General features: G+C 70.2%; 40 protein-coding genes. 31 read left to right on the top strand and 9 right to left on the bottom strand.

All coding sequences use genetic code 11. The features are described from left to right. On the bottom strand, positions 1–576 hold a 576-nt coding region (locus ABZY57_RS14845; RefSeq protein ID WP_356511799.1), incomplete at its 3' end, for a hypothetical protein. A 361-nt stretch (positions 577–937) separates the two neighbouring features. Between ABZY57_RS14845 and ABZY57_RS14850 the strand changes: the two genes are divergently transcribed. From ABZY57_RS14850 to ABZY57_RS14860, 3 genes are all read left to right on the top strand, one after another. Further along, on the top strand, positions 938–3,088 hold the full coding sequence (locus tag ABZY57_RS14850; protein WP_356511801.1) for a RecQ family ATP-dependent DNA helicase: 2,151 nt from the start codon (positions 938–940) through the stop codon (positions 3,086–3,088). Positions 3,089–3,287: 199 nt separating this feature from the next. After that, a complete protein-coding gene (locus ABZY57_RS14855; protein WP_356511803.1) occupies positions 3,288–5,468 on the top strand; it encodes an MMPL family transporter in 2,181 nt (726 codons plus the stop codon). A gap of 457 nt (positions 5,469–5,925) precedes the next feature. Further along, positions 5,926–7,965, top strand: a complete 2,040-nt coding sequence (locus ABZY57_RS14860; protein ID WP_356511804.1) for a LuxR C-terminal-related transcriptional regulator — start codon at positions 5,926–5,928, stop codon at positions 7,963–7,965. A gap of 38 nt (positions 7,966–8,003) precedes the next feature. Here the strand turns inward: ABZY57_RS14860 and ABZY57_RS14865 are convergent, their stop codons facing one another. Both ABZY57_RS14865 and ABZY57_RS14870 read right to left on the bottom strand, forming a co-directional pair. After that, positions 8,004–9,116: a ketoacyl-ACP synthase III gene (locus ABZY57_RS14865; protein ID WP_356511872.1), complete on the bottom strand. Its 1,113-nt coding sequence runs from the start codon at positions 9,114–9,116 to the stop codon at positions 8,004–8,006. Next, a complete protein-coding gene (locus ABZY57_RS14870; protein ID WP_356511806.1) occupies positions 9,113–11,950 on the bottom strand; it encodes an AAA family ATPase in 2,838 nt (945 codons plus the stop codon). Before ABZY57_RS14870 ends, ABZY57_RS14865 begins: the two co-directional genes overlap by 4 nt. A gap of 374 nt (positions 11,951–12,324) precedes the next feature. Here ABZY57_RS14870 and ABZY57_RS14875 point away from each other — a divergent pair, with 374 nt between their 5' ends. From ABZY57_RS14875 to ABZY57_RS14910, 8 genes are all read left to right on the top strand, one after another. After that, positions 12,325–13,413, top strand: coding sequence for a polyprenyl synthetase family protein (locus tag ABZY57_RS14875; RefSeq protein WP_356511808.1), 1,089 nt, complete (start codon positions 12,325–12,327; stop codon positions 13,411–13,413). Positions 13,414–13,418: 5 nt separating this feature from the next. After that, on the top strand, positions 13,419–14,513 hold the full coding sequence (gene mvk, locus ABZY57_RS14880) for a mevalonate kinase (RefSeq protein ID WP_356511810.1): 1,095 nt from the start codon (positions 13,419–13,421) through the stop codon (positions 14,511–14,513). Further along, positions 14,503–15,552 (top strand): diphosphomevalonate/mevalonate 3,5-bisphosphate decarboxylase family protein, encoded by a 1,050-nt coding sequence (mvaD, locus tag ABZY57_RS14885; protein ID WP_356511812.1) that lies wholly within the window; start codon positions 14,503–14,505, stop codon positions 15,550–15,552. Before mvk ends, mvaD begins: the two co-directional genes overlap by 11 nt. 14 nt (positions 15,553–15,566) lie before the next feature. Next, positions 15,567–16,667, top strand: a complete 1,101-nt coding sequence (locus ABZY57_RS14890) for a phosphomevalonate kinase (RefSeq protein WP_356511814.1) — start codon at positions 15,567–15,569, stop codon at positions 16,665–16,667. Next, a complete protein-coding gene (gene fni, locus ABZY57_RS14895) occupies positions 16,664–17,755 on the top strand; it encodes a type 2 isopentenyl-diphosphate Delta-isomerase (RefSeq protein WP_356511816.1) in 1,092 nt (363 codons plus the stop codon). The genes ABZY57_RS14890 and fni overlap by 4 nt, the downstream gene beginning before the upstream one ends. Before the next feature lie 29 nt (positions 17,756–17,784). Next, a complete protein-coding gene (locus tag ABZY57_RS14900) occupies positions 17,785–18,813 on the top strand; it encodes a hydroxymethylglutaryl-CoA reductase (protein ID WP_356511874.1) in 1,029 nt (342 codons plus the stop codon). 2 nt (positions 18,814–18,815) lie between these two features. Continuing rightward, positions 18,816–19,991, top strand: coding sequence for a hydroxymethylglutaryl-CoA synthase (locus tag ABZY57_RS14905; protein ID WP_356511818.1), 1,176 nt, complete (start codon positions 18,816–18,818; stop codon positions 19,989–19,991). 93 nt (positions 19,992–20,084) lie between these two features. Beyond that, on the top strand, positions 20,085–20,975 hold the full coding sequence (locus tag ABZY57_RS14910; protein ID WP_356511820.1) for an aromatic prenyltransferase: 891 nt from the start codon (positions 20,085–20,087) through the stop codon (positions 20,973–20,975). A gap of 100 nt (positions 20,976–21,075) precedes the next feature. On the opposite strand, the gene ABZY57_RS14915 is transcribed toward ABZY57_RS14910, so the two are convergent. The 3 genes from ABZY57_RS14915 to ABZY57_RS14925 all read right to left on the bottom strand — a co-directional run bounded on the left by ABZY57_RS14915 (position 21,076) and on the right by ABZY57_RS14925 (position 24,946). Beyond that, positions 21,076–21,738 carry a response regulator transcription factor gene (locus ABZY57_RS14915; RefSeq protein ID WP_356511822.1) on the bottom strand — a complete coding sequence of 221 codons (663 nt, stop codon included), beginning with the start codon at positions 21,736–21,738 and terminating at the stop codon, positions 21,076–21,078. After that, on the bottom strand, positions 21,735–22,865 hold the full coding sequence (locus ABZY57_RS14920) for a histidine kinase (protein ID WP_356511824.1): 1,131 nt from the start codon (positions 22,863–22,865) through the stop codon (positions 21,735–21,737). The genes ABZY57_RS14915 and ABZY57_RS14920 overlap by 4 nt, the downstream gene beginning before the upstream one ends. Before the next feature lie 122 nt (positions 22,866–22,987). Next, positions 22,988–24,946, bottom strand: coding sequence for an anthranilate synthase family protein (locus tag ABZY57_RS14925; protein ID WP_356511826.1), 1,959 nt, complete (start codon positions 24,944–24,946; stop codon positions 22,988–22,990). Positions 24,947–25,190: 244 nt separating this feature from the next. Here ABZY57_RS14925 and ABZY57_RS14930 point away from each other — a divergent pair, with 244 nt between their 5' ends. The 9 genes from ABZY57_RS14930 (at position 25,191) to ABZY57_RS14970 (ending at position 33,993) form a co-directional block, all read left to right on the top strand. After that, positions 25,191–26,462 (top strand): aspartate kinase, encoded by a 1,272-nt coding sequence (locus ABZY57_RS14930; RefSeq protein ID WP_356511828.1) that lies wholly within the window; start codon positions 25,191–25,193, stop codon positions 26,460–26,462. A 15-nt stretch (positions 26,463–26,477) separates the two neighbouring features. Beyond that, a complete protein-coding gene (locus ABZY57_RS14935) occupies positions 26,478–27,302 on the top strand; it encodes a 2-amino-3,7-dideoxy-D-threo-hept-6-ulosonate synthase (RefSeq protein ID WP_356511830.1) in 825 nt (274 codons plus the stop codon). A 31-nt stretch (positions 27,303–27,333) separates the two neighbouring features. Further along, complete coding sequence (locus ABZY57_RS14940) at positions 27,334–28,437, top strand: 3-dehydroquinate synthase II (RefSeq protein ID WP_356511832.1); 1,104 nt, start codon at positions 27,334–27,336, stop codon at positions 28,435–28,437. Further along, positions 28,434–29,234 (top strand): amidohydrolase family protein, encoded by an 801-nt coding sequence (locus ABZY57_RS14945; RefSeq protein WP_356511834.1) that lies wholly within the window; start codon positions 28,434–28,436, stop codon positions 29,232–29,234. The genes ABZY57_RS14940 and ABZY57_RS14945 overlap by 4 nt, the downstream gene beginning before the upstream one ends. Continuing rightward, on the top strand, positions 29,231–30,547 hold the full coding sequence (locus tag ABZY57_RS14950) for an AMP-binding protein (protein ID WP_356511836.1): 1,317 nt from the start codon (positions 29,231–29,233) through the stop codon (positions 30,545–30,547). Before ABZY57_RS14945 ends, ABZY57_RS14950 begins: the two co-directional genes overlap by 4 nt. A gap of 10 nt (positions 30,548–30,557) precedes the next feature. After that, the gene (locus tag ABZY57_RS14955; RefSeq protein ID WP_356511838.1) at positions 30,558–31,748 is read left to right on the top strand and encodes an FAD-dependent monooxygenase; all 1,191 of its coding nucleotides are present in this window, start codon (positions 30,558–30,560) and stop codon (positions 31,746–31,748) included. Then, complete coding sequence (locus ABZY57_RS14960; protein WP_356511840.1) at positions 31,748–32,533, top strand: 2,3-dihydro-2,3-dihydroxybenzoate dehydrogenase; 786 nt, start codon at positions 31,748–31,750, stop codon at positions 32,531–32,533. The genes ABZY57_RS14955 and ABZY57_RS14960 overlap by 1 nt, the downstream gene beginning before the upstream one ends. Before the next feature lie 28 nt (positions 32,534–32,561). After that, positions 32,562–33,200 carry an isochorismatase family protein gene (locus ABZY57_RS14965; protein WP_356511842.1) on the top strand — a complete coding sequence of 213 codons (639 nt, stop codon included), beginning with the start codon at positions 32,562–32,564 and terminating at the stop codon, positions 33,198–33,200. A 91-nt stretch (positions 33,201–33,291) separates the two neighbouring features. Next, entirely contained in the window at positions 33,292–33,993 is a 702-nt protein-coding gene (locus tag ABZY57_RS14970; RefSeq protein ID WP_356511844.1) for an SDR family oxidoreductase, read from the top strand. Here ABZY57_RS14970 and ABZY57_RS14975 read toward each other — a convergent pair. Continuing rightward, positions 33,986–34,726, bottom strand: a complete 741-nt coding sequence (locus ABZY57_RS14975) for a DUF6081 family protein (RefSeq protein WP_356511846.1) — start codon at positions 34,724–34,726, stop codon at positions 33,986–33,988. The genes ABZY57_RS14970 and ABZY57_RS14975 overlap by 8 nt on opposite strands. Before the next feature lie 197 nt (positions 34,727–34,923). Here ABZY57_RS14975 and ABZY57_RS14980 point away from each other — a divergent pair, with 197 nt between their 5' ends. From ABZY57_RS14980 to ABZY57_RS14995, 4 genes are read left to right on the top strand one after another with little or no spacing between them, the layout of a single operon-like run. Further along, positions 34,924–35,259 (top strand): DUF485 domain-containing protein, encoded by a 336-nt coding sequence (locus ABZY57_RS14980; RefSeq protein WP_356511848.1) that lies wholly within the window; start codon positions 34,924–34,926, stop codon positions 35,257–35,259. Then, complete coding sequence (locus ABZY57_RS14985) at positions 35,256–36,989, top strand: Na+:solute symporter (RefSeq protein ID WP_356511850.1); 1,734 nt, start codon at positions 35,256–35,258, stop codon at positions 36,987–36,989. The genes ABZY57_RS14980 and ABZY57_RS14985 overlap by 4 nt, the downstream gene beginning before the upstream one ends. 58 nt (positions 36,990–37,047) lie before the next feature. Beyond that, positions 37,048–38,649, top strand: coding sequence for an FAD-dependent monooxygenase (locus ABZY57_RS14990; protein WP_356511852.1), 1,602 nt, complete (start codon positions 37,048–37,050; stop codon positions 38,647–38,649). After that, positions 38,649–39,899, top strand: a complete 1,251-nt coding sequence (locus ABZY57_RS14995) for a 3-deoxy-7-phosphoheptulonate synthase (protein ID WP_356511854.1) — start codon at positions 38,649–38,651, stop codon at positions 39,897–39,899. Before ABZY57_RS14990 ends, ABZY57_RS14995 begins: the two co-directional genes overlap by 1 nt. Positions 39,900–40,044: 145 nt before the next feature. Here the strand turns inward: ABZY57_RS14995 and ABZY57_RS15000 are convergent, their stop codons facing one another. Then, positions 40,045–40,254 carry a hypothetical protein gene (locus tag ABZY57_RS15000; RefSeq protein WP_356511856.1) on the bottom strand — a complete coding sequence of 70 codons (210 nt, stop codon included), beginning with the start codon at positions 40,252–40,254 and terminating at the stop codon, positions 40,045–40,047. Positions 40,255–40,616: 362 nt separating this feature from the next. On the opposite strand from ABZY57_RS15000, the gene ABZY57_RS15005 reads away from it, so the two are divergent. Further along, positions 40,617–42,119, top strand: coding sequence for a DUF6851 domain-containing protein (locus ABZY57_RS15005; RefSeq protein WP_356511858.1), 1,503 nt, complete (start codon positions 40,617–40,619; stop codon positions 42,117–42,119). Positions 42,120–42,412: 293 nt separating this feature from the next. Then, a complete protein-coding gene (locus ABZY57_RS15010) occupies positions 42,413–43,033 on the top strand; it encodes a response regulator transcription factor (protein ID WP_356511860.1) in 621 nt (206 codons plus the stop codon). 109 nt (positions 43,034–43,142) lie between these two features. On the opposite strand, the gene ABZY57_RS15015 is transcribed toward ABZY57_RS15010, so the two are convergent. Further along, on the bottom strand, positions 43,143–43,556 hold the full coding sequence (locus ABZY57_RS15015) for a DoxX family protein (protein ID WP_356511861.1): 414 nt from the start codon (positions 43,554–43,556) through the stop codon (positions 43,143–43,145). 504 nt (positions 43,557–44,060) lie between these two features. On the opposite strand from ABZY57_RS15015, the gene ABZY57_RS15020 reads away from it, so the two are divergent. From ABZY57_RS15020 to ABZY57_RS15040, 5 genes are all read left to right on the top strand, one after another. Beyond that, the gene (locus ABZY57_RS15020) at positions 44,061–44,468 is read left to right on the top strand and encodes a DUF6223 family protein (protein WP_356511863.1); all 408 of its coding nucleotides are present in this window, start codon (positions 44,061–44,063) and stop codon (positions 44,466–44,468) included. 190 nt (positions 44,469–44,658) lie between these two features. After that, positions 44,659–45,948 (top strand): DUF4192 domain-containing protein, encoded by a 1,290-nt coding sequence (locus ABZY57_RS15025; protein WP_356511865.1) that lies wholly within the window; start codon positions 44,659–44,661, stop codon positions 45,946–45,948. A gap of 227 nt (positions 45,949–46,175) precedes the next feature. Further along, a complete protein-coding gene (locus ABZY57_RS15030; protein ID WP_356511867.1) occupies positions 46,176–48,191 on the top strand; it encodes a glycogen debranching N-terminal domain-containing protein in 2,016 nt (671 codons plus the stop codon). Positions 48,192–48,320: 129 nt separating this feature from the next. Beyond that, positions 48,321–49,067, top strand: coding sequence for an NUDIX domain-containing protein (locus ABZY57_RS15035; RefSeq protein WP_250748883.1), 747 nt, complete (start codon positions 48,321–48,323; stop codon positions 49,065–49,067). Between the two features lie 206 nt (positions 49,068–49,273). Further along, a partial coding sequence (locus ABZY57_RS15040) for an ATP-binding cassette domain-containing protein (protein WP_356511869.1) occupies positions 49,274–50,244 on the top strand: 971 nt, incomplete at its 3' end.

Below are 50,244 nucleotides of genomic sequence, written 5' to 3' on the forward strand. Positions count from 1 at the left end.
GGCGAGCGGGGCGAACTCGGACGGCGCATCGCCGAGGCGCTCGGGCCGGGAGTCCGAGCTGGGGCTCCGCCCGCCGCGGCCCTCGCCCAGCACCTGCCAGCCGCCCCGGGTCAGCGTGATGTACGCGCCGCAGCGCAGCCCGTGCAGGGTGCAGGCGTCCCGCAGCCCCCACATCCAGGCGCCGTCCTCCTCGGTCCAGCGCTCGTCGCCGTCGCGGCAGAACAGCAGCACGGCGGTCCGTACCGGGGTCCGTCGCCGCAGGTCGTGAGGAAGGACCCGGCGCAGCCGGGACAGCAGGGCGTTGCGGTACTCCCAGCCGTCGGCCGCGGTGGACCGCTGCACGAAGGAGGCGCTGGCCACGAGCCGCTCCTCGGGCCCGAGCACGGCGATCACCGCCGTGGACGGGACGGGGCTGTGCCGTGAGTGCAGTCCACTGACGACCTCGCGCGGATTGCGCAGGAGCGGGACACCCGACGCCGTCCACTCGGAGGGTTCCAGCAGTCGGCCGTGCCGGCTGGCGCCGCCGGTGGTCGTTCTCAGGGACGTGGTCGAGGGCGGGGCGAATCCGAAGGTCACGGTCCTCCCTTCGGGTACACGCCCGCGAACGGGCACAGCTGGAGTGCGGGCGCGCCACGGCGCGGCTCAGGAGAGCGCCGTCGAGCCGAGCGGGAGCAACACAATTCTCGCGTGGCGCGTGAGCATGCGGCAACGAGCAATTGGAGCCGCCGACCGGAATTCGCCGGTATGCCGTTCATATCCTTGCCCCGGCACGCCGAAGATGACTCCTTCGGTCCAGTCCGGAGCGCCGGCCCCGGGAGAAGCACCCCCTCGGCGCCCGTCCCCCGCAGCGGTCGCGCGCCGAGACGGACGGCTCGTGGGCCGTACGTCACGCTGGGTGAATTGGCCGATTGTCCTAGCCATCGGGTTGCATGGGGGCATGGACAACCTGGAGCTCCGCGCTGAAGCCGATGCCATCCTCGCTGAGCTGGTCGGTGCCCCCGGGGGTTCGGCGCGCCTGCGGGAGGACCAGTGGCAGGCGGTGTCGGCCCTGGTGGAGGAGCGACGGCGGGCGCTGGTGGTGCAGCGCACGGGGTGGGGCAAGTCGGCGGTGTACTTCGTGGCGACGGCCCTGCTGCGCCGTCGCGGCGCGGGCCCGACGGTGATCATCTCGCCGCTCCTCGCGCTGATGCGCAACCAGGTCGACGCCGCGGCGCGGGCCGGGATCCAGGCGCGGACGATCAACTCGGCCAACCCGGAGGAGTGGGAGACGATCTACGGGGAGGTCGAGCGGGGCGAGACCGACGTTCTCCTCGTGAGTCCGGAGCGCCTCAACTCGGTGGATTTCCGCGAGCAGGTGCTGCCCAAGCTCGCGGCCACGACCGGCCTGCTCGTGGTCGACGAAGCACACTGCATCTCCGACTGGGGCCATGACTTCCGCCCCGACTACCGCCGGCTGCGCACCATGCTCGCCGAGCTCGCACCCGGCGTGCCCGTGCTCGCCACCACCGCGACGGCCAACGCACGGGTCACGGCCGATGTGGCCGAGCAGCTGGGCACGGGCGGCGGGGGCGCCCTGGTCCTGCGCGGCGCGCTGGACCGGGAGAGCCTGCGGCTGGGCGTACTGGAGCTGCCGAACGCGGCGCACCGGCTGGCGTGGCTGGGGGAGCGGCTGGGGGACCTGCCGGGCTCGGGGATCATCTACACGCTGACGGTGGCGGCCGCGGAGGAAGTCGCGGCGTTCCTGCGGCAGCGCGGGTATCCGGTGGCTTCCTACACGGGGAAGACGGAGAACGCCGACCGGCTGCAGGCCGAGGAGGATCTGCTCGCGAACCGGGTGAAGGCGCTGGTGGCGACCTCCGCGCTGGGGATGGGCTTCGACAAGCCGGACCTGGGGTTCGTGGTGCACCTGGGCTCTCCCTCGTCCCCGATCGCCTACTACCAGCAGGTGGGCCGTGCGGGGCGCGGCGTGGACCACGCCGACGTGCTGCTGCTGCCGGGGCGGGAGGACGAGGCGATCTGGGCGTACTTCGCTTCGGTGGGATTCCCGCCCGAGGAGCAGGTCCGGCGGACCCTGGACGTACTGGAGCAGGCCGGGCGGCCGTTGTCGCTGCCGGCGCTGGAGCCCTTGGTGGACCTTCGGCGTTCGCGGCTGGAGACGATGCTCAAGGTCCTGGACGTGGACGGGGCGGTCAAGCGCGTGAAGGGTGGCTGGACCTCCACCGGACAGCCGTGGGCGTACGACGCGCAGCGCTACGAGTGGGTGGCCCGGCAGCGGCAGGCCGAGCAGCAGGCCATGCGGGACTACGTGGCGACCACGGGGTGCCGCATGGAGTTCCTGCAGCGCCAGCTCGACGACGAGCAGGCGACCCCGTGCGGCCGCTGCGACTCCTGCGCCGGGCCCTGGCTCGACCCCGCCGTGTCCAGCGGGGCCCTCGACACGGCGACCGGTGAGCTCGACCGCCCCGGTGTCGAGATCGAGCCCCGCCGCATGTGGCCCTCGGGCATGCCCGCGGTCGGCGTCGACCTCAAGGGCCGCATCCCCGTCGGGCAGCAGGCGGCCACCGGGCGGGCGCTCGGGCGGCTGTCGGACATCGGCTGGGGCAACCGCCTGCGCCCGCTCCTGGCGGAGCAGGCCGCGGACGGGCCCGTTCCGGACGACGTCCTGGCGGCCGTGGTGACGGTGGTGGCCGACTGGGCCCGTTCGCCGGGTGGGTGGGCCGGCGGCTCGGCGGCCCGGCCCGTGGGGATCGTGGCCATGCCCTCCCGCTCGCGCCCCCAGCTGGTGGGCTCGCTCGCCGAGGGCCTGGCCCGGGTCGGGCGGCTCCCGCTGCTGGGGAGCCTCGCCTACACCGCGCAGGCGGGCGAGTACGGCGCACACCGCAGCAACTCCGCCCAGCGGCTCCGCGCCCTGGCCGCCTCGTTCGCCGTCCCCGACGAACTCGCCGCCGCCCTGGCCGCCACCCCGGGACCCGTCCTGCTCGTCGACGACTACGCCGACTCGGGCTGGACCCTGGCCGTGGGCGCCCGCCTCCTGCGCCAGAGCGGAGCCGACCAGGTGCTCCCCCTGACCCTGGCCCTGGCGGGCTGAGTTCTCCGAGGGGTGGGGATCCCGGGGCCACCGAGCGGCTCCCGCAGGGCATGTGACGGTCCGGAAGAACTGCCCAGTACCACGGGGGGAGTACGCCAACCGCGGTAGCGGCGGCGGCATAGTGCCTGCATACGCACATCGACGCAGGGGAATCCGACGGCAAGCATGGGGTCAACGCTCAACGACTCTAGGAGAGATCATGCCAACCGAGACTCCCCGCACGGATGGAGCTCTGGCGGCGCTAGCCCGGTTCTGCTACCGGAGCCGCCGCCTGGTCCTTTCTGCCTGGATCGTCGGTGTGATCGCCCTGGCGTTCGTCGGCTTCGGTTTCGGCGCGGACCCGGACAACGACTTCACCGGCGGTGACTCGGGGTCCGCCCAGGCCCAGTCCCTGATCGAGAAGCACTTCCCCGAGCAGCAGGGGGACACGCTGACGCTCGCGATCAAGGCGGAGAAGGGAATCGACGACCCCGCGACCCGGCAGAAGATCGAGAAGCTCGTCGCCGACCTGGACGCCTCGCCCTTCACGGGACCGGTGACCTCGCCGTACCAGGACGAGAAGCTGGTGACGGACGATCGCCGCATCGCCCGTACGACCATCCCGCTCACCGACCAGGACGTGAAGAAGACCGACGTCAAGCCCCTGGTCATGCTGGTCAAGGACGCCTCCGGTGACGGCGTGACGCTGGGTCTGGGCGGAGACAAGGCGGAGAAGGCCGAGACGCCCCCGCAGGGTCCGGCCGAGAGCGTGGGCGTCCTGGCGGCCGCGGTGATCCTGTTCATCGCCTTCGGGTCACTGGTGGCGATGGGGCTGCCGATCGTGACCGCGCTGATGGCGATCCTCGGCGGCATCGCCCTGATCAAGATCGTCGGACACATCGTCCCCTCGCCGGACTTCACCGTGCTCGTCGCCGCCCTGATCGGGCTCGGCGTCGGCATCGACTACGCGCTGTTCATCGTGACGCGCTACCGCGAGGGCCTGGAGGCGGGCGACGACCCCGAGACCGCCACGGTCACGGCCATCACCACGGCCGGCCACGCGGTGCTGTTCGCCGGCACGACCGTGGTGATCGCACTGCTGGGCCTGATCGCCATGGGCCAGCGGCTGATGACCGGTGTGGCCATCGGCGCGTCGCTGACCGTGCTCGTGACGATGATCGCCGCGCTGACCCTGCTGCCCGCGTTCCTCGGCTTCACCGGATACAAGATCAACTCGCTCCGCCTGCCGCGCCGCACGCCCCGCGGGCAGCGGACCGACGGTGCCCCCACCCCGCAGCGGCGCACCCCCGCCGAGCGCTGGGCCGGCGCGGTGCAGAAGAAGCCGCTGCTCGCCGCGGTACTGGCCGGAGCGGGCCTGCTGGTGCTGGCCCTCCCCGCGCTGTCGATGAAGCTGAGCCTGCCCGACGCGAGTGTCCAGCCCCGTGACAGGAGCAGCTACACCTCGTACGAGATCGTCTCCGAGGGCTTCGGCCCCGGCTACGGCGCACCCCTGATCTTCGCCACCGAGGTCGGCTCACAGGGCGCTGACCTGAGCCCCGTGATCGAAGCGGTCAGGAAGACCGAGGGCATCGCCCACGTCACGGAGCCGCGGGTCAGCAAGGACCAGAAGGCCGCCACGTTCATGGCCTTCCCCACGACCGGATTCCAGGATCCGGCGACCGCCGACCTGGTGCACGAGCTCCGCGACGACGTGCTGCCCCAGGCGGCCGCCGGCGCGAAGGTCCACATCGGCGGCCCGAACGCGGGCGCGATCGACTTCTCCGAGGAGACGAGCAGCCGCCTGCCCTGGATGGTCGCGATCGTCATCCTGATGTCCCTGATCCTGCTGGTCGCGCTCGTCCGGTCGGTCACGATCGCGCTGCAGGCCGCCGTGATGAACCTGCTGTCGATCGGCGCCGCCTACGGCGTGCTGGTCGCGGTCGTGCAGTGGGGATGGCTCGGCTCGGCCCTCGGGTTCCCGACCGAGATGTCGGTCACGACCTGGGTTCCGATGATGATGTTCCCGCTCCTGTTCGGCCTGTCGATGGACTACGAGGTCTTCCTGATCTCGCGGGTCCGTGAGGAGTTCGAGCGCACCGGCGATACCCGGACCGCCGTCACTCAGGGTCTGGCGCGCACCGCCAAGGTCATCACGGCGGCAGCCGCGATCATGGTCGCCGTCTTCACGACCTCGCTGCTCGGCTCCGACGTCGCGATCAAGCAGATCGGTCTGGGCATGGCGGTCGCCGTGTTCATCGATGCGACCGTCATCCGGATGATCCTGGTCCCCGCGGTGATGGAACTGTGCGGCAACGCCAACTGGTGGATGCCCGGACGCAAGACGCCGAAGACGACCCCGGCACCGCAGCCCGGGGTCGCCGAGGAAGAGCTCAAGGTCTGACACGCCTCCCCCCGGGGGAAGTGCGGGGAACCCCTGGACGGGGTTCCCCGCACTTTTCTGTGTGGGCGGCCGCCTCGCGCGCTCCGCCGCGGGCGTCCTCGCTGCCGGTCCGCGCCCGCCGGCCGGGCCCCTCCGGTAGCGGCCCAGGTGGACAGCCCATTACATATGTCATGGATTCGGATCTGCCAAAAGTAATGCAGGGGGTCTATCAACTGGGCACCAAGTCAAGCATGGACCATGGTGATGTCATCGCCCTTATGCTGGCCGTAAGGGCTCGGTAAGGTCGCCATAGCACGGTGGGGCCTCCTTTGCCGACAATGCCAACAGATCCTTCTAGGACGCTCGGTAAACAACTGAATGCAATGAGTGTGCAGGGTTGTGGCACGCCGGACTATATACGGGGGTAAGCCGGGGTATGGCAACGAAATTGCTAATGGAGAGTCATAGTCTAAAAGCCATGGTTGGCGGTGCGATGGTCGCCCAGCGCCAGGCCTCGGATCGACTGAACGGGAGTATTGCCGACAAAAAGATCCTGCGAGACATTCTCGGAGGTGAGCCGGACCAGGGCCTGCTCGACTTCACGGCCGATGCCAACGGGAATTCACGGTTGCTTGCCGAATGTGCCATCGGGTTCGTGGAGGAAGGGCTGGTAAAGGAATCCAACGGTATCTTCCGACTGACGGAACAGCGGGTCCCGGGCCGTGTGGTGACGTTCGTAAAACGTCTCCTCGGCGAGCTCAGCATGGACTGCCAGCGATTCCTCAAGGTTGCCGCGGTCCTGGGGAGGTCCTTCATGCTGGAGGACGTTTCCAGAATGCTGGACAAGTCCTCGGCCAGCCTGCTTTCGTCCTTGGACGAGGCGATCTCCTCGGGTTTCGTCCGTGCGGCGGAACACCAACTCGTATTCCAGAGCGATTTACTCCTGACGGGAGTCATCGAGTCGATCCCTGCTCCCGCACGCGGTGCGTTGCAGCGTGAGGCGATGGGCCGCTCCAGGAGGCGCGCAGACTCGCATGACCAGCAGTTCTGGGTGACCGGGGCCCCGCTGTGGATGGCCGAACGTCCGGCCGACCCCATCGAAGAGATGGCGGTCGAATCCGGCGAGGCGTATTCGAAGTCCCACGGCCTGATCATGGACGGGAAGGTGACGGCTGGAATACGCGCGGCGGAGCGCGTTCTCTCCAGCTCGACGAGTTCGGCTTCCGCCCGGCTCGATGCGGAAGCGTCCGTGATCCTGGGGTACTCCCTGCTCGGCATGGAAGAGGCGGAGAAGCGCTCCGCGAGGATCTTGAGGGAGCAGGAGTTCGGCCCGGGTGACGTGGCCGCGCTGATGGCGCTGACGGCGCTCTCCAATGCCCGCTGGCGTGCCGGCGAGCTGGGTGAAGGGCTCAGCCTGGGGCGTGCCGCGGTGCGGTACAGCGACGGTGTGGATCCCGTCTGGCGCCTGCACTTCCGGCTCGCGCTCGCCGGAAAGCTCGCGAACCTGCGCGAGTTCGACAAGGCCGAGTCGCTGATCGACGAGGCGGAAGCCGGCCTGCACGAACTGGGTACGCCTGTCTGGGCCGCCGCGCCCGCCGCGATGCGGGCCCGGCTGTTCCTCCAGGCCGGACGATTCGGAGACGCTCGCCACCAGGCGGAGCTGGCGGCCGCCGCGGTCGGCCGGGACGCGGTTCCCATACTCCGGCCCCTCGTGTACTCGGTGCTCAGCACCGTCTTCCTCTACATGGGGGACCTGCCCGCGGCGACCGAGTACCTGAAGCGGGTGAAGAGCGAGTTCGAGACCGATCAGGCGGCCCTCTACTCTCCGCAGTACGCCTGGACCGAAGTGCGTATCGCGGTGAAAAGGGAAGGCCCCCGGGCGGCTGTCGAGCTGTTCTCCGACACGTACGGCCACCTGCCGACGCAGCGGAGCCTGTACATCGAGGATCCGGCCGCCGCCGCGTTCCTGGTCCGCCTGGCGCTGGACGTGGGTGACACCGACCTCAAGCGCAGTGTTCTCGAAACAGTCGACGGCCTCGCGGGCGACAACCCCGGCATTTCCGTTCTCAGCCTCAGCGCCCTGCACGCGAACGCCTTGGTGAACGGTGATCCGGCCGGACTGTCGCGCATCATCGCGCAGTCGCCGGACCCGATCTCGGTCGCCCTGGCGACGGAGGAGCTCGCCAAGATCTACGGTGCGAAATCCCCGATCCGCAGGCAGAACGCGGCCTGGGTTCCTTCGGACCCCTCGCAGGTGAAGGCGGAGGAAGCGGTGTCACCGCTGAATGCCGCCTGCTGGTCGGGTCTTTCCGACATGGAGCGACGCATCGCGTATCTCGTGAGCGCGGGGATGACCAACCAGCAGATCGCCAAACGGGTTCACCTGTCGGCACACACGGTGAACTATCACCTCCGGAAGATCTATAGGAAGTTGGACATCAACACCCGCGTCGAACTGGCACGCGGAGCCGCGAGCTATTCGAGTAGAGCTGCCATCTACTCGATCGAAGGCGCATAGATCACGGGCCCTCGGACGGTCGGGCGGGACACGGTGTCTCACCTCGACTGCACGGGGGCCTCGGCGTACACCGCGCTCCGGGGCGGCCCGGCGTGCCGGGTGGGCAGCCAGCGGGTCAGGGCCGAACCCACCGACATGCCCCCGCCGAAACCGGTGAGCAGGACCACGTCCCCGTCGGCGAAAGCACCCTCGCGGTGGGCGAGGTCGAGGGTGATGGGTACCGAGGCCGCGCCGGTGTTGCCGTACGACTCCAGAGCCAGGTGGAAGCTGGCCCCGGGCAGCCCGAGCGAGGGCCAGATCTCCTGGAGCATCACCGCGTTCGCCTGGTGGGCGACGACGTGGCGGACCTCCTGCGGGGCCAGCCCCGCCCCGGCGAGCAGCTCCGCGACGGCCCCGGGCAGGTTGTCCTGCACGAACTCGCGGACCCGTCGGCCGTCCATCCGGAAGTACTGCAGGCCCTCGTCCAGCGCCTGCGCGGTGGCCGGGATCCGGCTGCCGCCGGCCGGCACGCTGATCAGCTCGTGCTGGTCGCCCCGGGTGAGCAGCGAAGTGGCGAACACGCCCCGGTCGTTCGGGGCCGGGCCGAGGACGACGGCCCCGGCGCCGTCGCCGAAAAGAATGGCCGTCCGGCGGTCGGAGTAGTCGAGGATCCGGGAGTAGATGTCCGCGCCGATGACCAGCCCGTAGCGCTCGCCCGGCTCGGCGCACAGCATCCGCTCGGCGACCGTCAGCGCGTACACGAAGCCGCTGCACACCGCATTGAGGTCGAAGGCCGCCGCGTTCACCGCCCCGAGCCGGTGCTGGACGATGCTCGCCGTGGACGGCTGCGGGTGGTCGGGGGTGGACGTGGCGACGATGACGTAGGCGAGCTCCTCGGGGCCGACACCCGCCTGTTCGAGGGCCCGGACGGCGGCCGCCGCGGCGAGGTCGGACGTGGCCTGGCCGGGATCCGCCCGGCGGCGGCTTCGGATGCCGGTCTTGCGGACGATCCATTCGTCCGTGACGCCGGCCCGTTCGGCTATCTCCTCGTTGGAGACTTCGGTCGGGGGCAGGTATGCGCCGGTACCGAGGATTCCGATGGATCGGATGGTGACTCCCGTGGTGAGGGTGGGCGGTTGGCTAGAGCTGTGTGGGCCGTCGGACGGGATCAGCCGGCCGACCCGGGCCGGTGGGGCGTGGCCATGGCGGGTGCGAGGCCGTGCACGATGAAGTGCTTGGTCAGCTCCACGCGACTGTTGATGTTGAGCTTCGAGAACACGCGCCGGAGGTGGCTGTCGACGGTGTGGGGTGACAGGAACAGCACGCTCGCCGCCTCCCTGTTGGTCCTGCCGTCGACGATCGCCCGTACGACGCGCAGCTCCGCACTCGTCAGGCTCTCCCACCCCGACTTGGGCCGGTCGGCGCCCACGGCGCGCACGTCGTGCACGCCGAGACGGCGCAGCTTCTTCTGTACGCGTGCGGTGTCCCGCTGAGCAGCGCATTCCAGGTACACGTCCATGGCGGACTCGAGGAGCCGAACGGTCCGGGTCTTGTTCCCCATGCCCTGTTCGAGCTCTGCCGCGTCCTCGAGCGCACTGCCCGCTGCCAGCGGGAGGGCGGCGTGCCGGAAGAGCTCCACGGCGCGGTGCAGGGCGACCATGTCCTTGCGCAGGACGCCTTCGGCGTGTTCGGCTCCGCCCGCCAGGGACTGCACGGTCGGGTTGCGCGTGGCGAGGCGCCGGGCGAACGCGGCCGCCTGCTCGGCCTCCGTACCCAGCCCGGCCGGCTCGGCCAGGCGTACGAGCATGGCCGCCGCCGTCCGGGCCTCGGCGAAGAGCAGCGGGTCGGGGGCCACCTGTCCCTCGATGTTGATCAGTGTCTGGACCATCATCGCCGGACGCCCACTGGCTGCGTGGAACTGTGCGAGAGCCCAGTCCAGACGCCCCTTGTCGGCTTCCCGGTCATCTGTCACCAGCCGTTCGGCCAGGCGCAACTGCTCGCTGGCGGTGGCGAGATCGCCGCGATGCATGCTCAGCCGGGCCAGCACGAGGCGCGCCGGTACGCAGTCCTGCGGGGACGACCGGTCCGCCACCCGGAGCGAGGCCTCGGCCTCGCCCCGTGCTTCCTCGAGCCGGCCCGCCGCTGCCAGGAGTTCGGCGTGATGGCCGTACCACAGGGACTCCGGCCAGGCCGCGCCGGACCTTTCCGCCTCTTGTCTGACGGTGTCGAGGACCGCCGTTGCCTCGTCGGGCCGATCGGCCGCGCCGAGAGCGCGGACCAGCCATGTCCACAGCGGGCGTTCGCAGGCGCCGCAGTACGTGGGGGTCGTCGCCGGCTGCGGACCCCAAGCGGAGTGGCTCCGCGCGGTGGACCCCGCGCCGTTGCCGGACCCCGCTCGCCGCTGGGGGAAGACCGACGGCGCGAGCCCGGCAGAGCGGGTACGCCACGAAGCCGTCACGGTCTCGTGCCTGCCGATCGGGCGCTCCGTGCGGAGCGACTCCGAGAGTGCCCCGTGCAGTTCGGTGCGAACCTGCTCATCGAGGTCCTGCCGTGCCAGCGTCCGCCGAATGATCTCGTCCGACATGCCCCGGAGTCCGGTGTCCCGCAGCCCCTGGCTCAATTCGAGCACCAGGTGCGACTCGGCCGCCGCCTCGACACCGGGGCGCAGGGCGGCGTCCGCGAGGCGCACGGCCTCGGCTCCCTTCCCGGCTACGGCGAGCAGCCGCAGGGCTCCCGCCAGCTTGCGCGGTACTTCGCCGAACACGTCTCCCAGAGCCGACACGGCCCGGGCCGCCATGCCGTCACAACCGCATCCGGGCTCTTGCGCCGGAGGTGCCGCCCCGGGGGAGACCGACGGGGTGACGACCGGTGCGACCGCGCCGGGTCGTCCGGCCGCGGCGTCCTGCGTGCGGGCCCCGGCCTGATGCGCGTTCGGAGCAGGTGAAGGGGGGCCCGCGGGCCGCGTCTGAGGACTCCCGCCAGTCGACCCGGAAGCCGGTGGCTCGTCCTGCCCCTGGAACGCGGGCTGCTGAAGCGCTTCCTCGATCACCGCGTGGCGGAACGCCAGCCCCGTGCCTTCACGTCGCATCAGGCCCACGTTCACGGCCCAGTCGATGCTCGAGGACACCTCGGAGGCCGGCTCGCCGAGCGACGCCGCTGCCTCCTCGGCCGTGAACGGACGACCCGTCCTGCTGCCGGACACGACCAGCCGCCGGACCGCGGGGGGCATCTCGCCCAACAGGCGGCCGATGGCGGGGAAGAGGGTTTCGGGCAGACGCTCGGCCACCGCCGAAGCCGTGCCGTCGACGATGACCACCTGGCCGGCCTGGAGGAGCGCCTTGAGCAGGTTCTCCACCAGCCAGGGGTTGCCACCGCAGCGATCCGTCCAGCCGAGCACGGACTCGTCCGGTGTGGCGCCGAGGATGCCGGTGGCCAGTTCGGCTACCGATCCATCGTCCAGCGGGCTCAGGGAAAGCCGTACGGCGGCGTGGTCGATCACCCAGTCGAGGGCGTGCTGGGCGAGCGGCCGGGCGGGCACCGGCCGGCGTGCGAGGAGCCACAGCACCGGTGAGGAGGCGAGCGACTGCACGAGCCCGCGCAGGGCGAGGCCGCTGGCATCGTCGATGAGCTGAGCATCGTCCAGAACGATCACGAGGGGATGCCTGTGTGCCGCGTTCTCGACCAACTCGCCGACCCGGTCCATCAACCAGAACGGATTCCTGCCCGGGCGGACCAGGTCGTCGAAGTCGGCCCCATCGGGCATGACGTGCCGCAACAGGGTGATCAGCACGTGGAGGGGAACCGGACGATCGGTTCCGTTGGTCTGCCCGGCGACCACGGTCAGGCCTCGTTCCACCCCTTCCAGGGCGGCGGACTTCAACAGGCGGGTCTTTCCCATGCCGAAGGGGCCCTCGACGATGACGCAGCCGCCGGAGCCCTGTGAGACGGCGTCCACATGGCGGCCCAGCGTCGACAGCACGCGTTCACGCCCTATCAATGGATTCATGACTACCCCCGAGTTGCCCTGACGATCATCCGAGCAGGCGGCTCATCGTGACACGTTATGCCCTCGCATTTCGCGGACGCGGAATGTCTCACTCGCTTAGGTGGGCCCCGGTCGTACGCGTGCGGCCCCTACCGGTTGGAACTACTCGCGTGAGTAGTGGGCAGCCCGACATGCGGTGGCTAATATCGAACCATGCTGATTACGTGTGGGGTGGCTTAGGGGCATGGATGGGCTTCTGCAGAAATCGGCGAGGCCGATGTGTATTCGGAAAGGGCTGGCAGCCCGGACTCGAGTGATGTGATCTCAGTGAATTCATGTGATTTCGAGATTGAATATGAGAGCGAACGCCACCCCCTCGAGCGGGAGATGAGAGCATGACCGTCAGTTATCTCGGGGCAGCCACGGATACGACTGCCATCGACGCAGTGATCAGTGACTTCTTCGGCCAGCGCCGAGCCGAAGCCGACGCCCTGGGCGAGGACTTCGCGGCAGTGGTCGCCGAGCTGGAGAACTACGTTCTGCGGGGCGGCAAGCGCGTCCGGCCGGTCTTCGCCTGGCTGGGCTGGATCGGGGCCGGCGGCGACCGGCACGATCCGGGCGCCACAGCGGTGCTGACCGCCTGCGCGGGGCTCGAACTGCTGCACGCGTCGGCCCTGATACACGACGACATCATCGATGCGTCCGACACCCGCCGCGGCCGTCCCGCCGCGCACGTGGCCCTGGCCGAGCGGCACCGGATGCGGGGCTTCTCCGGCGACCCCGGCGCCTTCGGTACCGGCAGCGCCATCCTGGTCGGCGACCTGGCCCAGACCTGGGCCGACGTCATGGTCCGCGCATCCGGCCTGCCCGCGGAGGCGCAGACGCGGATCGGACCCGTGTGGTCCGCGGTGCGCTCCGAGGTCCTGTACGGCCAACTGCTCGACGTGATCAACCAGGCGAGCGACGACGAGAGCGTCGACTCGGCGCTGCGCGTCAACCAGTACAAGACGGCCTCCTACACGGTGGAGCGCCCGCTGCAGTTCGGTGCCGCCATCGCCGGTGCGGGTGCGGACCTCGTCGCCGCCTACGGTGCCTTCGGGGCGGACATCGGTATCGCGTTCCAGCTCAGGGACGACCTGCTGGGCGTGTTCGGCGACCCGACGGTGACGGGCAAGCCCTCGGGCGACGACCTTCGGGAGGGCAAGCGGACGGTTCTGCTCGCCACCGCGCTCAAAGAAGCGGACGAATCCGATCCGGACGCGGCGAAGTTCATCAGGGCGAAGATCGGCACCGAGCTCGCCGACTATGAGATCGACGCCCTTCGGGACATATTCGTCAATGTCGGTGCCGTGGACCGCATAGAGCGGCAGATCGCGCACCGTACCGAACGGGCCATGGGCGTACTGGAAGCCAGCAGCGCCACCGCCCCCGCAAAGGACCAGCTCGCCGCGATGGCGGTCAAAGCGACACAGCGGGCTCGATGATGGCAATGACGAATTCGCACGTTTTCGCCGGCCATGCCGTCTCCGCGCTCGATCAGGACGTAGAAGGCGACCGGATCGGCTTCGGGCGCGCCCACGGGAAAGCAATTCTGCTCGGCGAGCACGCCGTCGTTTACGGTGCGCCCGCCCTGGCCATTCCGGTCCCCGAATTGCCGGTGACCGCGACCGCCAGGCGAGTGCGGTGTTCCGACCGAGGCGCGGACAGGGTCTCCTTCGCGCTGGCCGGTCCGGGGCCCGGGACGGTGACACCGATCGCCGCGGACGGCCTGCGGCGCCTGCTCCCGGACTTCAAGGCGAGGACGGGCGTCAGCGGCCACGTGTGTGTGGACGTGATCATCGACTGTGCGATCCCGCAGGGCCGCGGGCTCGGCTCCAGCGCCGCCTGCGCGCGGGCGGCCGTGATGGCCTTCGCGGACCTCTTCGACCGCCGGCTCGACGCCCGCGACGTGTTCGATCTCGTGCAGGCCTCGGAGAAGGTGGCGCACGGCCGGGCGAGCGGTATCGACGCGCTCGCCACCGGCGCTGCGTCCCCTCTCCTCTTCCGTGCCGGCACTGCCCGGGAACTGCCCGTTCCCATGGGGCACACCCCCGCGCATTCCCACGTCCGGACCGAGGGCCACGCCGATGACGGCAGGCCCTACGGCTTCGACGGGGTGTTCGTCATCGCGGACAGCGGGGTCAGCGGCAGCACCAAGGAAGCGGTCGAGCTCCTGTGGCGGAAGTTCGAGCGCAGCGCTGAGACGCAGGCCGACTTCATCCTCGGAGTGTCACGGCTGACCCGCGCCGCCGTACGCGACCTCGCTCGCGGCCGGGCGAGCGACTTCGGCGCGCGAATGACAGAAAACCACAAGCTGCTCCACGAGGTGGGGCTCAGTACGGACCGGATCGACGGCCTCGTCGACGCCGCGCTCGCGGCCGGCAGCCTCGGCGCCAAGATCAGCGGCGGCGGGCTCGGAGGCTGCGTGATCGCGCTGGCCGCAGAGCCGCGCCAGGCAGAGGCGACCGTGCGGAGCCTCCACGAAGCCGGCGCCGTCCGTACCTGGGTAGTCCCGATGGGAAGGTTTGCAAACCATGCTGATTGACCACAAGTTGGGACCGACGGGACCTCAGGCGAGTCTTCTCGACCACGGGTCGACCGCCGTCGCCCATCCGAACATCGCGCTCATCAAGTACTGGGGCAAGCGCGACGAGCGGCTCATCATCCCCTACGTCGACAGCCTGTCGATGACCCTGGACGTCTTCCCGACGAACACCACCGTCCGGCTCGACCCGGAGGCGCGGACCGACAGCGTCCTCCTCGACGGAAAGCCCGCGGAGGGTGAACCGCGGGAGCGCGTCGTCGTCTTCCTGGACCTGGTACGGGAGTTGGCCGGGCGCAGCGAAAGGGCCGCCGTCGACACCCGCAACGCCGTCCCCACCGGGGCGGGGCTGGCATCGTCGGCGAGTGGTTTCGCCGCCCTGGCCGTCGCCGCCACCGCCGCGTACGGGCTGGATCTCGATCCCACCGCGCTCTCCCGCCTCGCCCGGCGCGGGTCCGCGTCGGCCTCCCGGTCGATCTTCGGCGGCTTCGCGGTGTGCCACGCGGGCCAGGGCGTCGGCGAGGCCGCGGACCTCAGCTCCTTTGCCGAGCCGGTGCCCCTCCCGGACTTCGACCCCGCCCTGGTGGTCGCTCTGGTCAACGCCGGCCCCAAGGCCGTGTCCAGCCGCGCGGCCATGCGGCGGACCGTCGAGACCTCGCCGCTCTACCAGGCCTGGGCGACGTCGAGCAAGGGCGACCTGATCGACATGCGGGCCGCGCTGCTCCGCGGCGACCTCGAAGCGGTGGGGGAGATCGCGGAGCGCAACGCCCTCGGCATGCACGCGACCATGCTGGCCGCGCGGCCGGCCGTACGCTACCTGTCGCCGGCCACCGTGTCCGTACTCGACGGCGTCCTCCAGCTCCGCAAGGAGGGCGTGGCGGCCTACGCGACCATGGACGCCGGACCGAACGTCAAGGTGCTCTGCCACCCCGAGGCCGCGCCCCGGGTCGCCGAGACCCTGCTGGCCGCAGCGCCCGGATGCTCGGTGCTCACCGCCCGGCGCGGTCCGGGAGCCAGGCTGCTGCCGGCGGCCGAACAGTGACCGGTAGGAGAACCGTGAGCCGGCGGGCGCCGGGCAAACTGTTCATCGTCGGCGAGTACGCGGTGGTGCAGCCGGGCCACCCGGCGATCCTGGCAGCGGTCGACCGGCAGGTCGACGTCACCGTGTCGGCGTCCCACGGCGCCGACGTCGTGATCGATTCCGACCTCTCCCCGGAACCGACGCGACTGCGGCGCAGCGCGGGCGGGCTCGCCCCACTCGGCGCGGACGACGAACAACGGGTACGGGACGGCCTCACCCACGTGGTGTCGGCGATCGAAACGGTCGACGGACTGCTGGCCGGCCAGGGGCTGTCCGCGCACCCCGTCCACCTCTCGATCACCAGTCGCCTGCACCACGAGGGAACCAAGCTCGGCCTGGGATCCAGCGGCGCGGTGACGGTCGCCACGGTGTCCGCCGTGGCCGCGTACCACGGCCTGGAGCTGTCGCAGGACGCGCGGTTCAAGCTGGCGATGATCGCGTCGTCGCGGCTCGACGCCGGTTCCTCCGGCGGCGACCTCGCCGCGAGCGTCTGGGGCGGTTGGATCGAGTACCACGCGCCCGATCGAGCCGCCGTGCTCGACATGGTGCAGCGCCGGGGCATCGAGGAGTCGATCCGCACGCCGTGGCCGGGGTTCGAGGTGCGAGCGCTCCCGGCCCCCCGCGGTCTGACGGTCGAGGTGGGCTGGACCGGCCGGCCCGCAAGCACCACCGCCCTGGTCGGCAGCCTCGGAAAGCGGGCCTGGCAGGGCAGCACCTCACAGCGGGCCTTCGTGGAGCGCAGCGACGCATGTGTGCGCGCCTGCGCCGACGCACTCGAACGAGGTGACGGCCCGGAGTTGCTGCGGCAGGTCCGCGGCGCCCGCCGGATGCTCGCCGAACTGGACGAGGAGGTCCGGCTCGGAATCTTCACCACCACACTGACCGCGCTGTGCGATGCGGCCGAGGCCGTCGGAGGCGCGGGCAAACCGTCCGGCGCCGGAGGCGGCGACTGCGGCATCGCGCTGCTGGACGCCACGGCGCAGGAGCGGATCCCGCACCTGCGCAAGGGATGGGACGCCGCAGGGGTGCTCCCCGTGCCGATCCATCTCCAGTCGACGAAAGGGAGCGCAGCATGATCGCTGAGCGCAAGGACGACCACGTGCGGTTCGCCGCCGAGCAACAACGCCACCTGGGCGGATACAACCAGTTCGACGAGGTGTCCTTCGTCCACCACGCCCTGGCCGGTATCGACCGGTCCGATGCTTCGCTGGCCACGCGGTTCGGCGGCATGGAGTGGAAGGTGCCGCTGTACATCAACGCGATGACCGGCGGCAGCGTCCGTACGGGCGCCATCAACCGGGATCTGGCGATCGCCGCCCGTGAGACCGGCGTGCCCATCGCGACGGGCTCCATGAGCGCCTACTTCGCCGACGAGGCCGTGGCCGACACCTTCAGCGTGCTGCGCCACGAGAACCCGGACGGGTTCATCATGGCGAACATCAACGCCAACGCCTCCGTCGAGAAGGCACGGCGGGCCGTGGACCTGTTGCAGGCGGACGCCCTGCAGATCCACCTCAACGTCATCCAGGAGACGGTCATGCCGGAAGGCGACCGGTCGTTCTCCTCCTGGGGACCGCAGATCGAGAAGATCGCGGACGGAGTGGACGTCCCGGTCATCGTGAAGGAAGTCGGCTTCGGACTGAGCCGCGAAACCGTATCGGCGCTGCGGGAGATGGGCGTGCGCGTGGTCGATGTCGCCGGCCGCGGCGGCACGGACTTCGCGCGCATCGAGAACGACCGGCGCAAGCACGCCGACTACTCCTACCTCAACGGCTGGGGCCAGTCCGCTCCCGCCTGCCTGCTGGACTCCCAGGACGCCGGCATCCCGGTCCTGGCCTCCGGCGGGGTCCGCAACCCACTCGACGTGGTGCGCGGACTGGCGCTCGGCGCTGCCGCCGTGGGCGTGTCCGGAGGGTTCCTCCGGACCGTTCTCGACGGCGGCCCGTCCGCCCTGATCAACCAGATCACCACGTGGCTCGATCAGGTGGAAGCCCTGATGACCGCCCTGGGCGCGCGCACCCCGTCCGATCTGAGCCGATGCGACGTGCTCGTCCACGGCGACCTGCGCACCTTCTGCGCCGACCGGGGGATCGACACCCATCGGCTGGCCACTCGCTCCCGCTCCTACGACACCGCTCACAAGACGGTTGGAGGCACCGCATGAACGACACGCACGCGATAGCCGGCGTTCCCATGAAATGGGTAGGACCCCTGAGGATTTCGGGGAACGTGGCGACCACCGAGTCGGAAGTCCCGCTCGCCACGTACGAGTCGCCCCTGTGGCCCTCCGTCGGCCGGGGAGCGAAGATCTCCATGCTGGTCGAGCAGGGAATCGTCGCCACCCTCATCGACGAGCGGATGACGCGCTCGGTGCTGGTCACGGCCAAGGACGCGCAGACCGCGTACCTGGCGGCGCTCGAGGTCGACGCGCGGTTCGACGAGCTGCGCGCGGTCGTGCGCACGTGCGGCCGGTTCGTCGAACTGATCGGGTTCCGCCACGAGATCGTGGCCAACCTGCTGTTCCTCCGGTTCGAGTTCAGCACCGGCGACGCCTCCGGTCACAACATGGCGACGCTGGCCGCGGATGCGCTCCTGACGCACATCCTGGGTGCCATTCCGGGGATCTCGTACGGCTCGATCTCCGCGAACTACTGCACCGACAAGAAGGCCACCGCGATCAACGGCATTCTCGGCCGCGGCAAGAACGTGGTCACCGAGCTGCTCGTACCGCGCGAGATCGTCCGCGACAGGCTGCACACCACGGCGTCGGCGATAGCCGAGCTGAACGTGCGCAAGAACCTGATCGGCACCCTGCTCGCCGGCGGAATCCGCTCGGCGAACGCCCACTACGCGAACATGCTGCTCGGGTTCTACCTGGCGACGGGCCAGGACGCGGCCAACATCGTCGAAGGCTCACAGGGCGTGACCGTGGCCGAGGACCGGGACGGCGACCTGTACTTCTCGTGCACGCTGCCGAACCTGATCGTCGGAACGGTCGGCAACGGAAAGGGACTCGGCTTCGTCGAGGAGAACCTGGCGCGTCTGGGCTGCCGCGAGGAGCGCGAGCCCGGCGAGAACGCACGGCGGCTCGCGGTCATGGTGGCCGCGACGGTGCTGTGCGGCGAACTCTCCCTCATGGCGGCGCAGACCAACCCGGGCGAACTCATGAGGGCGCACGTCGCGTTGGAGCGCAAGCACACGACCACAAAGATCGGACGGTAGAGGTGCCCAGGGATCTCGCGGTCGGAATCCACGACCTTTCCTTCGCCACGGGCCAGTACGTGCTGACGCACGAGACGTTGGCCGCCCACAACGGAACCGAGCTGGGCAAGTACCACCTCGGCATCGGCCAGCGGTCGATGAGCGTGCCCGCCGCCGACGAGGACATCGTGACGATGGCGGCGGCCGCCGCCGCCCCCATCCTGGCCCGGCACGGCGCCGACCGGATCCGGACCCTCGTCTTCGCCACGGAGTCGTCCGTCGATCAGGCGAAGGCAGCAGGCATCCACGTGCACTCGCTGCTGTCCATGCCCTCCGCCACCAGGGTCGTCGAACTCAAGCAGGCCTGTTACGGCGGGACTGCGGCCCTGCAGTTCGCCATCGGCCTCGTCCACCGCGACCCCTCGCAGCAGGTCCTCGTGATCGCCAGCGACGTCTCGAAGTACGAGCTGGACAACCCGGGCGAGGCCACCCAGGGCGCGGCGGCGGTGGCCATGCTGGTCAGCGCGGATCCCGCTCTGGTGCGCATCGAGGAGCCGTCCGGGGTGTTCACCGCCGACATCATGGACTTCTGGCGGCCGAACTACCTCACCACCGCCCTCGTCGACGGGAAGGAATCCGTCTCCGCGTACCTGCAGGCCACGGACGGTGCGTGGAAGGACTACACCGAGCAGGGCGGCCGTGAATTCGGCGAGTTCGCCGCGTTCTGCTACCACCAGCCCTTCACGAAGATGGCCTACAAGGCCCACCGGCATCTGCTCGCGAGCTGTGGGCAGGAGGTCGACGAGGACGAGGTCACCCGCGCCATCGGGCAGACGACGGCCTACAACGAAGTCGTCGGGAACAGCTACACGGCGTCCATGTACCTCGGTCTGGCCGCGCTGCTCGACAACGCCGACGATCTGACGGGCCAGGCCATCGGCATGCTCAGCTACGGGTCCGGCAGCGTCGCCGAGTTCTTCGCCGGCGTCCCCGTCCCGGGCTACCGATCGCATCTGCGATCCGAGCAGCACCGCGAGGCGATCGCCCGGCGCCAGGACATCGGCTACGCCGACTACCGGGAACGCCACCAGCAGGCCTTTCCCGTCGACGGCGGAGACCACCCCGCGCCGCGGGAGACCACCGGTCCCTACCGGCTGGCCGGGTTGTTCGGGCACAAGCGGGTCTACGAGCCGCGCTAGGCCGCCCGCCGCCCCGGCCCGTGCGCGGAGCCGGGGCGGCGCACGCGGTCACGCCATCAGCTTCTCGCCCGGCGGGAAACAATTGGAGGATGCATGTCCGGAACGTCCGCGTCGGCGGAACTCTATTCCACCCTTGAAGAGTCGGCTCGGCTGCTCGACGTAGCCTGCTCGCCCGACAAGGTCCTGCCCATCCTGACCACCTTCGAGGACGCGTTCACGCACGACTCGACCGTGGTCGCCTTCCGGGTGGCGACCGGCCGGCGCCACGTGGGGGAGCTCGACTGCCGCTTCACGACGTACCCGAAGAAGCGGGATCCGTACGCCCTCGCGCTGTCGAACGGCCTCACCCCCGAGACGGATCACCCGGTCGGCACCCTGCTCTCCGAGATGCAGGAACGGCTGCCCATCGACAGCTACGCCATCGACTTCGGGGTCATCGGCGGGTTCAAGAAGATCTACGCGTTCTTCACCCCGGACGACCTCCAGGACCTGTCGGAGTTCGTCGAGCTTCCCTCCGTTCCGGGCAGCCTCGCCGGGAACGGCGAGTTCTTCGCCCGGTACGGCCTGCAGGACAAGGTCGGCGTGATCGGGATCGACTACGAGAACAGAACACTGAACGTCTACTTCAACGACGTGCCCGCCGAGTGCTTCGCATCGGAGACGATCGCCTCGATCCTCCGCGAACTCGGATTCGCGGAGCCGAGCGAGGACATGCTCAAGCTCGGCCAGGAGGCGTTCGGCCTGTACGTCACGCTGAGCTGGGACACGTCGAAGATCGAGCGGATCTGCTTCGCCGTGACGACCACGGACCTGAAGACGCTTCCCGTTCCGATCGAGCCGGCCATCGACAAGTTCGTCAGCGGCGTTCCGTACGGCGGCACCGACCGCAAGTTCGTCTACGGCGTGGCGCTGGCACCCGAAGGCGAGTACTACAAGCTCGAGTCGCACTACAAGTGGGCGGCCGGGACGATGGACTTCATCTAGCGATCCGGCCGGGCCGGTGATCGGGATCATCCCGACGACCGGTCGAGCCCTCACCAACGTCAGCGGACCTGGAACCCCCGCCGGGTCCGCTGACCGTTTTTCAGCGGCTTCGGGGCGCCACCAGGCCGGACTCGTAGGCGAAGACCACGAGCTGGGCCCGGTCGCGGGCATGGAGCTTGATCATGGCCCGGTTGATGTGGGTCTTCGCGGTCAGCGGGCTGATCACCATGCGGTCGGCGATCTCGTCGTTGGACAGGCCCTGCGCGGCCAGTGCCACGGCCTCGCGTTCGCGGTTGGTCAGCTCCTCCAGCCCCCTGCCGACCTCCATCCCGAGCGGCTTGGCGACGTACTGGCTGATCAGCATTCTGGTGATCGACGGCGCGAGCAGGGCGTCACCGCGCGCGGCGACGCGCACGGAGTGGAGGAAGTCGTCGGGCTCGACGTCCTTGACGAGGAAGCCCGCGGCGCCGGCGCGCAGTGCGTTGAACACGTACTCGTCGAGGCCGTAGTTGGTCAGGATGACCACATGAACCCCGGACAGGGACGGATCCGCGGCGATCTGACGGGTCGTCTCGATACCGTCCATCACAGGCATCTGGATGTCGACCAGCGCGATATCGGGAAGGTGCAGCCGGGCGAGGGCCAGACCCTCCTTGCCGTGGCTGGCCTCGGCCACCACCTCGATGTCGTCCTCTGCGTCGAGAAGCGCGCGGAATCCGCTGCGGAGCAGCGGCTGGTCGTCGATCAGCAGGACACGAATCATGAGATGCGCGCCACCGGAAGTTCGGCCTGGACCGAGAATCCGCCACCGGAGCGGGGTTCTGCCCGCAGGCAGCCGCCCAGGGCGGCGACGCGTTCGTGCATCCCCGACAACCCGATACCCGGCACCGTGGCAGAGCCCATTTTGGCCGTCCCGTCGTCGTCGATCCGAATGGCGAGCGAGTCCGGAAGGTAGTCGATCCGGATCGACGCGGTGGCGGAGGCCGCGTGCCGCGCGACATTGGTGAGCGATTCCTGGACGATCCGGTACGCGGTCCGGTCGACGGCGTCCGACACGTCCGGACGCTGCCCCTCGATCGTCAGCGTGGTCGCCAGGCCGATCCCGTGGGCACGCTGGACCAGTTCGGGGACGTGATCGAGCCCGTACGAAGGGGACTTGGTGTCGTCCCGCAGCGTTTCCAGGGTGGCGCGCAACTCGCGGGTCGCCTCACGGCCCGCCACCTGGATCGCCAACAGGGACTCGGGGACCTCCTCGCCCCGCTTCCGCGCCAGGTGGACGGCGACTTCGGCCTGCACCTTGACGATCGAGATCTGGTGCGTGAGGGAATCGTGCAACTCCCGCGCGATGTGCAGCCGTTCCTGGGTCGCGCGGAGCCTCGCGGTCTCCTCGCGGGTGCGCTCGGCCTCGTCCGCCCGCTGCTCGGCCTGCCGCAGTGCCTCGCCCGCGGCGGCGGCAGCGACCAGCCAGGCCAGCTGGAGGACGCTGCGGGACTGCGCGAACGCCTCCGTCGAGGACGCGCCCGCGGGGGAGGCCATGACCGCGTAGGGGAGGCCGAGCAGCAGCGCCACGGACACCAGCGCGGTGGCGAGCCGGTGCCCCGACCGTACGGTGGCGTACACCGCGAACAGGTACGCGACGGCGGGCACTTCGAAGCCGGCCGCGTTGTAGCCCACCACGCACAGCGCGGTGACGACCAGGACGGGCACCGGAGTGCGGCGGCCGGCGGCCAGGGACAGGCCGCTCGTCACCACCAGCACGTAGCCGAGCAGGTCGAGGTTGGTGGTGAGGTGATCCTCGGACAGCGAGGTGAACAGCAGTACCGCTGCCACGCCGAGCGCGGTCACCCAGTCCCTGACCCGGGCCCAGATGAGGGACAGTCGTGTGCTCATAAGCGCACCCTAACCGGATCTTGGCCCCGCGCGAGTCCCTCTGATGGAGGAACGTGGACTACCGCCCGCGCAGTACCCGGGCGGCGTCCATCGGTGCAGGTGAGCGGAGCGCACGCGTCCGCCTACTGATGACCGGCTCCCACGGGTGCGCCAGGAACACGGACGTGTCCCGCCTCGTTCAGCAGGGAGCCGAGGAGCTCGCCGAGGATCTGCGGGCCGTGCTGGGTGAGCACGGATTCCAGGTGGAACTGCACGGACCGGAAACCCGCCCCGCGCAGGGCGTGCACCTCGCCGGTCCGGGGGTTGCGGCTGATCTCCACGGGCTTGTGATGCGCGGTGCCGGGAAGGAAATCGTGTTCGGCGCGCGCGGTGTAGGTGTTGTAGAAGCCCACGAGCTCGTCCCGGTCGAAGAGGTGCACCAGCTTCTGGACACCCTGGTTGGGCACCGTGCGCCGTACGAGTTCGAGGCCGAGCTCGGTGGCGAGTATCTGGTGACCCAGGCAGATGGACAGGAACGGGACACTGCCGGCGAGCAGGTCACGGGTGAGCGCGCGGAGCGTGCCGATGCGCGGGTCCGTCGCGTCCCGGGGATCGCCGGGACCGGGGCCGACGATGACGAGGTCGAACTCCTCCGGAGACAGCGGGCTGTCGAATCGCGTGAGCGTGGTCCGCAGGCCGAGGGCGCCCAACTGGTGGCCGAGCATCCCCATGAAGGTGTCCTCGTTGTCGACGATCAGCACGTGCCGACCGTCGAGCACAGGGTGTGGCGTGGTCTGCTGCGCCCCGTCGAGCCAGAACCGCGACAGCGTGCCGTTGCGGGACTCCAGTGCCCTGCGCACCCGGGGATCGGCGGCCGGTGACGCGTGCGCGCCCACCGGGGCGGGATCGCCGGCGCCGGCGGCCTGCGGGGTGAGGCCGAGGGCCTGGAGCACGCCCGCGGCCTTGGCCCGCGTCTCCGCCACTTCCGAACCGGGGGCGGAGTCGCGGACGAGAGTGGCCCCGACGCCCAGGCGCAGTCGGCCGTCATCGGCGATCTCGGCGGTCCGGATCATGATCGCCGAGTCGAGCGTACGACTGCCCGCGCCATCGCGGCCGATCAGCGCGAGGATGCCGCCGTAGTATCCACGGCCCGTCGTTTCGTGACGGCGGATGACCCGGAAGGCGTTTTCGAGCGGACTTCCGGTGACGGCCGGCGAGAGCAGGGTCTCCTTCAGCACATCGCGTACGTCGAGATCACTGTGACCGGTCAGGACGTATTCGGAGTGGGTCAGGCGCGCCATTTCCTTGAGGAAAGGACCGTGAACCCTGCCGCCCGAGGTGCACATCCGGGCCATCATTTTCAGTTCCTCATCGACGACCATATAGAGCTCGTTGGCTTCTTTGGGGTCGTTCAGGAACTCCAGGATCCCGGAAATGTCCGGGCCGGTCGAGGGGTGCCGGTACGTACCGCTGATGGGGTTCATCGAGACGGTTCCGTCGGCCATGCTGACGTGCCGTTCCGGCGAAGCGCCGATGAACGTGCCCGCCCCCGTGTGGAACAGGAATGTCCAGTAGGACCCGAGCTCGCCGGTCAGGAGCCGCCGGAAGATGGCGAGCTCCGTGCGCAGCGAGTAGTCGTCCAGCTTCGCGCCGAAGGACCGCCGGATGACGAAGTTGGATCCGGCGCCCTGCCCGATCTCGTCACGCAGCACCTTCGTGACGATCGCCGCGTAGTCCTCGTCGCTGATGTCGAAACCGGCCTCGGAAACGCCCACGTTCAGCTCGGGCAGGCCTGCCAGGGCCTGACTGCGGCTGAGTTCGGCGTGCTCGTGGACGCGCATGGCGAGCAGCGGCTCGTGATCGTCGAGGCAGGCGAAGCCGCGTTCGGTCACCTGCCGGTACGGAACCGCCACGAGAAGGTCGTGCTGCGCGCCGGCCGCCGGGTGGTCGGACAGGGGCAGTTCGGCGAGGCTGCGGGCCTCGCAGACCTCACCCGTCAGCACCTCCACGTGCGCGTTCCGAGTCGAGCCGGGCCGGTAGATCAGGGCGAAGGCGCGCCCGTCCTCGCCGAGGCCGGCAAGGACGTCCGGGGGGCCGGTCATGCTCGAATCCGTCCCATACATATCGCTCCCCTTTGCGTGAGATCAGATTACCCCTCTCGATATTGAGGATGCGAAAGGTGTTGCGCCATCACGTGAAGCCGCCATCACGTGTTTCAGGTATCGGCTCGCCACTATGGCGTGAATAACTGAACAAGGTCGCACTACTCGGGCGGGTAGTGGGCGGGGTGGCACATCGCGCTTAGTGTCGTGACATGCCAGTTCGACGAGAGCGGTGAAAACGACTGTGGACGTGCTGGTCCAAAAATATGGCGGTACCTCTTTGCAGACGCTTGACCGCGTTCGTCACGCCGCGCTCCGCATCGCGGAGGCACGCCGGGGCGGATCGTCCGTCGCCGTGGTCGTCTCCGCACGCGGCGGCAGAACCGATGAGCTCCTGCGGCTCGCGGCCGATATCGGCACGACGTCCCCCTCACGGGAACTGGATCAGCTGCTGGCCGTCGGCGAACAGGAGTCGGCGGCACTGATGGCCCTCACCCTGAACGGGCTGGGAGTGCCGGCGATCTCGTTGACCGGCCATCAGGCCGGGATCGAGACCACCGACCGGCACGGCGACGCGCTCATCTCGGGCATCGGGGCGGGACGCGTCCTGAAGGCCCTGGAAGGCGGCGAGGTCGCCGTGGTCACAGGATTCCAAGGGGCCGACCAGGCCGGGGACACGGTCACGCTCGGGCGTGGTGGCTCCGACACGAGCGCGGTGGCGCTGGCAGCGCGACTTCGCGCATCCGCCTGCGAGATCTACACCGACGTGGACGGCGTCTTCAGCGCCGATCCCCGCATCCTGCCCGCGGCGCGGTGCCTGCCGTGGGTCGACCCCGGCGTCATGGCGGAGATGGCTTTCGCGGGCGCCAAGGTCCTGCACACCCGTTGCATCGAACTGGCTGCCATGGAAGGAGTAGAAGTGCGCGTTCGGAACGCCTCGTCGCAGGCGCCCGGAACCATCGTCGCCGAACGGCAGGGCGACCGGGCGCTGGAAACCCGGCGGGTCGTCGTGGCCGTGACCCACGACATGGACGTCGCCCGCGTGCTGGTGCACTGCCGCGACAGCCGCCGGGACCTGGCTCCCGAGGTGTTCGAGGTACTGGCCGCCCAGGGGACGGTCGTGGACCTCGTGGCCAGGTCCGGTCCCCACGAAACCGAGTTCCGCATGGGATTCACGATCCGCCGCAGTCAGGCGGATTCCGTGCGGGCCGCCCTGCACGAGGTGACGGCCGCCTACGGCGGGGGCGTTCATTTCGACGAGAACGTCGGCAAGGTCTCCGTGGTCGGCATGGGCCTGCTCAGCCGCCCCGAGTACACGGCCCGCCTCATGGCGGCCCTGGCCGCGGCGGGGATTCCCACGAGTTGGATCTCCACGTCCCAGATGCGGCTGTCGGTGATCGTGCCGCGGGAACGCGCCGTCGATGCCGTCGAGGCCCTGCACCGTGAATTCCACCTCGACCGGGACCTGCCGACAGACGCCGCGTCAGCGACCTCCGGCCGTTCCGTCACCGTTTGAGAGGCAGGACACAGAGTGGTTGTACACAATGCTTCGTTCGCTCGAAGCCTCCGCTTGCGACGCCTGTTCCGGCATGGCGACGGGCGCCTGCTCGTCGTTCCGCTGGACCATTCCATCGCCGACGGACCCCTGCGGCCGGGCGACCTGAACTCCCTGGTCGGCGAATTCGTCGGCACGGGGGTCGACGCCGTGGTGCTGCACAAGGGCAGTCTCCGCCACGTCGATCCCGCCTGGTTCGGCGACATGTCGCTGATCCTGCATCTGAACGCGAGCACGCGGCACGCTCCGGATCCCGACGCCAAGTACCTCGTCGCCCATGTCGAGGAGGCACTGCGCATGGGCGCCGACGCGGTCAGCGTCCACGTCAACATGGGGTCCCGTCAGGAGGCCCGGCAGATCTCCGATCTGGCGGCCGTGGCGGAGGAGTGCGACCGCTGGAACGTCCCGCTGCTCGCCATGGTGTACGCCCGCGGACCCCAGATCAGCGACTCGCGCGCGCCGGAACTGGTGGCGCACGCCGCCACGCTGGCCGCCGACCTCGGCGCGGACATCGTCAAGACCGACTACGCGGGCACCCCCGAGCAGATGGCGGACGTGGTACGGGCCTGCCCGATCCCGGTCATCGTCGCCGGCGGCCCGCGCTCCGCGGAATCCGAAGCCGTGCGGGCCTACGTGTCCGACGTGCTGCGGGGCGGTGCGGCCGGAGTGGCCATGGGACGCAACGTCTTCCAGGCCGACCGGCCCGGCTGGATGGCCGCCTCGATCGCACGGCTGGTGCATGAACTGCCGCGTGTCCCGGACCGGGACGCGGTGAACGACCGCCTTGCCCTCATGTCTTGAGATTTTCTTACCCCCTTCTGAGGAGAAACCTGTGAAGCTGTGCTGGCTGGACATCCGTAACGTCAACGGAGCCAAGGAAGCCATCGTCGAAGAAGCCGTCCACCAGCGGGTGGACGCCATCGTGGCGGCCGATCAGGCCGACCTGGAGCTGCTTCCCCCCACGGTGAAGAAGGTCCTTTTCCCCCAGCACCAGCCGCTGCCGGAGAAGCTGGACGCCGTCGACCTGGTCATAGTCGACCCGGCCCGCCACGGCGAGCCCACCGAGCTGGCGCAGCAGTACCCCGGTGTGGAGTTCGGCCGGTACGTGGAGATCAAGGACGCCGACAGCCTCGAGGACGCCTGCCGCGCGGCGCGGCTCGACAAGTGGAGCCTGCTGTACTTCAGGGACCCCACCAAGATCCCGCTGGAGATCGTGCTGGCCGCCGCGGCCGGCTCCGACGGCAGCATCATCACGCAGGTGGCCGACGTCGAGGAGGGCGAGATCGTCTTCGGTGTCCTCGAACACGGCTCCGACGGCGTGATGCTCGCCCCCCGCGTTCCGGGAGATGCCACGGAGCTGAAGGCTGCCGCGGTCAGCAAGGCGGCGGACCTGCCGCTGGTGGAGCTGGAGATCACCGGGATCCGGCGCGCGGGGATGGGTGAGCGCGCCTGCGTGGACACCTGCACGAACTTCGGGTTCGACGAGGGCATTCTCGTCGGCTCGCACTCCACGGGCATGATCCTCTCCTGCAGCGAGACCCACCCGCTCCCGTACATGCCCACGCGGCCGTTCCGGGTCAACGCCGGCGCCCTGCACTCGTACACGCTGTCCGCCAACGGGCGTACGAACTACCTCAGCGAGCTCGTCTCCGGCGGCCGGGTGCTCGCCGTCGACTCCAAGGGGAAGTCGCGCGTCGTCACCGTGGGCCGGGTCAAGATCGAGACGCGTCCGCTGCTCGCGATCGACGCGGTCTCGGCCTCCGGCGTGACGGTCAACCTCATCGTCCAGGACGACTGGCACGTGCGGGTGCTCGGTCCCGGCGGCACGGTGCTGAACGTCACGGAGCTGACGCCGGGTACGAAGGTGCTCGGCTACCTGCCGGTCGAGAAGCGCCACGTCGGCTACCCGATCGACGAGTTCTGCATCGAGAAGTGAGCGACGGCCCCACCGGGGAACGGGCGGTGGCCGCGCCGACCGCACCGCCCGTCCTGGATTTCCACGTACGGCTGGCTCCCCGGCCGGGCGCCCGTGAGCGGCTCCTGTCGACGCTGGACGACTGCGGGCTGGACCGTGCCGTGGTGTGCGCGGGCGGCACGATCGACCTGGACCGCCTGTCCCGCCAGCTCATTCAAGGCGGGTACGTCGAGACCGACGCCGACAACGACGCGGTGCTGGAGGCCTGTGCGGGCACGGGCGGGCGGCTGGTGCCGTTCTTCTTCGCCAACCCGCACCGCTCGTCAGGGCACTACCGGGAGAGGGCCGCGGAGTTCCGCGGCCTGGAGATCTCGCCGGCCGTGCACGGCGTCGGCCTGACCGACCCCAGGGTCGCCGAACTCGTCGGCATCGCCGCCGAGTTCGGGCACCCGGTGTACGTGGTGTGCCTGGACCGCCGCGGGGCGGGCGTGGCCGACCTCGTCGACCTCGCCCGCCTGTTCCCGGAGGTGAACTTCGTACTCGGGCACAGCGGCATCGGCAACATCGACTTCTACGCGCTCACCCTGATCCAGGACGACCCCAACATCCTGCTGGAGACCTCCGGCGGCTACACCTGCGTGGCCGAGGCGGCCCTGAGCCGCCTCGGCGCCGGGCGGGTGCTGTTCGGATCCGAGTACCCGCTCCAGCACCCGACCGTGGAGCTGGCCAAGTTCCAGGCGCTGCGCATACCGCCCGACCAGTGGCGCCAGGTCGCCTGGGACAACGCGCACCGACTACTGGGAGAGGAAAAGTGGTGAATCGACCAAGCTCGAACCTGCCTCGGATAGGCGACTGGAGCGGGCCGGAGGAACTGCGGCAGCTCCAGGAGAAGCAACTGCCGCAGACCGTCTCCTGGGCGGCCCGCTCACCGTTCTACCGCGAGCGGCTGAAACCGGACGCCCTGCCCGCGACCGTCGAGGACCTGGCCGACCTGCCGCTCACCACGAAGCAGGACCTGCGGGACAACTACCCCTTCGGGATGCTCGCCGTCCCGAAGGCGCGGCTGGCCACCTATCACGAGTCGAGCGGGACCGCGGGCAAGCCCACGCCCTCGTACTACACGGAGGAGGACTGGGCCGACCTGGCGGAGCGCTTCGCCCGGAAGTGGATCGGCATGTCCGCCGAGGACGTCTTCCTGGTGCGCACGCCCTACGCGCTGCTGCTGACGGGGCACCTCGCGCACGCCGCCGGCCGACTGCACGGGGCCACCGTGGTGCCCGGGGACAACCGGTCGCTGGCCATGCCGTACGCCCGGGTTGAGCGGGTCATGCACGACCTCGGCGTCACGCTGACCTGGTCGGTGCCGACCGAATGCCTCATCTGGGCCGCCGCGGCGACTGCGGCCGGGCACCGGCCCGGCGCCGACTTCCCCGCGCTGCGCGCGCTGTTCGTCGGAGGCGAGCCGCTCACCCCCGCGCGCCGCAGCCGGATCAGCCGGCTGTGGGGGGTGCCGGTGATCGAGGAGTACGGCTCCACGGAGACCGGCAGCCTCGCGGGGGAGTGCCCGAACGGGCGGCTGCACCTGTGGGCCGACCGGGCGCTGTTCGAGGTCTACGACCCGCGGACCGGCACCGTCCGGGCGGACGGCGAGGGCCAGCTCGTGGTCACGCCGCTGTTCCGCGAGGCGATGCCCCTCCTGCGCTACAACCTCGAGGACAACGTGTCGGTCTCCTACGACGACTGCGCGTGCGGGTGGAACCTGCCCACGGTCAAGGTGCTCGGCAGATCGGCGTTCGGCTACCGGGTCGGCTCCGAGACCATCACCCAGTACGGCTTGGAGGAGCTCGTCTTCACCCTCCCGGACTCGTACGGGGTGCTGTTCTGGCGCGCGAGGGCGGAGCCGGAGGTCCTGCGCATCGAGATCGAGGTGGCCGAGGAGCACCGGGCGGCCGCCGAAGCGGAACTGGCGGCTTCGGTGCGCGCCGCGTTCGGTGTCGAGAGCGAGGTCGTCGGGCTCGCCCCGGGGACCCTGATCCCGCACGACGCGCTGACCAGCATGCCCGACGTGGTCAAGCCCCGCAGCCTGTTCGGGCCCGACGAGGACTGGGGCAAAGCGCTCCTCTACTACTGATGGGTTCGATATGTCGCACTTGAGGGTGGTCGTGGCCGGTGCCGGAATCGCCGGCCTCGCCCTCGCCGCAGCCCTGCGCCGTGCCGGAATCGACTGCCACCTCTACGAGCAGGCGGAACGCCTGGCCGAGGTGGGGGCAGGGGTCCAACTGGCGCCCAACGCCACACGGTTGCTGCGCCGGCTCGGCCTGCGTGATCGGCTGCGCGACCTGGCCGTCACCCCGCAGGCGATCGAGATGCGGCGCTGGGACAACGGCGCACTGCTGCAGCGCACTGCACTGGGGGACCCGTGCCAACGGCGCTTCGGGGCCCCCTACTACACCGTGCACCGTGCCGACCTGCACAGCGCCCTGCTCTCGCTCCTGCCCCCGGACCGGGTGCACCTCGGTGCCCGTTGCGTGTCCGTGACGCAGCTCGCCGACGAGGCGCGGCTGCACCTGTCCGACGGTACGACGGTCACGGCGGACCTGATCGTGGGAGCCGACGGCATCCACTCGATCGCGCGGGAGCAGATCGTGGCCGATCGGCCACGGTACTCGGGGCAGACGATCTACCGCGGCCTGGTATCGGCGGACGAGGTGGCGCACCTGCTCACCGAGTCCCGTGTGCAGTTGTGGTTCGGGCCGGACCAGCACGTCGTGTGCTATCCGGTGTCGTCCGGCCGGCAGGTGAGCTTCGGCGCGACCGTCCCCGCCCCGGACTGGCGCGAGGAGTCCTGGACGGCCCGGGGCGACGTCGCCGAGCTCGCGGCCGCGTACGAGGGATGGCACCCGGATGTCACCCGGCTCATCGGCGCCGCGCAGACGGTCAGCCGATGGGCGCTGCACGATCGCGAGGGCATCGAGCGGCTCAGCTCCGGCCGCGTGACCGTCATCGGCGACGCCGCGCACCCGATGCTGCCCTTCCAGGCGCAGGGTGCGAACCAGGCGATCGAGGACGCGGTCGTGCTCGCGGCCTGCCTGGCCGGTGCGGGCCCCGACCGGCTGAGCGCGGCCCTGCGGCGCTACGAACGGATCCGCCTGCCCCGCACCACCCGCATCCAGCGCCAGTCCCGTGAGAACGCGAAGACCTTCCACTTGGAGGACGGCGGTGCGCAGCAGCACCGCGACACCGCCGCGCAGACCGCGTCGGGTCTCGACCGACACGAATGGCTGTTCGGGTACGACGCCGAGCAAGCCGTCACGAGCAGCAGGAGTCCCTGATGGAACTGACCGGAATCGCCTCGACGGTCGCCCTGGTCACCGGAGCGGCCCAGGGCATCGGAGCCGCCGTGGCGGCCACGTTGGCGGCCGCGGGCGCGCACGTCGCCGCGGTGGACCGCAACCTCGAGGCGCTCGGAACCGTCGTGGAGAAACTCGGGGCCGAGGGCGGCTCGGCCCGCGCCTATCGCGTCGACGTGTGCGACAGCGAGGCCGTGGACGCGCTCGTACGGAGCGTCGAGGAAGAGCTGGGACCCATCGGGATCCTCGTCAACGCGGCCGGCGTCCTGCACACCGCCAGGGTGGTCGACCTGTCGGACCGGCAGTGGCAGGAGACCTTCGCCGTCAACGCGGACGGAGTGTTCAACGTCTCCCGTGCCGTGGCCCGGCGGATGGTCCACGGCCGCCGCGGCACGATCGTGACCGTGGCGTCCAACGCCGCCGGCGTGCCCCGCACCGAGATGGCCGCGTACGCCGCCTCGAAGGCGGCGTCCGCCCAGTTCACCCGGTGTCTGGGGCTGGAGCTCTCCGACTACGGCATCCGGTGCAACGTCGTCTCGCCCGGCTCGACCGACACGCCCATGCTCCGCTCAATGCTCGGTGGGGACGGCGATCCGAGACCGGTGATCGAGGGCTCCCCGGCCGCGTACCGCGTCGGCATTCCGCTGGGCAAGCTGGCCCGGCCTCAGGACGTGGCCGAGGCGGTCGCGTACCTCGTATCCGACCAAGCAGGTCACATCACGATGCAGGACCTGTACGTGGACGGCGGCGCCGCCCTGCATGCGTGAAGTCAACGTACGAAACAGAAGGTGAATCATGGCCATGTCCCCGATCGCGCCGTACCGCATGCCCGGCGACGGCGATCTGCCGAGCGCCGCGCTGCCCTGGCGCCCGCACCCGGACCGGGCCGTCGTGCTGGTGCACGACATGCAGCGGTACTTCCTGCGCCCGTTCCCGGCAGGACAATCCCCAATGACCGAGCTGGTCGCCAACGTCTCGGGCCTGCTCGCAACGGCGCGCCGGGCCGGGGTGCCGGTGATGTACACGGCCCAGCCGGGCGGCATGAGCCGCCAGGACCGCGGACTGCTGCACGACCTTTGGGGCCCCGGCATGGGCGTCGAGGAGACAGACCGCGGCATCGCCGACGATGTCGCACCGGAGCCGGACGACGCGGTGCTGACCAAGTGGCGCTACAGCGCGTTCTACCGGAGTGATCTGGAGGAGCGCATGCGGCGACTGGGAAGGGACCAGCTCATCGTCTGCGGCGTCTACGCGCACATGGGCTGCCTCATGACCGCCACCGACGCGTTCAGCCGCGACATCCAGCCGTTCCTCGTGGCGGACGCACTGGCCGACCTGTCGCTCGACGACCATCTCATGGCCCTCCGCTACGCCGCGGACCGCTGCGCGGTGCCGCTGTCCACACAGGACGTGCTGGCCGAACTGAGCCAGTAGCCGGCCGCGCCACCCACGCGCAACCATCCCCTGTTCACGTGATTCGCTCCGTGCGGTCGCCGCACGGAGCGAAACGAAAGGAATCACCCCCATGTCCGATCGCACCCAGGTAGTCGTCATCGGTGGAACGTCGGGAATCGGGCGGCACTTCGCCCAGTCCTGCGCCGACCAGGGGCACGACGTGGTCATCACCGGCCGCACGGAGGACCGGACCAAGGCCATAGCCCACGAGATCGGCGGGCGGACCCGCGGGATCGCGCTGGACCTGGCCGACACGGAAGGGATCGTGGCCGCGCTGGCCGACGTGGAACGCGTCGACTGGCTCGTGCTCTCGGCGCTCGACCGGGACTTCAACACGGTGCGCGAGTACCGCCCCGCCGATGCCGCGCGCCTGCTGACGGTGAAGCTCATCGGCTACACCGAGGTCCTGCACGCCCTCGCCGCGAAGCTGACCGACGAGAGCGCGGCCGTCCTGCTCGGCGGTCTCGCCAGCCACCGGCCCTACCCCGGCTCCACGACCGTGACGACCGCCAACGGCGGGATCAGTGCGCTGGTCAGGACGCTGGCCGTGGAACTCTCGCCGGTCCGGGTCAACGCCCTCCACCCGAGCATCGTGGCCGACACGCCGTTCTGGAGCGACAAGCCCGGTGCACGGGAGGCCGCCGAGACGCGTGCGCTGAGCAAGCGGCCGGTGACGATGCAGGACTGCACCGAGGCGATCACGTTCCTGCTCCGGAACCGCTCGATCAACGGCGTCAACCTGAACATCGACGGCGGAGACGTGCTCATCTGACGCTCGTCCTGATCCGCCAGGGCCCCCACCATCCGGTCGCACCCTGCCCGCGCTCCCGCTCCGCGCGGGTGTAGCGGGTGAGGTCGCGGGCGGAGAACAGGCCCATGCCCGCGCTGAAGGCGGCCACCGGTACCGGAAGCCGCGCCCAGTACGCGAGCCGGCCGTCGACGTACCACTGTGCCTCCTGGGTCTCGGCCCGGTAGGTGACGGCGTAGCGATGCCCGCGCCCGGGCTCCGTCGGTACGTCCAGGACGACCCGGTGCATGTAGTGGTCGTCAGGCCCGGTCACGCCCGGGAGCACCAGGCGCTCGACGACCGCGTACACGGTGTCGTTGGTCGCGGCGACGTTGAGTACGACACCGGTGTCCAGGTCGAACAGGTTCACCGTGCCGAAGGCGTCGACCGGGTCGTAGGGGATCTGGCCGCGGGTCCGCACCCCCATGTCGACCTCGAAGGCCAGCTGTCCCGCCGCCGGTACGGGAAAGCGCCGCACTGACTGGTACATCTGCTTGGCGTTGTTCTGCCTCGGGTCCGCATCGTGGAAACGGGTGAACGGGTCGACGGTCAACTCCAGTCGCCCGTCGCCGGTTCGCACGCGTGCGTTGCGATCCCGGTAGGGGTGCGCTTGCCCGTCGGCGCCCTTGGTTGCCATGACGATCCAGCGAGCGGGATCGAGTTCGCCGCTCGTGAAGTCGTCGTACGTCCACGCGTCTGATTCCGGTACTGACGTCATCCGGCCACCATCGACCCCGCCGCCGTCGCGAGACATCACCCGTTCGCGCGGTTCGGCAGGGGCGTCACGCCATCTCTTCACGGCACGCCGGAGTTCCCGTGAATGGGCGATGTCCCTGCGGGAGCGATGGCCAAGACTGCCGTACAACCACCACATCACGACGTCGTTCCTTGCGACGTCCTCAACAGGGGAGTGTCATGGACACGATGGACTCGCCAGTGGACGGTGACCGCTATGTCGCTGTATACGACAGTGCTCCGTTCCAGGCTCTGAAACGACGATCGAACGGCTTCACGCTCTGGGCGAGCGTCACCTTCCTGGGGTGGTGGTTCCTCGTCATCATCCTGGCCGCGTTCGCGCCGGACTTCTTCCGGCAGGGGATCGGCGGCCCCATGAACGTAGGCCTGCTGTTCGTCCTCCTGTCGTTCGCCCTCGTGGTCACGCTCTCGGGCGTGTACCTGCGCTTTGCCCGCACCCAGCTCGATCCCCTCAGTGAGCAGATCCGGGCGGAACTGGAAGGAGACCTCCGATGACCAGCGTTCTTGCCGACCCGTCGTCCCCGATCACCGTATTCCTCGCCGACCCGCCGCCCCCGGTGGAGAACACCTGGGCGGCGCCGGCGATCGCCATCCCCCTCGCCGTCGCCATCGGCATTCTGCTCTTCGTCATCCTGAAGAAGACGCGCGGCAGCGTACGGACCACTTCCGACTTCCTCATCGCGGGCCGGAAGATCACCGTCCCGCAGAACACCCTCGCTTTTGCCACGGCGCCGATCATGTACTCGACCATGGTCATCATCACCGGGCACATCGCGCTGAACGGCTTCGACGCCGTCCTCCTGTTGACGGCCTTCACGATGTCCATGGTGGTATCGCTGCTGATATACGCCGGGCCGCTGCGCAACGTGGGCGGGCACACGCTGGGTGACCTGTTCGCCCTGCGCGCCGACGAGCGCACGGCACGCACCGCGTCGGCCGTGGTCGTTCTGCTGACCTACGTGATGTTCCTGATCGTGACCATGGCCGCACTCGCCTTCGTCATCTACCGGCTGTTCGGTCTCGAGTCCCTGCCGGCCGTGGCCGCCGTGACCATCGTCGTCGGCCTGATCATCGTCCTGTACGTGTTCATGGGCGGCATGCTCGGCGTCACCCGGATGCTGATGGTCAAGGCCGTTCTGGTCATCGCCATCGTCGCCGTGCTGACCGTGTTCGCACTGGCCAAGTACAACCTGAACGTCTTCAGCCTGCTCGAGGACGCCCAGGCCAACGCGAAGCCGGACAAGCGCGGTTACGATCTGCTGGGCCCGGGCCGCCTGTTCGCAGAGGGCTCCACGCGTTCCGCTCCGCCGGAGGCGGACCCGTGGGTCCACCTGTCGAAGGTCTTCTCCATCGTCGTCGGCACCGCCGGCATCCCGTTCCTCTTCATGCGCAACTACGCGGTACGCAGCGGACGGGACGCGCGCACGTCGGTCGGCTGGGCATCGATGCTCGTCGTCGGCTTCTACGCCTGCATGTCCCTTCTCGGTCTCGGCGCCGTCGCGATCCTCGGCGGCAAGGAAATCGGCGTGATCGCGGCCCACCGCGACACCACCCTGCCGAAGCTCGCGGACGAACTGGGCGGGCCGGCCATGGTCGGCGCACTCGGTGCGGTCTCCCTGCTGGTGGTCGCCGCGGTCCTGGCCGCCCTGCTGATCAACGTGGTGACGTCCATCAGCAAGGACCTCAACGTGGTGCGCGGCCGAAAGCTGGACCCCGACGCCGAGTTGAAGGCCATCCGGCGCAACGTCGCGATCATCGGAATCGTCTCCGTGGTCGCCGGTGTCGCGATGCTGCCGGTGCTCACCCACGTCTTCATTCCGACGGCGATCGACCTCGGCGGCGCCGCGGTCCTGCCGGCGGTCGTCTACTCGCTGTACTGGCGGCGCTTCAACACCGCGGGGCTGAAGTGGGCGGTCTACGGCGGTATCGCCGTGACCATGTTCCTGGTCGTGTTCTCCAACGGGGTGTCGGGTGACGAGGCGGCCATCTTCGCCGACGCCGACTTCAAGTTCGTCGACTTCGAGCCGGGCCTGGTCTCGATCCCCGTCGCCTTCCTGCTCGGCTACATCGGCACGATCACCAGCAGCGAGCGCAACGACGCGGCATTCGCCGAGATGCAGGTCCGTGCTCTCACCGGGGCCGTCATCCCGGCTCGCAAGGAAGCGCCGGTCGACGGCGCGGACCAGATCGACCGGGAGATCCCGGTCCCCAGCGAAGCACGCTGAACAACCGCAATCGGTGTGGGGCGGTCGAGCCGCCCCACACCCCTTTGGAGGGGCAAACGTGGATCCGGTACCGGTTCTGATCGTGGGTGCGGGCCCAGTCGGCATGGTCGCCGCCCTGGAACTCGCCCGCCAAGGAGTTCCCAGCGTTCTCGTCGACAAGGAATTCGAGACGTCCAGTCATCCCAAGCTGGACTACGTCAACTCCCGCAGCATGGAGTTCTTCCGGCAACTCGGCATCGACGACGAGGTCCGGTCCGCCGGTGTCGCGCCCGAGCACGAGGCCGACGTGATCTGGTCGACCGGCCTCGCCGGTGAGCCCATCACCTCGTGGAAGCTTCCCTCGGTGTCCCAGCAGTGGCGGCGCATCACCGAGGCCAACGACGGCACCCAGCCCGGCCAGCCCGGCCAGCGGATCTCCCAGATCGAGCTGGAGCCGGTCCTGCGTGACCGCTGCCGGCGCGAGCCGCTCATCGAGCTGCGCCGCGGCCTGCGGTTCGACTCCCTCGCGCAGGACGACGACGCAGTGACCAGCCACCTGGTCGACGTGATGACCGGTGAAGAGGTCCGGCTGCGATCCCGGTACGTCATCGGGTGCGACGGCGCCTCGAGTCAGGTCCGCCTCGCCGTGGGCATCGGCGAGGAGAGCTTCGACGTCCCCGGGCTGCCGGGCGCCTTCATGGTGCACTTCAAGAGCCGTGACCTGGACACCCTGCACCGCCACGGGAAGTTCTGGCACTACTTCGCCTTCAGGTACATCATCATCGCCCAGGACGAGGTCGACACCTGGACCGTGCACGTCAACGGCATGGAGCCCACCGAGTTCGACACGCCACCCGCTGATCCCGAGGCCTTCCTGCTCGAAACGATGCAGACGGACCTGAAGATCGACAAGGTGCTCCTGACCTCTCGCTGGCGCCCCGGCTTCATGATCGCGGAGCGGTACCGCGAGGGACGGGTCCTCCTCGCGGGGGACTCCGCTCACCGCATGTTCCCGACCGGTGCGTACGGAATGAACACGGGCATCGGCGACGCGGTCGACGCGGCGTGGAAGATCGCGGCCCTCATCAAGGGATTCGGCGGCGACGGCCTGCTCGACAGCTATGAGGCCGAGCGCTACCCGGTGGGCCTGCGCAACGTCCACACCTCGCACCGGCACCTCGGTGTGCACCTCAGGGCGGGGGAGCTGCTGCGCGGGGGCGCCTCGCCCGAGACCGTCGCGGCCTTCCTCGAAGCCGAGCGGGGCGAGAACGAATACCGGGGGGTCGAGCTGGGCTACCGGTACAACGGCTCGCCCATCGTCTGCCACGAGGATGCGGCCGAGCCGCCGTACAGCCCGGCGGAATACACGCCGACGACCTGGCCCGGAGGCCGCCCGCCCAGCCTCCTCCTGGAAGACGGCAAGGCGATCTACGAGCTGTTCACCCCGTCCTTCACGCTCGTCGACTTCGCCGGTGACGGCCGGGCCGACGCGCTCCTCGAAGCCGCAGCGGCTCAAGGCCTGCCGGTCAGCCACCAGGTGGTGACCGATGCCGACGCCCGCCGGATATGGGAGCGCGACCTCGTCCTGCTCCGGCCCGACCACCATGTGGCCTGGCGCGGGAACGAGGCCCCCCGAGACCCGGCTGCCGTGGTCCAGCGCGTCCGAGGCGTTGTGCGCTGATGGGGCGATCCAGCGCCACGGCCGCCGTCACACCAGGCGGACCGTGGCAGGACATGCCGGCGGCCCAGCAACCGGACTGGCGCGACCACGGCGCCTACACCGAGGCGTGGGAAGAGCTGGCCTCGGCTCCGCCGCTGGTCACGGGAGCCGAGGTCCGGCGGCTGCGCGGGACGTTGTCGAGACTGGCGACGACCGACTCCCTCCTGCTTCAACTGGGCGACTGCGCCGAGAGCTTCTACGAGTGCACGCCCGGACACGTGACGCGGAAGCTGGACCTCATCGACCGACTGGGAGACCGGCTCGGCGAACTCACCGGGCAGAGCGTCGTCCGGGTCGGCCGCATGGGCGGACAGTTCGCCAAGCCCCGGTCGCAGGAGACGGAACACCACGGTGGAGAGGTCATCCCCTCCTTCAGGGGGCACTTGATCAACTCGGCGATTCCCACGCTGCTGACCCGGCAGCACAACCCGCGGCGCATGGTGATGGCCTACGAGGCCGGCGCCGAGGTGCACCGGGTGATGCGGGCGCACCGCCGGGACGGCGGACGTACGCCGGCCGGGGAAGGGCCGTGGTCGAGCCATGAGGCTCTGGTCATCGACTACGAGTCCCCCTTGATCCGCCGGGACCCGGACACGGATGACCTGTACCTCTCCTCGACGCACCTGCCGTGGATGGGGGAGCGGACCCGCGCACCGGGTCAGGCACATGTCGCCATGCTCTCCTCCGTGGCCAACCCGGTGGGGTGCAAGATCGGACCGAGCGCGAGCCCTGACGACGTACTGCGGGTGTGCGAGGCGCTCGACCCGGGACGCGAGCCCGGCCGGCTCATCCTGATACCCCGGATGGGCCGGGACCGGATCCAGGAGGCGCTGCCGCCCCTCGTCCGCAGCGTGGCGCATGCGGGACACCCGGTGATCTGGCTGTGCGACCCGATGCACGGCAACACGGTGAAGACCCGCTCCGGACTGAAAACGCGTCATCTCACCGACGTGATCACCGAGGCGGTGCGATTCCGGGACCTCCTGGAGGAACACCGGCAGCACGCGGCCGGCCTCCACCTGGAGGTCGCTGCGGACGACGTGACGGAGTGCGTCGGTGGTTCCGTCGAGAACGAGGACCAACTCCAGGGCCGTTACACCTCGCTGTGCGATCCGCGCCTCAACGCCGACCAGGCCACCGACCTCATCGAGGCATGGGCCAAGGGAACGGTGCCGCGTGGCCTCCGAGGCGCCGGCGACCTCGGTCCGTGAGTGGCCGTGTGCCGCTGGACGCACAGAACCGGCTGCCGACACGAGTCGGCAGCCGGTTGAGCGGGCGACCCGAGTCGGCGGCCGGTTGAGCGGGCGACCCGAGTCGGCAGCCGGTGGGCGGGCGAACGCGCTGCCGGATCGCGGTTCACCGCGCCCGGAGGATGCCCCGCAGCAGCCGCCACAGCCTGGTACGGAGCCGGAGGCCCCGGGCTTTCGCTGATCGCGTCCGGTGCAGGCCCTCGATGACCTGCACGGCGCTCCAGGGCATGAGGAGCGGGGGAAGGTCCTGCGCCGCAGCCACCAGCCGCAGCTGCTCGGGATCTTCTGATTCCGGGGACTCTCGATTGTGCGGCATCGGAATACTCGCCTTTCGATAGGTGGGAGAATTCCGCCCCGGAAAGCGGCATGCGTTCCCAGCTGTATCCGCACCATCATGGCCGGGGGCCCGGCTGTGGGCAACGCTCCTAAGGCTCCTCCTCGGGTAGTGGTCACTACTCGATCGAGCAGTGGACGAGGTGAAGTGGGTCGGCTAGCCTCTTTTTGAATCTCATGGCGATTAGCAGGGCGTGGCGGCGCCAGTAATTTCGGTGACGTGCGAGTGGCAGGGCTGGTCGGGTTGAATCCGCCCCATGTGTTTATTCGCCCAAAAACACCCCTGATTCCTCCCGTCGGCGATCGCTTCAGGACTCGAAGGTCGATCTAAAGGAGAGTTTTTCGGTGACGAATTTGAGGCGGCTGCAGCGTCCGCGCCCCGGGTACATGGTGGCCATCGCCGCGTCGTTGGCGCTGGTCGGATCGCTGGCCAGTGCGGCGCCCGCAGCACAGCAGGCGCCGCAGGCGGCAGCCGCAACCTTCGACCTCGACCAGGGGAACGCCCTGGTCGGAGTCGTGTACCCGAAGTTCCAGCGAGTGTCGCGCGACCAGAGCTCGGGCCGCTCGGTGACGCTGACGGTGGACCACGCGATATTGATCGAGATGCCGTGGTTCGATGCCATAGCCCCGTACCACCCGACGGCGAAGGGCATTTTCTCCGACCTCGGCCGGCGGCCGGAGGCGGAGCGCACGACGCGCAACAAGAACATTGCGGTCATCTACTCCGCATTCACCTCGTTCAACGAGTTCCTCCCGCAGTACAAGTCGCGCTGGCTTGAAATGATGGAATCGGCAGGCCTCGATCCCAACAACACCGCGGAGGACCCGACCACCCCGAGTGGAATCGGAATTCTTGCCGCGAAGAACGCCATCAAGGCGAGGAAGGGCGACGGTTCCAACCGGGAAGGCGATGAGGGCGGCCGCAAGTACAACCGGCAGCCCTACTCCGACTACACCGGCTATCAGCCGGCCAACACCGTGGAATGGCTTCGCAACCCGTCCCGCTGGCAGCCGAACGTCACCTCGTCGAACAACGTCTACAAGGCGCAGCAGTTCGCGACCCCCTACTACGGCCGGGTGAAGCCGTTCACCTACGACAGCCCCGAGCGGTTCCACGTATCTCCGCCGACCAGCAGCAACCACTACAACCGCAAGGCCTACAAGGCTCAGGCCGACGAGGTCCTGAAGGCGTCGGCGCAGCTGGACGACCGCAAGAAGATGGCGGCCGAGCTGTTCAACGACAAGGTGGTGACCTTCGGGACCACCGCCGGAACTCCGGTCGTCACCGCGGGCAAGTACGACATCGAGAAGATGGTGCAGTACATCACCTCTTCCGACGTCGCCTTCGTCGATGTCACCATTGCCACCTGGCATTTCAAGCGCAAGTTCGACTCCGTCCGGCCGGTCAGCGCGATCCGTTATCTGTACGGTGACAAGAAGGTCACCGCATGGGGCGGGCCCGGAAAGGGCGCGGTCAACGACATCGCCGGAAAGGAGTGGAAGGGATACCTGAACGGGAATTCCGCGGACTCCGCCGAGTACCCTTCCGTTTCTTCCTCCCTCTGCCTTGCCTTCGCTCAGCAGGTGCGGCGTTTCACGGGCACCGACGCGGCGAACATCAACGTTCCGATCGCCAAGGGGTCCTCCATGGTCGAGCCGGGGGTCACCCCGGCGAACGACATGACCCTGCAATGGAGCAACTGGACGGACTTCGCGAAGGACTGCGGCGAGAGCCGGGTCTGGGGCGGCGAGAACTTCCCGGCCGCGATCGCGGCCACGCACCAGTACGCACCGGAGATCGGTGACATGAGCTACGAGTTCGTTCAGCGGAAGCTGAACGGCAGCTGATCCTCCGCGGGACCGAGACAGGTTGCCGGCGGCGCCCCAGGGCGCCGCCGGCAACCTGCTGTCGTCTGCGCCCGGCCAGGCGGACCGTCAGAAATGATCAGCAGTGGAGGAGCCGAGACCGGAGGAGTTAAGGTCGCGGCTGCAGTCCGAGCACGTGGCGGGGGATTCCATCAATGAACTATCAGTGCGTTTCGGTGAGTTCGCGACCATCTGGTACGGCGGCACTCGACATCGGCTCGCCCGGCGCCTCGAGCCCGGGTCCTGCCGGCGCCGCCCTTGAGTCGGAGTGACCGGTGGCGGCGAAGGAGTCAATCAAGGTTGTCCTGGCGGAGAACGAAGCCCTCACCAGGGAGGCTCTGGCCGAACTTCTCCAGTTGCCCGGTGACATCGAGGTCGTCGCCCACACGGGGTGTGGGGACAGGGTGCTGGAGCTGGTGGAGGGCCATCGTGCGGGACTCGCCGTTCTCGACGTGCGCATGCCGGGGATGAGCGGGATCGAGGTCGCCGAGCAGCTGAACCGGGAACGGCCCGGCTTCCCGGTGGTGATCCTGACCTCTGCCGTTCGGCCCGGGCACCTGCAGCGGGCCCTCAAGGCAGGAGTGGGTGGATTCCTCACGAAGGCCACCTCGATCCGCGAGTTGAGCCGCGTGATCCGTGAAGTGCATGCGGGAGGACGCCACTTCCCTCCAGAGTTCGTCGCCGAGATGCTGGCCGTCGGCGAGAATCCGCTGACGGCCCGCGAGGTGGAGATCCTGAAGGCGGCCGAGGACGGCCGTCCCCTCGGGGTCATCGCGTCTCAGCTGCGCCTGAGTCCGGGCACGGTCCGGAACCACATCCACTCCGCCATTCACAAACTGAAGGCGGGAAACCGGATCGGTGCCGTGCGCGCCGCGTCGCGGGCCGGCTGGATCTGAGTCGGCGCTGCACAGGACCCGCCGCCTGCGCCGGTCGTCAACTCCCCTGTGTGAGGGGAGTTGACGGTCGTGAAGGGCAGCGGGTCCGGGCGCCGACGGGGGCGTTCCGCTATCCCGCAATGGCGGCAGGGCGGACCAGGAGGGCCCTGGTGCGGTCCCGGCGCCCCCAGGCGACCGTGGCGCTGAGCAGGAGCAGAACCACCGCCAGGAGCGAGAACTCGTCGATGACGAGGTTGGTGATCACCGCTCCGCTCATCAAGCCGGCCAACCCGAGCGCGGCGAGGCCCGCGAGGCGTGGTACGAGCAGACCGAGAACGCCCGCGACCTCGAGGACGCCGACGACGTACCTGAGCCACTGACCGGCTCCGATGATGTCGAAGGCCTCCACCATCGCTTCGGCTCCGAGGAGCTTCGCGGAGCCGGCGGCCAGGAAGACCAGCACGAGAAGCGCTTGGCACACCCATACGGCGATGTCCGCGGCCCGCACCGATCCGATGCCCGCTGGGCTTTCCTGCCTGCTCATCGAACTCCCCCATGTTTATGGCCAATTGAGTTGGCTGGGCAACAGGATGTCAGGAACATAGCCCGCACCGGCCGGATAGGTCAATAATCAACTTTTAACTGCATCCGGAATGACCGCCTCAATGAACCGAGTTGCCGATGAGGGGTCGAGCGGAAGGTGGGACCGGTGAACGTCTTGGCGGTTTAGAGGTTTAGAGGTTTAGGGGTCTCGAGGTCTCGAGGTCCGAGCTTCTAGGTTCGAACTTCGAGGTGGACCCCGGACGGCCGGCGATTACGGACGGATCGGTCGCCGGTGGCCATTGCGCCCGCATTTCGGCTGCGGAAGACCGGACGGGTTGTCCGCGAATGCTGCGGATGCAGTAGTCGACTGCTGTAACCGCAGACGCTGTTTGAAGGTATACCGCCTCGGGGGTAGGCCCAACGGATACCGAGGCATGACGACCCGTGACCCCTCCGGAACCTACGCTCCGAGGCGTACCAGTCAAGAAGGTCGAAGGGATCCCCAATGTCCGTCCGTCACTTGCTTCCCGCCACCGCAGCCGCCGTGCTCGCAGGGTTCTGGCTCGCCGCACCGGCGGCCGCGAACGTCGTGCTCGCCGAAGGCGACGGCGGCTCCGGGCGAGGCCCCTCCGCCGCGGCCCTGGTGGCAGCCCTGGTCAGTGTGGTCCTCGGTGCGCTGTGCCTGAGGGCCGCCGGACGGGGCGGCGCCGCCAACATACGCGGCAGGGCCATCGCGGGCCTGGCGGTGGGGCTGATCGGCCTGGTCATCGGTGTGGTGGCTCTGGCCGCGGCCGACGGCGGTGTCGGCAGCGGCTCCGGGCGCGGCGGCTCCGTCGTGGCCATGGTGCTCGCGCTGGTCGGCGTGGCCCTCGGCGGGCTGGCCCTGACCCGCTCCCGTCGCGCCGCCGCCTGACCGGAAGGTCGTGCGACGGGTCGCCTGATCCGAAGGTCTCCCGACGGGGCTCCCGGCCGACCGCGGCCCGGCAAGGGCATTCCTTCCGGGTCCTGCCGGGCTCCTCCGGGTCCTGCCGGGCTCCTCCGGGGCCTTCGGGGTGTTATCCACAGGGGTTTCCGGATTCGGTCGGACACGGGACCTTCGGGACATGACGAACCATCACGAAGCGGCACGCATCCCGTCCGACCCCTCGTCCACCGGCCCGTCCGGAGGCGTGGACGCATCCCGGATCACCCTGCGCAGTCCGGCCGAACTGGCCGACGCGCTGCCCTACATGCTCGGCTTCCATCCGAGCGACTCCCTCGTCATGGTCGCGGTCCACGGGGAGGCCGGCCGCTTCGGCGGCCGGCTCCGGGTGGGCATTCCCGCCGCCCCCGAGGAATGGGAGGACACTGCCCGGCAGGTCGCCGACTGTCTGATCCGCGGCAGTGTGCGGCGCGGAGCCAGGCCCGACGGCATCATCGTCTTCCTCTGCCAGGACCCGCACCGTGGTGACAGCGCGCAGCGGGTGATGACCAGGCTGAGGCCGCTCGCCCAGCGGATCCGGCTGGCCTGCGGGGCTCTGGACGTCCCCGTACTGGAAGCCCTGTGCCTCTCCGCCGGGCGGTACTGGTCCTACTGCTGCCCGGACGAGCGGTGCTGCCCCGCGGAGGGCAGTGCGCTGGCCGCACCGGGCACCTCGGTGATGGCCGCCGCGGCCACGTTCGCCGGACTCCAGGTACGCGGCTCCCTCCGGGAGATCGAGCACAGGCTGGCCCCGCTGAGCGGGACGGTGGCCGTCGAGATGGAGGGCGCCCTGGACCGTGCGGCCGTCGCGCTGGTGCCGAAGATCCTCGACGGGGCCACCCGGGAGGAGGTGGGCGCCGAGACCGTCCTGCTCGCCCGCGCGCTGATCCAGCGCATGGCCCTCGCCCCGCCGGCCGAAGGAGGCCAGGGCGCCGACGCCCGCGACGACGCGCTGCTGGGCCACGACGAGGCCGCCTCGTTGATCCTCGGGCTCCAGGACCGGGAGATCCGCGACATCGCCGCCGAGTGGATGGAGGGTGAGGAGGCGGCACCCGCCCTGCGGTTGTGGCGGGCCCTGGCCCGGCGCTGCGTCGGGGCCTACGGGGAGCACGCGGCGGCTCCCCTCACCCTGGCGGGCTGGGTCTCCTGGTCCACCGGGGACGAGCCGACGGCCAGGATCGCCCTGGGGCTGGCACTGCGGGCGGACGACGGGTACCGCTTCGCGCAGCTGCTCCACCACGCCTGCAACGAGGGGATCGACCCGGAGGGGCTGCGGGAGTGCCTGCGGGAGGAGCGGCGGCTCCGGGAGCCGCACCGGGGGCGTCTGCCCGAAGGGCTCCGGCGGGCGGGCGCCGTCACCAGGCCGCCCGGCCGCCCGGGCAGGACGAGCGGCCGCCGCCAGTCCGGCAGCACCGCGGGGAGCGAGCAGTGAAGCGCGGCCGGGGCGAGGTCCGTGGGTCCGTTATCCGGGGGTGGCTGCGGAACGGTGCGCGAGCCGTCCTGCGGCGGCGTCCCCCGCGCAGGCCGGTGCTCCGCCGGGCGCAGCCTCCACCGGGCCCCGTGACCCGGGCGGGGGCCGGGGCGTTGCGCTGGGGGGTGGTGGGGACCCGGCCGCGCCGCCGCCCAGCCGATCCACCCGGAGCGCAGACAAGGCGACCCATGTCCCACCCCGTACCCCCCGCCCGCGTAGCCCCTGCCCGCGTAGCCCCTGCCCGCGGGGCCCCCTCCCGCGGGGCCGACCTGCCGCCCGTGCACGGTGCCGTCATCTGCGTCGCCGCGCCGTGCCTGGTCATCTCGCCCGAGCACGGCCAGCTCACCGGGCAGGGGGTCGACGGGATCTACCGCGCCGGGCTCAGGCTCCTGTCCCGCTGCGTGCTGCGCGTCGGCGGCCGGGACCCGGTCGCGGTCCAGGCCCGCAGTCTCGGCGCCGACCGGGCCTCCTTCACCGCGACCGTCCGCACCGGAGCGGAGCCCGGGCCCGATCCCGACGTCGGAGTAGAGCGGATCCGGCACGCCGACGGCACCGAGCGGATCACCCTGCGCAGCTTCACCGGCCGGTCCCTGCGGATCCCGGTGGAGGTCTCGCTCGGCACCGACCTGGCGGAGCTGGCCGACGTGGCCGCCGGCCGGGCCGGGCCGGAGCTGTCCGCCGGGGTGCACGCCGCGGGACTGCGCTGGACCGACGGCGAGGCCCAGGCCGTCACCGCGGCGGAGCCACCGCCGGACGACGCGCTGGCCTCGGCCGGGCTGCTGCGCTGGCAGCTCGAACTGCGCCCCGGCGAATCCCGCACCATCGAGCTGCGGACTACCCGGGACAGAGGGGCCCGGGCCCCCGCCGGACAGGTGGCCAATCCGCTCTCCGACGACGCCCGCGCGGAGGGAGACGACCCGCGGGCCGAGGCGTGGCTGCGCACGAGCGTGCAGGACCTGGGCGCGCTGCTGCTCAGGGATCCGAAGGAACCGGCCGACAGCTACGCGGCGGCCGGAGTGCCGTGGCGGCTCGGACTGGCCCCGGCTGAATCCCTGTGGGCCGCCCGCATGGCGCTCCCGCTCGGCACCGGACTGGCCGCCGCGACCCTGCGCACCCTGGCCCGGACCCAGACCGGGGGGCGGGGCGCCGACGCGGGGAAGATCCCGGGGCCGCTCCGCGGGGCCGGGCCGCAGCTGCCCCCGGGATGCACCGGGACCGAGGCGACGCTCGCCTTCCCCGCGGTCCTCGCCGAAGCCCGGCGCTGGGGAATGCCCGAGGCGGAGGTCGCCCAGCTGCTCCCCGCCGCCGAGCGGTGCCTGGAGTGGATCCGGGGCGCCTTCGGGGAGGACGGCTTCCTGGCCGATCCCGATCCGGGACCCCGGCGCTGTGAAACCCAGGCCCACGCCCATCGCGCCGCGCTCCTGGGGGCCGACCTCCTCGCCGGGTGCGGCCGGCCCGGAGCCGAGGAGTGGCGGGACCGGGCCGCCGAGCTGCGGGAGCGGTTCGCAGCCCGGTTCTGGGTCGACGGCCCCGATGGCGGCCGGCCCGCGGCGGCCCTGCATCCCGACGGGCGGCCCCTGCCCCGGCTGACGGGGGCCGCCGCCCACCTGCTGGACACCGGACTGCTCGGCGGCGGCCGGCTCGCGCGGGGGCTGCTCGACCGGGTCCGTACCGAGCAGCTGGCACGGCTGCTCGGAGCCCCGGCCATGGATTCCGGTTGGGGGCTGCGGAGCATGGCGGTGCGCGAGCCGGGGCACAACCCGTTCGGGTACCGCTCGGGCACGGTACGGCCGTACGAGAGCGCGGTCGCCGTGGCAGGCCTGGCGCAGGCGGGCTTCGAGAAGGAGGCCACGGGGCTGCTGCGGGGTCTGCTGGACGCGGCGGAGGGCTTCGGGTACCGCCTCCCGGAGATGTACGCCGCCGAGCAGCGCACCGCGGGAAGCGCTCCGCTCCCGCATCCGGCGGCCTGCCGGCCGGCGGCGGTCGCGGCCGCCGCGGGGATCCACGTACTGACCGCCCTGGCCGGGATCCGCCCGGACGCCCCCGCCGGCACGGTCGCCCTCGTACCGCTCCCCGGCGCTCCGCTCGGCGGGCTCCGCCTCTCCGGGCTGCGTGTTTCGGGGGAACCTTTCGCCGTCCGGATCAGCCGGCTGGGGCTGGGCATGGTGGAGGAGGCCGCCGATGCGCTGCAACTGGGCGGGTAGGGGGCGCCCTGCCGATCGGGCCGCACGGGGACGGGGCTTGCGCTTCCGCGGTCCGCTCCGGGGCCGGTTCCGTGGTTCGAAGATCTCCAAAGCTCTGTTTATCGTCAGGCAGACGACTATGATCGCGGCATGTCGCCCTACGACCCGTCGGCCTTTCCGCCCTTCGCCGTCACCGTCGACCTGGTCGTGCTCACCGTGCGGCGCCATGCGCTCTGCGCGTTGGTCATCCGACGAGGTGAGCAGCCGTTCCAGGGACGCTGGGCGCTGCCCGGCGGCTTCGTGCGCGGGGACGAGGACCTGTCGGCGGCCGCGGCCCGCGAGCTGTCCGAGGAGACCGGCCTCTGCGCCCACGACCCGGCCGCTCCCGACGTGGGCAACGGGGCGCATCTCGAACAGCTGGCGACCTACGGTGATCCGAAGCGGGATCCGCGCATGCGCGTGGTCAGCGTGGCCCACCTGGTGCTGGCTCCGGATCTGCCCGCGCCCCGGGCCGGTGGCGATGCCAACAGTGCGCGCTGGGCCCCCGTCGACGAGCTCCTGTCCACGGACGGCCAGACCGGCGCAGGACTGGCCTTCGACCACGAGCAGATCCTCGCAGACGGGGTCGAGCGGGCCCGCTCGAAGATCGAGTACTCCTCGCTGGCCACCGCCTTCTGCCCGCCCGAGTTCACCGTCGGCGAGCTGCGCCGGGTCTACGAAGCGGTCTGGGGAGTCGCCCTCGACCCGCGCAATTTCCACCGCAAGGTCACCGGCACCCCAGGGTTCCTGGTGCCGGCCGGGGGGACGACGACGCGTCAGGGCGGCCGTCCCGCCCAGCTGTTCCGGGCCGGCGGCGCAACGCTGCTCAACCCGCCGATGCTGCGCCCGGAAGTCTGAGGACCGGGCGCCCCGCCCCCACCACGGCGCCCCACCCGGGCCGGTGCCCCGGCCGGTGTCCGGGATCGCGCCCCCGTGGGCGACGGCCTCGGCGCCGACACGGGCGGGATTCGGTACGCGCTACGCCTTAAATCGGACATATCGCGTTATCTTGTTAGCGGTATTCACCCTGCCGCAGAGCGGTCTCACCCCCCGCGAGAGAAGCGATGCTCCAGGCCATCGGACTCACCAGCACCCCCCGACGAAACCTCCCGCCCCTCGTGGACGACCTCACCTTCGAGGCCCGCCCGGGGAGCGTGACCGCACTGCTCGGCGAGCCCGGCTCGGGCAAGACCACCGCACTGCGACTCATGCTCGAACTCGAACCGGGCCGCGGAGTCACCTACTTCCGCGGGCGCCCCCTGCACCGGATCCCGCATCCGGGCCGCGAGGTCGGCGTGCTCCTCGGCGATCTCCCCGGCAACCCCTCGCGCACCGTGCGCGGCCAGCTGCGGATGCTCTGCGCCGCCACCGGCGTGCCGGCCGCGCGGGCCGACGCCATGCTGGAGGTCGTCGGCATCGCGGGACTGCGCGACCAGCGCCTCGGTTCCCTCTCGCTCGGCATGGAGCGCAGGGTCGCGCTGGCCGCCGCCCTGCTCGCCGACCCCTGCACGCTCCTCCTCGACGAGCCCGCCGCCGGGCTCTCACCCCGTGAACGGAGCTGGCTGCACGGGCTGCTGCGCGGCCACGCCTCCCTCGGCGGTGCGGTGCTCTTCACCACCGACGACGCGAAGGAGGCCGCCCGCAGCGCGGACCGGGTCGTGAGCATCGAGGCGGGCCGGCTCGTCGCCGACCAGGACGCCGCCGAGTTCGCCCGGACCCGGCTCCGGCCCCGGGTCGCCGTGCGCACCCCGCACGCCGCCCGGCTGGCCGACGTACTGGGCCGGGAAGCCCGCGCGGCCCAGCGCACGGTGGAGATCGTGGAGGAGAGCGGCAGCCGGCTGTCCGTGTACGGCAGCAACTGCGCCGAGGTCGGCGAGGCCGCCTTCCGGCACGGTGTGCTCGTCCACCAACTCGCCGACGAGACCGGCGACGCGGGAGCGCCGCCGTCGCTGCCGCATGCCCGGGACCGCGCCGGAGCCGGGGCCCGGCCCGCGGCCGCCGACGGAACACCGCCCGCTCCAGGCGCGGCCGGTGT

This window comes from Streptomyces sp. NPDC006450, assembly GCF_040612195.1.
Taxonomy (GTDB): Bacteria; Actinomycetota; Actinomycetes; order Streptomycetales; family Streptomycetaceae; genus Streptomyces.

Excerpts from the sequence above, each read along its gene's own strand:
- ABZY57_RS14980 (WP_356511848.1), top strand. The coding sequence starts at position 34,924 with ATGGACACGATGGACTCGCCAGTGGACGGTGACCGCTATGTCGCTGTA.
- ABZY57_RS14850 (WP_356511801.1), top strand. The coding sequence starts at position 938 with ATGGACAACCTGGAGCTCCGCGCTGAAGCCGATGCCATCCTCGCTGAG.
- ABZY57_RS14915 (WP_356511822.1), bottom strand. The coding sequence starts at position 21,738 with ATGATTCGTGTCCTGCTGATCGACGACCAGCCGCTGCTCCGCAGCGGA.
- ABZY57_RS15035 (WP_250748883.1), top strand. The coding sequence starts at position 48,321 with ATGTCGCCCTACGACCCGTCGGCCTTTCCGCCCTTCGCCGTCACCGTC.
- ABZY57_RS14875 (WP_356511808.1), top strand. The coding sequence starts at position 12,325 with ATGACCGTCAGTTATCTCGGGGCAGCCACGGATACGACTGCCATCGAC.
- ABZY57_RS15015 (WP_356511861.1), bottom strand. The coding sequence starts at position 43,556 with ATGAGCAGGCAGGAAAGCCCAGCGGGCATCGGATCGGTGCGGGCCGCG.
- ABZY57_RS14925 (WP_356511826.1), bottom strand. The coding sequence starts at position 24,946 with ATGACCGGCCCCCCGGACGTCCTTGCCGGCCTCGGCGAGGACGGGCGC.
- ABZY57_RS15030 (WP_356511867.1), top strand. The coding sequence starts at position 46,176 with ATGTCCCACCCCGTACCCCCCGCCCGCGTAGCCCCTGCCCGCGTAGCC.
- ABZY57_RS14960 (WP_356511840.1), top strand. The coding sequence starts at position 31,748 with ATGGAACTGACCGGAATCGCCTCGACGGTCGCCCTGGTCACCGGAGCG.
- ABZY57_RS14970 (WP_356511844.1), top strand. The coding sequence starts at position 33,292 with ATGTCCGATCGCACCCAGGTAGTCGTCATCGGTGGAACGTCGGGAATC.
- ABZY57_RS14995 (WP_356511854.1), top strand. The coding sequence starts at position 38,649 with ATGGGGCGATCCAGCGCCACGGCCGCCGTCACACCAGGCGGACCGTGG.
- ABZY57_RS14985 (WP_356511850.1), top strand. The coding sequence starts at position 35,256 with ATGACCAGCGTTCTTGCCGACCCGTCGTCCCCGATCACCGTATTCCTC.
- mvaD (WP_356511812.1), top strand. The coding sequence starts at position 14,503 with ATGCTGATTGACCACAAGTTGGGACCGACGGGACCTCAGGCGAGTCTT.
- ABZY57_RS14955 (WP_356511838.1), top strand. The coding sequence starts at position 30,558 with ATGTCGCACTTGAGGGTGGTCGTGGCCGGTGCCGGAATCGCCGGCCTC.
- mvk (WP_356511810.1), top strand. The coding sequence starts at position 13,419 with ATGACGAATTCGCACGTTTTCGCCGGCCATGCCGTCTCCGCGCTCGAT.
- ABZY57_RS15025 (WP_356511865.1), top strand. The coding sequence starts at position 44,659 with ATGACGAACCATCACGAAGCGGCACGCATCCCGTCCGACCCCTCGTCC.
- ABZY57_RS15020 (WP_356511863.1), top strand. The coding sequence starts at position 44,061 with ATGTCCGTCCGTCACTTGCTTCCCGCCACCGCAGCCGCCGTGCTCGCA.
- ABZY57_RS14860 (WP_356511804.1), top strand. The coding sequence starts at position 5,926 with ATGGTTGGCGGTGCGATGGTCGCCCAGCGCCAGGCCTCGGATCGACTG.
- ABZY57_RS14975 (WP_356511846.1), bottom strand. The coding sequence starts at position 34,726 with ATGACGTCAGTACCGGAATCAGACGCGTGGACGTACGACGACTTCACG.
- ABZY57_RS14870 (WP_356511806.1), bottom strand. The coding sequence starts at position 11,950 with ATGAATCCATTGATAGGGCGTGAACGCGTGCTGTCGACGCTGGGCCGC.
- ABZY57_RS14920 (WP_356511824.1), bottom strand. The coding sequence starts at position 22,865 with ATGAGCACACGACTGTCCCTCATCTGGGCCCGGGTCAGGGACTGGGTG.
- fni (WP_356511816.1), top strand. The coding sequence starts at position 16,664 with ATGATCGCTGAGCGCAAGGACGACCACGTGCGGTTCGCCGCCGAGCAA.
- ABZY57_RS14965 (WP_356511842.1), top strand. The coding sequence starts at position 32,562 with ATGGCCATGTCCCCGATCGCGCCGTACCGCATGCCCGGCGACGGCGAT.
- ABZY57_RS14855 (WP_356511803.1), top strand. The coding sequence starts at position 3,288 with ATGCCAACCGAGACTCCCCGCACGGATGGAGCTCTGGCGGCGCTAGCC.
- ABZY57_RS15000 (WP_356511856.1), bottom strand. The coding sequence starts at position 40,254 with ATGCCGCACAATCGAGAGTCCCCGGAATCAGAAGATCCCGAGCAGCTG.
- ABZY57_RS14910 (WP_356511820.1), top strand. The coding sequence starts at position 20,085 with ATGTCCGGAACGTCCGCGTCGGCGGAACTCTATTCCACCCTTGAAGAG.
- ABZY57_RS14900 (WP_356511874.1), top strand. The coding sequence starts at position 17,785 with ATGAAATGGGTAGGACCCCTGAGGATTTCGGGGAACGTGGCGACCACC.